The sequence below is a fragment of the Pseudophaeobacter sp. C1-32P7 genome (genome assembly GCF_041008775.1).
GTDB lineage: Bacteria > Pseudomonadota > Alphaproteobacteria > Rhodobacterales > Rhodobacteraceae > Phycobacter > Phycobacter gallaeciensis_A.
The window spans coordinates 1-57,671 of sequence record NZ_JAXGFR010000019.1 but is presented as its reverse complement, the minus strand read 5'-3'; the positions used below and the strand labels follow the sequence as shown (position 1 = coordinate 57,671).

The 57,671-nt window shown below is 58.9% G+C and carries 49 protein-coding genes (1 of these 49 running past the window's edge); 38 read left to right on the top strand and 11 right to left on the bottom strand.

The window, feature by feature from the left end; genetic code table 11:
* A protein-coding gene (locus SM763_RS20200; RefSeq protein WP_007803218.1) for a hypothetical protein crosses the window boundary here: on the top strand, window positions 1-9 show its final stretch. It extends 834 nt beyond the left edge of the window; 9 of the gene's 843 nt are visible here — the last part of the coding sequence; the start codon falls outside the window, past its left edge; it ends in the stop codon at window positions 7-9.
* Between the two features lie 58 nt (window positions 10-67).
* Here SM763_RS20200 and SM763_RS20195 read toward each other — a convergent pair whose 3' ends face one another.
* The 3 genes from SM763_RS20195 to SM763_RS20185 form a co-directional block, all read right to left on the bottom strand.
* Window positions 68-637 carry a PIN domain-containing protein gene (locus SM763_RS20195; protein ID WP_007803220.1) on the bottom strand — a complete coding sequence of 190 codons (570 nt, stop codon included), beginning with the start codon at window positions 635-637 and terminating at the stop codon, window positions 68-70.
* A complete protein-coding gene (locus SM763_RS20190; protein ID WP_007803221.1) occupies window positions 634-1,098 on the bottom strand; it encodes an excisionase family DNA-binding protein in 465 nt (154 codons plus the stop codon). The genes SM763_RS20195 and SM763_RS20190 overlap by 4 nt, the downstream gene beginning before the upstream one ends.
* A gap of 149 nt (window positions 1,099-1,247) precedes the next feature.
* Window positions 1,248-2,315, bottom strand: coding sequence for a helix-turn-helix domain-containing protein (locus SM763_RS20185; protein ID WP_007803223.1), 1,068 nt, complete (start codon window positions 2,313-2,315; stop codon window positions 1,248-1,250).
* A gap of 226 nt (window positions 2,316-2,541) precedes the next feature.
* On the opposite strand from SM763_RS20185, the gene SM763_RS20180 reads away from it, so the two are divergent.
* The 8 genes from SM763_RS20180 to SM763_RS20145 all read left to right on the top strand — a co-directional run bounded on the left by SM763_RS20180 (window position 2,542) and on the right by SM763_RS20145 (window position 11,960).
* The gene (locus SM763_RS20180) at window positions 2,542-3,423 is read left to right on the top strand and encodes a recombinase family protein (RefSeq protein WP_368999574.1); all 882 of its coding nucleotides are present in this window, start codon (window positions 2,542-2,544) and stop codon (window positions 3,421-3,423) included.
* A 366-nt stretch (window positions 3,424-3,789) separates the two neighbouring features.
* Window positions 3,790-4,989 (top strand): plasmid partitioning protein RepA, encoded by a 1,200-nt coding sequence (gene repA, locus SM763_RS20175; RefSeq protein ID WP_028288490.1) that lies wholly within the window; start codon window positions 3,790-3,792, stop codon window positions 4,987-4,989.
* Window positions 4,989-5,957, top strand: coding sequence for a plasmid partitioning protein RepB (gene repB, locus SM763_RS20170; protein ID WP_368999573.1), 969 nt, complete (start codon window positions 4,989-4,991; stop codon window positions 5,955-5,957). The genes repA and repB overlap by 1 nt, the downstream gene beginning before the upstream one ends.
* Window positions 5,958-6,197: 240 nt before the next feature.
* Entirely contained in the window at window positions 6,198-7,253 is a 1,056-nt protein-coding gene (repC, locus tag SM763_RS20165) for a plasmid replication protein RepC (RefSeq protein ID WP_368999572.1), read from the top strand.
* A gap of 106 nt (window positions 7,254-7,359) precedes the next feature.
* Window positions 7,360-9,528, top strand: a complete 2,169-nt coding sequence (locus SM763_RS20160; RefSeq protein ID WP_368999571.1) for a ParB/RepB/Spo0J family partition protein — start codon at window positions 7,360-7,362, stop codon at window positions 9,526-9,528.
* Between the two features lie 99 nt (window positions 9,529-9,627).
* Window positions 9,628-10,101 carry a UCP036055 family protein gene (locus tag SM763_RS20155; RefSeq protein WP_368999570.1) on the top strand — a complete coding sequence of 158 codons (474 nt, stop codon included), beginning with the start codon at window positions 9,628-9,630 and terminating at the stop codon, window positions 10,099-10,101.
* A 387-nt stretch (window positions 10,102-10,488) separates the two neighbouring features.
* On the top strand, window positions 10,489-10,653 hold the full coding sequence (locus tag SM763_RS20150; protein ID WP_010138195.1) for a hypothetical protein: 165 nt from the start codon (window positions 10,489-10,491) through the stop codon (window positions 10,651-10,653).
* Between the two features lie 254 nt (window positions 10,654-10,907).
* A complete protein-coding gene (locus SM763_RS20145) occupies window positions 10,908-11,960 on the top strand; it encodes a hypothetical protein (protein WP_368999569.1) in 1,053 nt (350 codons plus the stop codon).
* Between the two features lie 322 nt (window positions 11,961-12,282).
* Here the strand turns inward: SM763_RS20145 and SM763_RS20140 are convergent, their stop codons facing one another.
* Window positions 12,283-12,462, bottom strand: a complete 180-nt coding sequence (locus SM763_RS20140) for a hypothetical protein (RefSeq protein ID WP_368999568.1) — start codon at window positions 12,460-12,462, stop codon at window positions 12,283-12,285.
* A 252-nt stretch (window positions 12,463-12,714) separates the two neighbouring features.
* Between SM763_RS20140 and SM763_RS20135 the strand changes: the two genes are divergently transcribed.
* From SM763_RS20135 to SM763_RS20080, 12 genes are all read left to right on the top strand, one after another.
* The gene (locus SM763_RS20135) at window positions 12,715-13,119 is read left to right on the top strand and encodes a single-stranded DNA-binding protein (protein ID WP_008335991.1); all 405 of its coding nucleotides are present in this window, start codon (window positions 12,715-12,717) and stop codon (window positions 13,117-13,119) included.
* 157 nt (window positions 13,120-13,276) lie between these two features.
* Window positions 13,277-15,217, top strand: a complete 1,941-nt coding sequence (locus SM763_RS20130) for a hypothetical protein (RefSeq protein WP_368999567.1) — start codon at window positions 13,277-13,279, stop codon at window positions 15,215-15,217.
* A complete protein-coding gene (locus SM763_RS20125) occupies window positions 15,211-15,588 on the top strand; it encodes a hypothetical protein (RefSeq protein WP_368999566.1) in 378 nt (125 codons plus the stop codon). The genes SM763_RS20130 and SM763_RS20125 overlap by 7 nt, the downstream gene beginning before the upstream one ends.
* Window positions 15,589-15,591: 3 nt before the next feature.
* Entirely contained in the window at window positions 15,592-18,108 is a 2,517-nt protein-coding gene (locus SM763_RS20120; RefSeq protein ID WP_368999565.1) for an Hsp70 family protein, read from the top strand.
* 185 nt (window positions 18,109-18,293) lie between these two features.
* Complete coding sequence (locus SM763_RS20115; RefSeq protein WP_368999564.1) at window positions 18,294-19,493, top strand: DUF932 domain-containing protein; 1,200 nt, start codon at window positions 18,294-18,296, stop codon at window positions 19,491-19,493.
* A 93-nt stretch (window positions 19,494-19,586) separates the two neighbouring features.
* The gene (locus tag SM763_RS20110) at window positions 19,587-20,087 is read left to right on the top strand and encodes a hypothetical protein (protein WP_368999563.1); all 501 of its coding nucleotides are present in this window, start codon (window positions 19,587-19,589) and stop codon (window positions 20,085-20,087) included.
* 96 nt (window positions 20,088-20,183) lie between these two features.
* On the top strand, window positions 20,184-20,702 hold the full coding sequence (locus tag SM763_RS20105; protein ID WP_368999562.1) for a DNA repair protein RadC: 519 nt from the start codon (window positions 20,184-20,186) through the stop codon (window positions 20,700-20,702).
* A 97-nt stretch (window positions 20,703-20,799) separates the two neighbouring features.
* A complete protein-coding gene (locus SM763_RS20100) occupies window positions 20,800-21,291 on the top strand; it encodes a DUF6878 family protein (protein ID WP_368999561.1) in 492 nt (163 codons plus the stop codon).
* A gap of 10 nt (window positions 21,292-21,301) precedes the next feature.
* Window positions 21,302-21,679: a DUF6915 family protein gene (locus SM763_RS20095; protein WP_368999560.1), complete on the top strand. Its 378-nt coding sequence runs from the start codon at window positions 21,302-21,304 to the stop codon at window positions 21,677-21,679.
* Window position 21,680: 1 nt separating this feature from the next.
* Window positions 21,681-21,878, top strand: a complete 198-nt coding sequence (locus SM763_RS20090) for a hypothetical protein (RefSeq protein WP_083194141.1) — start codon at window positions 21,681-21,683, stop codon at window positions 21,876-21,878.
* Between the two features lie 75 nt (window positions 21,879-21,953).
* On the top strand, window positions 21,954-22,373 hold the full coding sequence (locus tag SM763_RS20085) for a hypothetical protein (protein WP_368999559.1): 420 nt from the start codon (window positions 21,954-21,956) through the stop codon (window positions 22,371-22,373).
* Entirely contained in the window at window positions 22,366-23,010 is a 645-nt protein-coding gene (locus SM763_RS20080) for a DUF8835 domain-containing pootine (protein ID WP_368999558.1), read from the top strand. Before SM763_RS20085 ends, SM763_RS20080 begins: the two co-directional genes overlap by 8 nt.
* 10 nt (window positions 23,011-23,020) lie before the next feature.
* Here SM763_RS20080 and SM763_RS20075 read toward each other — a convergent pair whose 3' ends face one another.
* Window positions 23,021-23,317, bottom strand: a complete 297-nt coding sequence (locus SM763_RS20075) for a hypothetical protein (RefSeq protein ID WP_368999557.1) — start codon at window positions 23,315-23,317, stop codon at window positions 23,021-23,023.
* A 176-nt stretch (window positions 23,318-23,493) separates the two neighbouring features.
* Between SM763_RS20075 and SM763_RS20070 the strand changes: the two genes are divergently transcribed.
* From SM763_RS20070 to SM763_RS20020, 11 genes are all read left to right on the top strand, one after another.
* Window positions 23,494-27,870, top strand: a complete 4,377-nt coding sequence (locus SM763_RS20070) for a strawberry notch-like NTP hydrolase domain-containing protein (protein WP_368999556.1) — start codon at window positions 23,494-23,496, stop codon at window positions 27,868-27,870.
* Window positions 27,871-27,873: 3 nt separating this feature from the next.
* Window positions 27,874-28,905: a DUF7146 domain-containing protein gene (locus SM763_RS20065; RefSeq protein ID WP_368999555.1), complete on the top strand. Its 1,032-nt coding sequence runs from the start codon at window positions 27,874-27,876 to the stop codon at window positions 28,903-28,905.
* 365 nt (window positions 28,906-29,270) lie between these two features.
* Window positions 29,271-30,203, top strand: coding sequence for a DUF2493 domain-containing protein (locus tag SM763_RS20060; RefSeq protein ID WP_368999554.1), 933 nt, complete (start codon window positions 29,271-29,273; stop codon window positions 30,201-30,203).
* 84 nt (window positions 30,204-30,287) lie between these two features.
* Window positions 30,288-30,554, top strand: coding sequence for a WGR domain-containing protein (locus SM763_RS20055; protein ID WP_368999553.1), 267 nt, complete (start codon window positions 30,288-30,290; stop codon window positions 30,552-30,554).
* 183 nt (window positions 30,555-30,737) lie between these two features.
* The gene (locus tag SM763_RS20050) at window positions 30,738-31,634 is read left to right on the top strand and encodes a BrxR family helix-turn-helix transcriptional regulator (protein ID WP_368999552.1); all 897 of its coding nucleotides are present in this window, start codon (window positions 30,738-30,740) and stop codon (window positions 31,632-31,634) included.
* Entirely contained in the window at window positions 31,631-32,089 is a 459-nt protein-coding gene (gene brxF, locus SM763_RS20045; protein ID WP_038069156.1) for a BREX-3 system P-loop-containing protein BrxF, read from the top strand. The genes SM763_RS20050 and brxF overlap by 4 nt, the downstream gene beginning before the upstream one ends.
* 14 nt (window positions 32,090-32,103) lie before the next feature.
* Complete coding sequence (locus SM763_RS20040; protein WP_368999551.1) at window positions 32,104-35,835, top strand: DUF6079 family protein; 3,732 nt, start codon at window positions 32,104-32,106, stop codon at window positions 35,833-35,835.
* A 35-nt stretch (window positions 35,836-35,870) separates the two neighbouring features.
* The gene (locus SM763_RS20035) at window positions 35,871-38,669 is read left to right on the top strand and encodes a DNA methyltransferase (protein ID WP_368999550.1); all 2,799 of its coding nucleotides are present in this window, start codon (window positions 35,871-35,873) and stop codon (window positions 38,667-38,669) included.
* An 86-nt stretch (window positions 38,670-38,755) separates the two neighbouring features.
* Window positions 38,756-41,479, top strand: coding sequence for a DEAD/DEAH box helicase (locus tag SM763_RS20030; protein ID WP_368999549.1), 2,724 nt, complete (start codon window positions 38,756-38,758; stop codon window positions 41,477-41,479).
* Window positions 41,476-43,500: a BREX-3 system phosphatase PglZ gene (gene pglZ, locus SM763_RS20025; RefSeq protein WP_368999548.1), complete on the top strand. Its 2,025-nt coding sequence runs from the start codon at window positions 41,476-41,478 to the stop codon at window positions 43,498-43,500. The genes SM763_RS20030 and pglZ overlap by 4 nt, the downstream gene beginning before the upstream one ends.
* On the top strand, window positions 43,469-44,185 hold the full coding sequence (locus SM763_RS20020; protein ID WP_038069150.1) for a hypothetical protein: 717 nt from the start codon (window positions 43,469-43,471) through the stop codon (window positions 44,183-44,185). The genes pglZ and SM763_RS20020 overlap by 32 nt, the downstream gene beginning before the upstream one ends.
* Before the next feature lie 35 nt (window positions 44,186-44,220).
* On the opposite strand, the gene SM763_RS20015 is transcribed toward SM763_RS20020, so the two are convergent.
* The 4 genes from SM763_RS20015 to SM763_RS20000 all read right to left on the bottom strand — a co-directional run bounded on the left by SM763_RS20015 (window position 44,221) and on the right by SM763_RS20000 (window position 47,231).
* Window positions 44,221-45,348 carry a Fic family protein gene (locus tag SM763_RS20015; protein WP_368999547.1) on the bottom strand — a complete coding sequence of 376 codons (1,128 nt, stop codon included), beginning with the start codon at window positions 45,346-45,348 and terminating at the stop codon, window positions 44,221-44,223.
* A gap of 120 nt (window positions 45,349-45,468) precedes the next feature.
* Window positions 45,469-45,708, bottom strand: a complete 240-nt coding sequence (locus SM763_RS20010) for a hypothetical protein (RefSeq protein ID WP_368999546.1) — start codon at window positions 45,706-45,708, stop codon at window positions 45,469-45,471.
* A gap of 160 nt (window positions 45,709-45,868) precedes the next feature.
* Complete coding sequence (locus tag SM763_RS20005; protein ID WP_368999545.1) at window positions 45,869-46,501, bottom strand: hypothetical protein; 633 nt, start codon at window positions 46,499-46,501, stop codon at window positions 45,869-45,871.
* 10 nt (window positions 46,502-46,511) lie between these two features.
* The gene (locus SM763_RS20000; protein ID WP_095590961.1) at window positions 46,512-47,231 is read right to left on the bottom strand and encodes a nucleotide-binding protein; all 720 of its coding nucleotides are present in this window, start codon (window positions 47,229-47,231) and stop codon (window positions 46,512-46,514) included.
* Between the two features lie 552 nt (window positions 47,232-47,783).
* Between SM763_RS20000 and mobC the strand changes: the two genes are divergently transcribed.
* The 6 genes from mobC to SM763_RS19970 all read left to right on the top strand — a co-directional run bounded on the left by mobC (window position 47,784) and on the right by SM763_RS19970 (window position 55,832).
* Window positions 47,784-48,371 carry a plasmid mobilization relaxosome protein MobC gene (gene mobC / locus SM763_RS19995; protein WP_368999544.1) on the top strand — a complete coding sequence of 196 codons (588 nt, stop codon included), beginning with the start codon at window positions 47,784-47,786 and terminating at the stop codon, window positions 48,369-48,371.
* Window positions 48,358-50,706, top strand: a complete 2,349-nt coding sequence (locus SM763_RS19990) for a relaxase/mobilization nuclease domain-containing protein (protein WP_368999543.1) — start codon at window positions 48,358-48,360, stop codon at window positions 50,704-50,706. Before mobC ends, SM763_RS19990 begins: the two co-directional genes overlap by 14 nt.
* Window positions 50,699-52,681 (top strand): type IV secretory system conjugative DNA transfer family protein, encoded by a 1,983-nt coding sequence (locus SM763_RS19985; protein ID WP_368999542.1) that lies wholly within the window; start codon window positions 50,699-50,701, stop codon window positions 52,679-52,681. Before SM763_RS19990 ends, SM763_RS19985 begins: the two co-directional genes overlap by 8 nt.
* A gap of 119 nt (window positions 52,682-52,800) precedes the next feature.
* The gene (locus tag SM763_RS19980; RefSeq protein ID WP_040885988.1) at window positions 52,801-54,399 is read left to right on the top strand and encodes an ATP-dependent nuclease; all 1,599 of its coding nucleotides are present in this window, start codon (window positions 52,801-52,803) and stop codon (window positions 54,397-54,399) included.
* Complete coding sequence (locus tag SM763_RS19975) at window positions 54,386-55,471, top strand: UvrD-helicase domain-containing protein (protein ID WP_368999541.1); 1,086 nt, start codon at window positions 54,386-54,388, stop codon at window positions 55,469-55,471. Before SM763_RS19980 ends, SM763_RS19975 begins: the two co-directional genes overlap by 14 nt.
* A 22-nt stretch (window positions 55,472-55,493) precedes the next feature.
* A complete protein-coding gene (locus SM763_RS19970; protein WP_368999540.1) occupies window positions 55,494-55,832 on the top strand; it encodes a hypothetical protein in 339 nt (112 codons plus the stop codon).
* Between the two features lies 1 nt (window position 55,833).
* On the opposite strand, the gene SM763_RS19965 is transcribed toward SM763_RS19970, so the two are convergent.
* Window positions 55,834-56,832: a tyrosine-type recombinase/integrase gene (locus tag SM763_RS19965; protein ID WP_368999539.1), complete on the bottom strand. Its 999-nt coding sequence runs from the start codon at window positions 56,830-56,832 to the stop codon at window positions 55,834-55,836.
* On the bottom strand, window positions 56,829-57,473 hold the full coding sequence (locus SM763_RS19960) for a tyrosine-type recombinase/integrase (protein ID WP_368999538.1): 645 nt from the start codon (window positions 57,471-57,473) through the stop codon (window positions 56,829-56,831). The genes SM763_RS19965 and SM763_RS19960 overlap by 4 nt, the downstream gene beginning before the upstream one ends.
* Between the last annotated feature and the right edge of the window lie 198 nt (window positions 57,474-57,671).

Sequence of the window (57,671 nt, the reverse complement as noted above, 5' to 3'; positions counted from 1 at the left end):
TCGCGGTGATGATGGATCGGGTGCCACAACTCTGGCCAGAACGTATTCAGTCAGGGCAGTTCTGGGATCAAAGCAGGTCGGCGAATTGCTCCAGGTCGGCAACCGTGGCGACCAACCCCTGCTGTGTCAGGATCGCGAGATACTCGTCGACGCTTTTGAGCGGATTCTTGAGGCGCGCGCGAACTTTCCGCAGCGCGGAACAGACCAGACCGGGCGCGAGAGACAGTTGGTTCCGGAAAAAGTCGTCAGGGTGTTGGGTCTCGATGCCAAAGGGCGCAAGTGCCGCTGGTGGGAAGTCCTTCAGGTTCTGCGTGACGATCGCGTCACAGCGCCCAACGATTGCCGCCGCCAGAACGTGCCGATCGTCAGGGTCCGGCAGTGTTAGGGCCGGCACCAATGCCTCGTAGCCGGTGACCAGACAGTCGCGTGTGGCCCTGTCCATCAAGTCGCGAGTTCGTTCCAGCGCGGCGCGCTCCCGATGAGGTTCATTGCGCAGAAGCGCATCAATCCACTCCCGATGGATATCGGCCGTCCACTTGGCCTTGAAAAGGTCTGTGACCGCCAACTGCATCAGTGCATCGCGCATCGGCGCGGGATAAAGGACGTTCGCATCGAACAGGACCGTGTACTGGCTCATTTCGAGCGGTAGCCCATGTCCTGCTCTTGAGCGTCGGCGGCCAGTTGATCGAGCGCAGCTTCACGCTCGGTATCGATCGCGGCCTTGTAGGACATCACGTCTTCCATGCGGACGCGGCGATGCTTGCCGACCTTCCGATGCGGTATGGCACCATCCTCGAGCAGCTTGATCAGGAACGGACGCGAGACGTTCAGAACCTCAGCGGCCTGTACGGTCGAGAGTTCGGCGTTCTCGGGGATGATGGTGACCCCCCGCCCCGCTGCCATCGCCTCGAGGATCTCCATGAGCAGCGATACGGCGCCCGCAGGAAGCTCGATCGGCTCCATCTGCTCGGAGTCCGTCACACGAAGTTTCAACGGCGCGCGCGCCTGGGCGAAGCGTGACAATGCCTGGCCAGAGACGCGCGCAATCGCTGCGTCCTGCGGCGTGGGCGGAAGATGTCGGTGTGCCAGCATGTTCATGGTGGTCTCCTCTCCGGTTTCTGTTCTCTACCACCATATATGAAATAAGTGCAACAAATGCATTAAGTGTTGGTGAGTTTCTGCGCGCCCTGCCGCGTGCTCGCGGTTATCGCTGCTGTCGAGTGAGCGGGTGAGACCCACGCTAACCTTCAGTTTGTCGCCTTCCACATCCTGAACCGCCCCTGTCCTGTCACCTCGCGGATCAGACCCCGCTCTTGCATCCATGCAAGGTTGCGCTGAACAGCGGCGCGACTGGCACTCGTCAGGGCCTGGGCCATTGGCGCAGAGACGAGCGGCCATTCGGTCAGCACTGCGCGCAAGGCCGGCGGCGTCCTGCCCGAGAGCAATGTCATTTCGGCTTCCGCCCGCGCCGACCATGCCTCGATATCGTCAAGGTGCCGCACCGCGGTCAGGCACGCGGCTTCCATCCCGTATAGCCAGCGTTCCAGACGTTCGAACGGTGAACCACCGGCTCGTAGTCCCCCTGCCCCGCCCATGGCCAGAGGCGTGAAGACTGCGCCTCTTCCATCGCTGGCCGCGATCCGCGCAGCTGCGACAGCCGCTTCCATACGGTCGTCGTGCTGCCCGAGCCCCGCGAGGCGCCAGAGGTGAAAGCCCGCGCAAGCGCGAGTGATCGGGTGCAGGTCCGTGGCCTGCCCCATCAGATCCAGCCAACCGCTCGCGCGATCCACGAACGGCTCGGTCTCATCACTGATGTTCTCGGGGTCGCGACGGTCGAGGAAGGCGGAAAGGTCCTGCTCCGGTCCCGGTCCACCCGTCAGTCGCCGAATCGCCCATCCGACTCGCGCCAGCGCCGCCGTGTCGTCCTGGACACCGGACAGGCGCAGCGAGATCCAGAGCGCCAGCCGGTCTTGGCTGATGCGGTCACCGGTGTGCCAGCTCAAATCTGCGGCCTCCATCAGCGCAAGCCGATGCCGCCATCCTTCCGGTCCGCGCTTCAACCGGTCGTCCAGCGCGCCGACGCGACCGGCCACACGGGCAAGACGCGCGGCCTGCCCGCCCTCTGCCTTCCGCCATTCGTCGAGGACCTCGGTTTCACGCGGTTCGGCCCGTGGTCCCGGCGGCAAATAGTCCGGCTCGTCGTCCATCGGACCGGGCAGAAACCACAGGTCGTCCTCAGACGCCTGTTCGACCTCCTCAGCATAAATGCCGAGCGCGTCGGATTCATCATACAATGCGGGGGTTCCAGGCCTCATATGCGCAAAATACAGCTATTTTGAGCTTTACCCAAGGGTTTTATCAGAGTGCGTTTGTACACCTTACATAGCACGCGCGCGCGATGGTCCGCGAGACCTCCCTGATCGCGCTCTGCGTATGGAAACCAAGGGCTTTCTGATGAACAGCGCCACAGAGCGCGCCCTTGCATTCATTTACAAACGGTCGTTTATTGATGATATCCTAAACTGCAAACGGCCTGTTTTGATGCCCCTGATCGGCTATGCGCGCGTCTCGACCGAAGATCAGACCCCCCTGCCCCAGTCGCAGGCCCTGAAATCCGCGGGCTGCGTCGAGATCCACGAAGAGCAGGCCTCGGGCGGCAACCGCGCACGGCCCGTGCTGGCCCGCGTGCTCGAGCGGATCGGGAAGGGCGATACGCTGGTCGTGGTGCGCATCGACCGTCTGGCGCGGTCGCTCTCCCACCTCCTCGAGGTCATCGAACGGCTGGAGGCGAAGAGCGCATTCTTCCGATCGCTGATGGACCCGATCGACACGTCCTCCCCGCAGGGCAAGTTCACACTGCAGGTTCTGGGCGCTGCGGCTGAGTTCGAACGCGCTCTGATCCGCGAGCGTACCAAAGCCGGACTTGTCTCGGCACGCTCAAAGGGCCGCGTCGGCGGCAACCCAGGTCTTCGCGCCAAGGACCCTGAAGCGCTGCGCAAGGTGCGGCTGGCGCGACAGGACGGCTACATGGAGCGCTTGAACGAAACTGCGCAGGATTGGGTGCCCCATGTGCGCCGTTTGCGCCCCGATATGGCTTGGGAAGACGTCCTGCGGATCATCAATGGCCCCCTGCCCCATGATCGGCGCTGGACGCAAAGCCGCCTGCTCCGCGCCGTGAAGGCATACGTGGCGGACGGATTCCTGCCCGCTGAAGTGCTTGGACGCGCTGGACGTCGCGAAACCGACGATCGCCTGCCTGCGATTGTCGCCGCAATCAAAGGTGCTGACCCGGAGATCACCTTGCAGGCAATCTGCGACCGACTGGAATCCATGCGTGAGCGCACCCCTCGCGGTCGAAACAGCTGGCAGCCTTCCTCGGTCAGAATGCTGCTGGAGCGTGCAGAGCGCCTCGGCCTTTTGTAGGCGCTAATGGTCGGCAAACCACTCTGTTCGCTCGGCCCAAATCTTCCAGAATCATCGCCTCAATTGGACGAAAACCACGTAAATATCCAACAATGCCGAGAGGTTAGTTCGCGCGAGCAGAAAATATCTCGAAGGGTGTCGGCTGCGCCCGACACGGTCTTTATCGTTGATAATCAATGCGTTATCTAGCGCACGCCCCGCGCGACCAAATTGGTGCTGTGGATAACTTTTCCACTACATCTAGTTTCTTCTTGCCGGACTCAGATGTTCGTGGCATTTCCATTCTGACGGCAAAACGCGTCAGACGTGGCTTCGACCGTCAGAACGACAAAGAGCCTTAGCAAAGGCCATGAGAGGCGGCAGAACATGGATGATCGAAATACGGGCTACGCGCAAGGCATCGGCTCTTCCGACATCGGAGCATTCGCAGACAGTCTTGCTGAGTCGCTTGACCGGCAGATGAAAGTTGCGTTCGAGCCAGAAGAACGCAAGTCCTTGCGCCGCTTCAGCTCGACCGAGGTCGCCGAGTTGCTGCGCGTTAGTACGTCGAACCTGCGCAACCGCCACAAAGATGGCAGCTTCCCAGAAGTTCACACTGACGGTCGCGGTCATAGGTTCTACACGGCCGAAGAAGTTGACGACCTCCGCAACATTTTGGCGCGGACAGGCAAAAATGCTGACGCGTACAGACCTGGCCGCCGGGACGGCGACCGTCTTCAGGTCATTTCGGTCGTGAATTTCAAAGGCGGCAGTTCGAAGACAACAGCGACGATCCATTTGGCACACAGGTATGCCCTGCGTGGCTACCGCGTGCTTGTGCTGGACCTCGACCCGCAAGCCAGTTTGACGACATTTTTCGGCTTCCGGCCTGAGCTCGAATTTGCAGAAGGCGGCACGATCTACGACGCATTGAGATACGATGATCAGGTTCCGCTCTCGGAGGTCATCCAGAAAACATACTTTCACAAGCTCGACATGGTCCCGGCTGGCTTGATGTTGTCCGAGTATGAAACCGAGACAGCGAACGCCCTTGCGCGCAGGGTTCAGCCGATTTTCGCGGAGCGTCTTGCTCTGGCGTTAGAGGAAGTCGATTCCGACTACGACATCGTGCTGATCGATTGCCCTCCGCAGTTAGGCTTCCTGACATTGACAGCATTGGCAGCATCCACGGGCCTGCTCGTGACGGTGGTCCCCGGCATGCTCGACATCGCTTCTATGAGCCAGTTTCTCAAGCTTGCTTCGGAAACGGTCAAAGCTGTCGAAGAGGCGATTGGACGGCATGTCACTTGGGACTTCGTAAAGTTCCTGATCACACGCTATGAGCCGTCGGACGGACCACAAACGCAAATGGCCGGCTACCTGCGTTCAATCCTCGCGGGCCAAGTCATGACTGAGCCGATGCTGAAGTCGACGGCGATTTCTGACGCCGGCATGACTCAGCAAACCATCTACGAGGTAGACCCGAGCCAGCTCATTCGAAAGACCATTGATCGGGCTTTGACCAGCGTGAACAGCGTTGCCGATGAGCTGGAGCAGACAATCCAAATGGCATGGGGGCGTCGCTGATGGCCCGAAATATCTTCAACCAACCTCCGAAGGACGAGAAAGCCTCGTCAGCCCCCTCCCCTGCCCCGGTCAAGTCCTCGAAGCTACCTGGCTCGGTTGGCGGATTGCGGGATTCTCTCCGGGAAATCACTGCCAACTCAATCCGAGATATCGAGCCCGACCGGATCGATATGGATGGTCTCCGGGATCGCCTGATCCTGGAAGATAGTAGCATTGAAGATCTCGCCGAAAGCATTCGCAAGCATGGTCAGCAAGTGCCGATCATGGTTCGCCCCTCTGACCAACCGGATCGATACCGCATCATCTACGGGCGTCGCAGACTTGCAGCCATTCGAAGAGTTGGTGGAACCGTCAAAGCGATCGTTCGAACGCTCGATGATGATGCTTCTCTGATCGCGCAAGGTCAGGAAAACAACCTGCGGCTGGATCCGTCCTTCATTGAAAAATCTCTTTTTATCAAAGAGATGCAAGAGGCCGGTTACAAGCCTGGCGTCATTCAGGACGCCCTAGGCCTCACCCGGCAAGGTGTGTCGAACCATCGTGTGGTCATCGAGCAGCTGCCTGACGAACTTGTCCGGCTTATCGGCCCGGCTCATGGCGTAGGTCGACGCCAATGGGGTGATCTTGCTGCACTTTCAGAGAAGGTTCCGCTTGTCGACATTGCGCGTGAGACACTTGCCTCTCTGCCTGACACCACTCCAAGCTCGGACAAGTTTCAAGCCGTCTATGTTGCTTGCTCCAGCAAGGCGCGTGGCCCAGCCAACCAAAGCGCCCGGGGCCAAACGACCGTGGTAAAGGACAATAGTGGTAGCCCTGTCGGCACACTTTCAGTCGATGGCAAGTCGATCGCTATCAAGATCACCCGCAAGGACAACCCGGAATTCGGCCAATGGCTCGAAGAGCGCGCGGAAACCACGCTGCGACAGCTTTTTGAACAATGGCAGAATGAGAGAGGCTCGGGGAGCTGATCCCCGGTCATAACCAAAAACACGAGCAGAGGAGAAAGGCGAAGACCAAAAAGAAAGAGCCCCCCAAGGTTTCCCCCGGAGAGCCCTCATCATCTGATTAGCACCTGTGATGTAGCAATCTCCGACATACCGGTCAAGAGTCACCGATTCGGTGGACGTCTTTTTGTTGCCTTTTCTCGCCAAAAAACAGCGGGAAGAGCCGGGGAAGTTGTGGGCCGCAACGGTCGTCGTTCAACAAACATGGCATTCACAAAGCTTTCCGTTCAGACCTTTGGCGTCGGCAAGGGCACCCCCGCCACGTCAACACCTGAGACCGACATCTGGGCAGTCTTCCGCGCGCTCAGAGATACTCGCAGCCTGTTAGGTCTCCGTCCAGGACATGTTCAAACGCTCCAAGCGATGCTGAGCTTTCTCAAGCCCGGGCATGGAGACACAGTCTTCGCTTCCAACGACGAGATCTGCCGTCGAGTTGGCGGGATCGATGAACGAACCCTCCGTAGGCACATCGATCGCTTTGTTGAACTCGGTTTCATGAAGCGCCACGACAGCCCAAATCGCAAGAGATACCGAGTGAAGTCCTCCGAAGGTCAGTCCATTAGCTATGGCTTGTCGCTGGCTCCGTTGCTCGCGCGTGCCGGCGAACTACTTGCGACAGCCCAAGCGATGGAAAACGCTCGTCGGGATCGCGTGTTTTTGCGAAAGCAAATCCTAACCAAACTTGCTCAGATCGACGAAGCTGACCCCGAGAACGAACTCACTCATCAGGTACGCCGAGTTCTTCGGAGGAAGCTCTCGATCGCGGAGTATCGTGCTTTGCTCGGCGAACTGGAGGCTCAATGCAAACAGATGTCCACCGCGGTGGACGCACCAGAAACAATGAAACTGCCCGCCAATGACGGGCAAACTGTCCGCCACCATTCTAAGTCTAAAAAAGAAAAAAAAGATTTAGAAAGCGGGACCGACAACGAAACACTTCCCCTACAAACGCTCACAACCGTTTGTGACCAGGCTACATCCTTCGCGACGAACTCACTTAGGAACTGGCACGATGTCGAAAGCCACGCGAGAACGCTCGCTCCAATGATGGGAATCCACGAAAGCACCTTCGAAAAGGCTGCTAGGAAGATAGGCTCTCAAAAAGCATCGTGCGCCATCTTCATAATTCTCCAGATGAGCAACCGCATTCGAGACTTTGGAGCGTATTTCCACAGCATCACGCTCGGTCGCAGAGAAACTGACTTCAACCCATCGCTGTTGTTGGAGAGGCTTTCTCGTTCTGGGGCAGCTACTGCGTGATGTCCACCGCGGTGGACATGTTGAGAGGTAGAGATGGGCTGTGAAAGGGGTGACGGGAAGTGAGATCGGAAGAGTGGCTTCCGGCGCCCGTTGTGGAGAAGATCTGATGGCGAAATCTGCCCAGAAAGTCACCCTGTCCCCGTCCCGGGACATTCCCTTCGACAAGCTCGTGCTGAGCCAGTCCAACGTCCGGCGCATCAAGGCCGGCATCTCGGTCGAGGAACTGGCCGAAGACATCGCGCGCCGCGGGTTGCTGCAGAGCCTGAGCGTTCAGCCCGTTTTGGCGGATGACGGGTCCGAGACCGGCAAGTTCGAAATCCCCGCTGGCGGCCGGCGCTTCCAAGCACTCTCGCTCCTGGTGAAGCAGAAGCGTCTGGCCAAGACGACGCCCATCCCCTGCATCGTACGGGATGCCACTTCCGCGATCCTCGCCGAAGACGACTCGCTCGCTGAGAACATGCAGCGTGCAGCCCTGCATCCGCTCGACCAGTTCCGCGCCTTCGTTGCTTTGCGGGAGAAAGGTCAAGGCGATGAAGAGATCGCAGCCGCCTTCTTCGTCACGCCGCAGGTGGTGAAACAGCGCCTGAAACTCGCCGCCGTGGCCCCTGCCCTGCTTGAGCTCTATGCCGAGGACGAGATGACGCTGGAGCAGCTGATGGCCTTCACGGTCAATCTGGATCATGAGCGCCAGGTTCAGGTCTGGGAGGCGATCCGGTCATCCTGGAACAAGGAGCCCTATCAGATCCGGCGGATGCTGACGGAAACCTCTGTGCGCGCCTCTGACCGTCGGGCCGTCTTTGTCGGCGTCGAGGCGTACGAGACGGCTGGTGGCACCTTGTTGCATGACCTCTTCCAAGGCGATGACGGCGGCTGGCTGGAAGACCCTGCCCTGCTGGATCGTCTCGTCAGCGAGAAGCTTCAGGCTGAAGCCGAAGCGATCGCGACCGAAGGCTGGAAATGGATCGAGGTCTCGCTCGACCTGCCCTATGGCTACAGCCACGGTTTGCGGCGGCTAAGCGGAGACCCGGCGCCGATGACGGATGACGAAGGCGCGGCCCATGCCAAGCTGCTTGCCGAGTACCGGGCGCTCGAAGAGCAATACGAGGGCCAGGATGAATTCCCCGAAGAGATCGACGCGCGACTTGGCGAGTTGGAAGTCGCGATGGAGAAGCTCGAGGCTCGGCCGCTGATCTTCGACGCGGAGGAGACCGCGAGGGCAGGAGCGTTCGTGACGCTTGATCGCTATGGCGAGCTTGCAGTTTATCGGGGCTTTGTCCGGCCCGAGGATGAACCTCGGCAAGATGCCGACGTCCACAGCGGTGAACAGGCGGCAGACGGGCAGGGCGCTGAGCTTTCAGCTCCTAACAGCGCGGATGGTATTGGCCATGGCACGGTGATCACCTCTGCTGGTCAGGCGCTTGGCGCGAACGTGCCCGACGACCACGATGATGGTGCGTTGAAGCCCTTGCCTGAGCGACTGGTCATGGAGTTGACGGCGCACCGGACATTGGCACTGCGCGAAGCTGTCGGGCGCTCCCCCGACGTCGCGTTGACGCTGCTACTCTTGAAGCTTGTCAACGACACCTTCCGGACGTCCAGTTCGACCGGCAGCTGCCTCGAGGCCTCGGTCCGTCACGTCTACATGTCGGCGCAGGCGAGCGATCTGAAGGATAGCGTGGTGGCCAAGCTGGTCAACGATCGCCACACGGAGTGGGAGGCCGACTTGCCGCTCGGCGACGATGCCGCGCTCTGGGACTACCTGACCTCCCTTGATCAAGGGAGCCGGCTGTCGCTGCTCGCGCATTGCCTCAGTTTCGGGATCAACGCGCTCCATGAGAAGGTGAACCCCTATGGTGCCGGTATCTCCGCCAGCGGTTTGACCAGGCGGATGACCCAGTCCGACTTGGTCGCACAGGCGGTCGATCTTGACATGGTCGAGGCGGGCTGGGAGCCGACGGTCGATACTTATCTGCACCGTGTGCCCAAGGCTCGGATCCTCAAGGCCGTGCGCGAGGCGAAAGGGGAGGGGACGGCGCAACTCCTCGAACATTTGAAAAAGGGCGAGATGGCGACCGAAGCCGCGCGTTTGCTGAAAGGAAGCGGCTGGTTGCCGGAGGTTCTTCGCCGTCACGACCTGGCGGCGCTCGATGCCGAAGACGGGCAGGGGGTGTCTGAGCCCGTTCCCGGCTCCGAGCAGGCCGAAGAGGTCGACCTTCCCGCCTTCCTCACCGCTGACTTGCCGAGCAATGAAGCATCGATAATGGCCGCGGAGTGATCTGGACCATCCGAGGGCGGGGAAACCCGCCCTCGATCACATAAAATACAATAATATCAATAAGATGAATGCAATTTTGTGCATTCAGGATGAGGAATCATGTCTGCAACCACCATTCTCGACACCGCGCCCCTGGGGGCGCTCATTCGCTACACCGACAACAGTCCGAAACCGCCTGCGCGGTTCACGAGGAAGCTCGCGGCCTGGGAACGCTCGAACGGCGTCGGCCGTCTCGTCAAGAAGGAGCCGCCGCGACCCTATCCGACCTGGATCGCACCGGCGTCGTTCACGCTGCACGAGGGGAACTTCTCTTCGGACGGGGGCATCCTCGTCACCATCATGCGAACGCATTCGGCTGACAGTGCGCTGACCTTCGAGGTGGCTGAGGAGCCGAAGCCCGGACAGGTGCGCGTCCTGCTGAATTTCGGCGGTTGCACGGAGCTGCTCCACCTGGCCGAGTCTGTCACGGCTGCCGAACTCTGGATCTCTAGGGAAGGCTATCGCAACGCGCGGCTGGAGATTGTCGGCAGCGAGGACAGCGATAGGGCAGGGGAGGCGGAGCTTGCCGCCTGAGCCAGTGTAGAACCCAAGGGGCCCGCCCAAGCGCGGGCCTCTCACCCATCACGACCCTGTCCTGCGAGATCGCGAGCACCATAGGATTCAATCCATCACGGAAAGAGATCTTCACCCAAGAGCCTGCCCGGGAGGCTGGCAGCGATAGCATCAGCGGAACATCAGGCTCCAGTCAGCGGTCGCACCATCCCCCGCTCGCCATTCCCTTCCTTGCCCCGAATCCCGTCTTCGAGATCAACCCGCGAGGGGTCGGACTACGGGCGAGCCCGTGCCGCCGGGTGGATTCGGACGAGCCGAACGCGCCCGGTGATGTCAGCCAGTCTTCAGGCCTGCGGGGGCCTGTCGCGCGGGGGATGGTCCTCCGCCTCCAAGACAGGAGCCAAACAGATGTCCCGCAAAGATGCTCACGCCTTCGCCGCTTCCCTCGCCGCCACGCTCATGGTCTCGATCGTCGTCTTCCAGGCAGGTGATGGAACCTATGGCGCCGTCCCGGCAGATGAAATCGACGGAGACGAAGTTCAGGTGGTGGGTGAAATCGACCCGTGGGCGTGAAGCCCACGGGATCGAAGACGGCTCGGGTTCGGAGCAAGGCTCCGATCCGGGCCTTTCGGCTGTCCACCGTTCCGGCCGACCGGCAGAATGAGCCGACGATGGTCGGCATGCCTTTGCATTAAGAAAACAAGCTCGAGCGTCAGCCAATCTGGCTTTGCCCAGACATCAGCGTTGAATTGAAGTGCTATGAATGCAGCTTGAACATCGTCAGGGTTCGTCGGACACTGCGTTGTATTTGGTTCAGGTCACGTCGCATGCTCTACAAATCATTGATTTCCTTATACGGTTCATCGCTTGCGGGTAGATCGGCTCCTGCTGACGACCTGGTTTGGCACTTTACGCCGTCCGAGGATCTGAGGCTTTTTCGCGAGTATGCGCTCGATGCCCTACAGCAGGCAAAAGTATACCTGCTCGACCATATGGCTGCAGCCTATGCCGATACACTTCATGACGCAGTCGCCAAACAGGCTTCGGAAACCGGTCTTCCCGCAATGGCCATTCTGGGTGAGGTAAAGCTCCCCGCCGACGTTGTTTGGGTCGAATTTGACGATCGAGAGCTGGGTGTCGCGCGCTTTGAACGGGCTTCACCTGTAACGAGACATGACGACAAACCCATAGGCACTGGTCTACGCGGCTATCTCATCGATGATCGAAACAAGGGTCACTTGCGCATCACGATGTTCCATCGCCGCGAGAATTCGCGGGTTGTCGACCCAATCTGCGCTTTGCTTGTGAAGCGAACTCCGACAGGCGATTTGAACTATGACGACGTCGAAGTCGAGTTGAGCCGTTCCATGGTCGAATTCCGTGTGCGGAGCGGTGATACGATGGAAATGATCAACGATCGGCGCACGGTGCACCAAGTTGAAACAGGTTACGATCTTTTCATCCCCTACGCGCTCTTTGCGATGCTGGTTTCCCCGGACTTGGGTGGCATAATTCCCACGGAAAACGAGACATTCACGGCCAAGGATGCAAAGACCGCTCGAAAGTTCGGGAAGTCCTGGATTCTGGGCGCGCAGAAATCCCATCTTACAATCCGCATTGGTCCGCAGGCCGCAGCTCACATGCAGGAGCGGCAGGCTCGCCTTGAGTTCGAGCGTCAGGTCCAGGACGGGCGAAGCGGCCCTGTTCGCCATTGGGTGAGCGAACATGAGCGGCGCTATCGCAGCGGTAAGGTTGTGTTGGTGAAGGGGCACCATAGAGGGCAATTGCATGCGCCTAATCTGCCAACGCGTGTGATGGGACCAAAACCCGACGCAACGATTTTCGAGCTGGACGCAGTTGATCCGACCAACCCAGACTGAACCCGGAGTTTTCCATGCAGCCACGTCGTCCGCCGTCAATCTATCGCCGCCACATCGACGAACAGCCGTAGTTTCCGGCCGTGACCGAGCTAGGTCGGCGCCAAGAGCTCAGGGCGCCCGAAATCCGACGATACCGGCACACAAGCGGTTTCCGCTCTCCCTGATCAGTTCGGCCAGGAAGTGGTCCATACCGTGGCGATGGCTTCTACCTTGGTGCAACCTTTCGCCATCTGCCAATCCGGGACCGTCGAATTTACCCCTGTGACTTCCTTCCGCATTTTCTGCAGAGCGTTGGGCGACAACGTCCCGAGATCGCAATCAGTTAGTGGGTGCGGTCCGTGTCCTGAATATTCCGGTATCGATAGCCCGTCGCGGCAAGGCCATTCATTTCCCAGTAGGGAAGGGCAGGGGGGCGAGAGCCGGTGATCGACACTTGCGCCGCTGGTGGTGTGCCGGGCTTTGGGTCAAACAGTCCGATTGGCAAGGGGACATGGTCTGGCATGGGCTCCCCGCATCTCTCTTTCTCCTAGGCCATCCCTTCGACTGACAATCCCCTAATCCCGTTCGGTCTCCTGCGCGCAACCCCGCGTCAGTCCGGGCCGTGTTGGCCGCCTTTGGCGTCCTGCCCGCTCCACCCCGGTCCTCTGGGGGTGTCCGGTGTCCATGCTGTCCACCGTGCACGCGTCATCCGACGGGCTTTTTCAGGGTCTTGTCGAAGGGACGGTCCCGAAGACAGGACACACAGGAGCTTATCATGCAGAACATCGTCATCCTCGCCGGCAACATCGGTCAGACCCCCGAAGTCCGCACCACCCAGAGCGGCACCAAGATCACCAACTTCAGCCTCGCCACCTCGCGTCCCCGCCTCTCGGAAGGCCGTGTGATGCGCGACGAAAACGGCTACCGGGTCATGGACACCGAATGGCACCGTATCACCTGCTTTAACGGTCTCGGCAAGACGGTCGCCGAGCATTGCGAAAAGGGCATGAAGGTCCTCGTCCACGGCCGCATTCACTACACCAAGTGGATCGACAGCATGGGGAACGACCGCTACGGCTGCGAGATCATCGCCGAGAAGGTCGACTTCCTGAGCCGCCCGAAGTCGGCCGAGAACGAAAACCCCGAGCTGGTTGACCGCGACGACGAGATCCCGTTCTGAGAACGGGGTCTTCCCCTCGGGCCCGGCGGGGATAAACGCCGGGCCCACGTACTACCGCAAGTCAAAAACTCCGACTGGAAATCGGATGAAGCCTGCCCGATGATGCACTACAACCAAACCGCACCACTTGTTGGGAGCCTGCCAGCCGGGCGTGATCTTGAACTTGAAGGATAATACTTTGGAAAGCGCGAATTTCAGCATTTTCTTGAACGCATTTTCAATTCTAAAGGCCGGTTATGCATCAAACCACGCTGAGATTTCCGATCTAGTCGAGGATGCTGAGTTCGATGAACAACATTCTCAAGAAATCATTCAGCGATCTCAGCAGGCCCTGCTGTCCCCGATTGCCCGCCTGGATCAAGAATTAAGTTGGCTGCCAGAGCTCAGCACTACGCAAATTAATGAGATTGGTTCCTTGTTGGAGGCGGGGAAGATAACCGATCTCCGTGAAGCAATTGCATTTCTCCCCGATTTGCCAAAGGCCAACGTTCTCGCGCATTTGTGTGGCACCGAATCTGCGGACGAAACGCTCCTGCAAGACCTACTTCGTGCTTGGGATGATGTTGATCAGTTGGCTCTATTGGAATTCTTAAATTCTCAGCGCCAAGCGGCCGACTTCCCAAAAATCGAAAGCAGCCAACTTGCGGCGTCGATCAGAGTTCTAGAAAGCACTCATGCGCGAAGCGCTGCGCTGTCCGTGTGGCGATTGGATGAACCCGGAAAGGTGATGGAGAGGCTAGTTGAGGCGGAGCTAAAGAGGGACCGGGCAAGCAGAATATTGGCCGAGTTTGTTCGTGAATACGATATCTTGAGCGAACCCCGCCTGGCGAGGATTAGTGAAGCTATTGATCAGCAGATCGAACTTGCCCGTCAACCGAGACAACAGCTAGAGGCCGTGACGAGTGAAATCGCTGAACTCCTGCGGCAGTGGGATGATGTCAACCAGCCCGTTCAAGTATTTGAGCAGCATCAAGGACATGAAGAAGGTCGGTCCAAGCAAATCTACGAAAGACTTCGATCGCTATGCCTCGAGCTCGCGAACGAAAGAGGCGAGTTTCGTCACGCAAAGCGGTTGTCTGAAGCGCTGTTGCACACGTTTCCAGAGCTGGAATCAGTTGCTGAGGTGCTCAAGGGTGATGTCGAGGCGCTGGAGAACCTCGATGAACAGCAGAAGAAGTTTTCAGTGCTGGAGCCGCTTGTTGCCGCTTGTGAGGCCGCCAAATCACAAGTTCCGAAGCTGAAGTCGGCGTTGCAAAGTTCAGGCTTTGCACCAGCGCGTAAGGGGGCCGTGAAAGAAATCTTTGCAGCGTTCGATACCGCCGCAAAAGCTCCAGGCACCGGGGATGCTGCATTCCTTGTTGTTCGAGACCTTGCGTTGTTCGTGAACAACGATCGGAATGACCCTGAAACGGCTTTCAGGTTGATCGACGGGCTGATCACGTATCGCGGAGCGAAACCGTCCCAAGATGTGAGTAGTAAACTTGATGAAGAGCGGTCCGTGCTGCATCGCAACTGGAAAATGCCAGAATTGGATCGGCAGTCGGGCAATCTCGGCGGAATGGCGAAGGTCGTCGATGAAATGCTCAAATACGCAAAGGGCAATGATCGCGCCGAGCTGGTGCAGCTGAAGTCAAGGATTGAGCGCAAGCAAGCTGGCAAAAAAGTGAAGTGGTTGATCTATGGCGGTATCGCGGCTGTCATTGGTTTCTTTGTTATTTCCGATGAACTTGATAGGCCCACCTCACGAACATCCTACCAGCCTACAACCACTTATCAGCCTTCGACACCACGGCAGACCACAACTAGCCCAAGTTCAAATACAAGCGCCGAAACAAGGCCACCTGTTGGTCAAGGCCTCGCTCTGAACAGAGCACAAGTGCGATATTGTGTTTTTCAGGGCGAGCGGCTCGAGGCTATGAGGTCTTTGACTACAACGAACTATCAGATCAGCCAGTTTAATGCGCTCATTGATGACTACAATTCGAGGTGCTCAAATTTCCGATACACAAGCGGTGTGCTGAGTTCAGTGCGCCGAGAAGCTCAAGGAAAAACCGCTGAATTCACGGCGGATGCACGAAGGATTGTTGCCTCATGGTAGATGGTAGAAAAAATGAAATGAAAATTGAAAGCGTTGCTCAACTCTGTGTCGAATACTGGAAGCTTGCGGCTGCGACTGAGAAAGCGTTGAGTGGCGTACTTGCCAGTGATGGAAAGCGCTTAGAGGCGCAGTTGAAATTTTCCAAACGCCAGTTGGACGTCCTCCTCCAAGATTTGGGATTGAGACTAGTCGACTTTTCAGGTGAGCGTTTCCATCCTGGCTTGGCGGTTTCGGTCGATAATTCAGGCGATTTTGAAGAAGATGAAGCACTTGTCGTTGGCAAGACAATAGAACCCACAGTCATGTCCGACATGACTGTTATCCGGCTAGGGCGCGTGATCGTTGCGCCAGTTGAACAAGAAAAGGAATAGGCTGTGTATCTAGGTATCGATCTCGGAACATCGAACTCTGCTGTTGTTGGGCATGTCGATGGGGCGCTCCGTCTCTTTAAGACTGCCGACGGCACCGATGTGCTGCCAAGCGTTATCTACCTGGATAAGCGCGGACACCGGTTCATCGGAAAGACGGCTTATGACCGTTTGCTCTCTGCGCCAAAGAATGTCGCGCATGGCTTTAAGCGTTCCATGGGAACCAAGAATCCAATTTCCCTAGCTGGAGAGAACTGGACCCCGGTGGAGTGCTCGGCAGAGATCATCAAAACGTTGGTTGGTCAGGCCATGACTGAGGCCGGTTCGCAAGAAATCGAAGGCGTAGTCATTACGACACCGGCCGCGTTTAATCAGATGCAGAGCGAGGACACCATTTCAGCCGCGCGGCTCGCAGGGTTGGAAAAGGTCAGCCTGCTGCAAGAGCCGGTTGCTGCTGCTTTGGCCGCAATCTCCAACAGCAAGCAGAAAGACGGCGTTTTCCTTATCTATGATCTTGGCGGCGGGACATTCGACCTCGCCCTCGTGATGAGTACCGCTGGCGTTGTTAACGTTGTTGCCCACGAGGGCATCAATATGCTCGGCGGCAGAGACTTCGACAGGATTATTTTCGATAGCGTCGTCCGGCCATGGCTTTCGCAGAATTTCAGCCTGCCAGCCAATTTTCAGGCCGACGAGAGATACAAGCATCTTGCCGATGTCAGCAAACACGCAGCTGAAAAGGCAAAAATCCAATTGTCTGCATCTGAAACAGCTTCAATCTTTGCCACTGAAGATGAGGTGCGTGCTACTGATGAAAACGGCGAAGAGATTTACATCTCTATCGACCTTTCCCGCGACGAGATGACTGAACTGGTTCGCGACCGGATCGAAGATTCAATTGCTTTGTGTCGGAAGATCATCGCCGCAAACGGCTACAAGAACGAAGACATCTCGAAGATTGTGCCGATCGGCGGACCTTCGAAGATGCCCATCATCCGGGAGATGCTGGAAGCAGAACTTGCTATTGCTGTAGATAGCGGACTGGACCCCATGACCGCCGTTGCCACCGGTGCGGCGATATTTGCTGAGAGCCGAGAATGGGAAGGTAACAGCTCCACTCAGAAAACATCAAAGCACCGGGAAACAGTCACAGGTGACATCAGTCTTTCGTTGGACTTTAAGTCCCGCGTCTCGTCCGAAAGCACAAAGATCCGGGTTAAACCTGCGGGCGAAATTCCCAGTGGCTTCGAACTCGAAATCCTTGATGAAGAAGGCTCGTCTTCTGGTCGGATACCGTTGAACGGTCCGCTAAACGTTGGTGTTAGCGTTCGAAAGAACGGCAAGAACCGATACATGGTCAACGTTTTCGATCAGACCGGTAGCAAGGTTGAAAGCGCTTCACGAGAAATCAGCATTACGCGAGCCGAAGCCAGCGCGGCTAGCGTTCCGATGACCTACAACCTGGCCGTGAAGGTTCAACATGGCATGGTTGGGTATGAGCGAAACAAGCTGGACGTATTGGTCAAGAAGGGAACTGCGCTGCCAGCGCAAGGTCGGCAGAAATTTCGTTCTGGCAAAACGCTCATTGGCGGGGAAGATGACTTCATTGCGGTAGAGTTCTATGACATGGCGGATGACGTAGACAGCCCGGAGCACAATCTTCACATCGGCAACTTCCGCCTGAACAGCCTAGATGAGTTGGAGCGGGGAGAGCGGATCAACCGCGGCGACGAATTCATTATTGACTGGAAGATGAGTGACAATGGCACGCTGAGCTTTGCTGTCGAACTGCCTGCTCTTGGCAGGATAATTGACGCTTCGAATCTTTATCGCCATGACGACGGTGGGATAAACTACGAAGGTGAACGGGGCGCAGAAGTCGCGGCAACAATGCTTTCTCGGGTAGAAAGTGATCTGCAAGAGCTTGAAAGTGCATTGGAGCACGATCCTGACCCGTCCGGTAGCATTCGGAAACGTATCGAGCGGCAGCATGCGGCGCTATCCACCTCTGTGGATGCTGACACCCATCGTTCCGTGGCCGAGGAAGCCCGGAAACTGCGCCAGGACGTTGCTCTATTGAAGATGTCCCCTGAGAATGAAGAACGTGTGCTGGCGGATGAGGCTGCCAAGGCCGAGCTGTCGTTTGATGAGTTGAGGAATGTGGCACAGCCCGTCGATGCGGAACGACATGACAAGCTGCTTGTCACGGCGCGTCGGTCAATTCGTGAGAAGAATTTCGATTCCGCGCGACGATCGCTGGGCGAAATGCATGGCATCCGAATGAAAGTCCTGGCGGAAACCCCAGATTTCTTGATCGAGATTCTGAAACTTCTTGCAACAGAGAGGCATCTGGTCGTTGACGAGGGGCTGCACGAACAACTTGTCGCTGCTGGCGTAGAAGCTGCTAAGGCCGGTGATGTAGATCGGCTAAGATACGTGATAGGTCAAATGATGAGCAACAGAGTGTCCACGGGCGCTGATGCAGCCGACATTGTCGAGCTAGCACATCTTTTGGGTTCTTAAACCGTTTCTCGCCATTTAGGAGAACGCAAAATACAAGGCTTCGTCATTCAGGCGGTGGTTGGATACGTTTATACCGCATCACTGTCCGCCGCCGTTCGTCTGTAGAGTGAGAGGCGTGCCGATTTCCCGGTGACGGGTTGAGGGCTGGGAGAGTGGCTCCCGGCGCCCGTCGCGGGAGATAGCTGATGGGCGTTGTGGAAGTTCTGGATCCGGTTCAGCCGGCGCGGGCTGGTGGCTGGAAAGTGGATGTAAGCCGGGGTGAGCGGAACGGGCGGGTGTCGTCCGAATGGTTCAACCGGCCGGATGACGAGCGGTATCTGTCGCTCGACGATCTCTGGGCCAATGTGAAGAGTCGCTCCGAGCGCAGCCGCAGCCGCGTGGTGCAGACGGCGGACATCCGCGTAGAGGCCGCGCGCGATAACCCCGAGCGCTTGCATCTGATGCTGCCGAAAGCGCATGAGCCGGTCGCGCCCACGCATTGGGCCTTTGGCCAGCTTTCCAGCATCGTCGGCGCGCCGGCCTCCTACCTGCGGCAGTTGCCCGCGCCGCTGGCGGGGATCAACCTGCAATACGGCCTGACCAACCACCGCGCCGAGCAGGTGAAGACTTTCGAGACGGAAGACGGCCGGACCGAACTGCGCGCCGTGACCGGTCCCGACTACGGTCGCATCCATGACTTCGAGCTTGTCGAGGCGGTGCAGCGCATCGCGGGCAATGGCACGGGCGATACGCGCTGGAAGGTGCCGGGTGTGCTCGACTGGTCGACCGGGGTCTACAACCCCGATGTCGAAATCAGTCGCGACACGACCACGCTCTACGCCTCGGACCGCGACGTCTTCTTGTTCCTGGTCGACGACCGCAATCCGATCGAAGCAGGCAAGTTATCCGACGGCTCCCCCGATCTCTATTTCCGGGGCTTCTATTGCTGGAATTCCGAGGTGGGCGCGAAGACCCTTGGTATGGCGAGCTTCTATCTGCGGGCGGTGTGCCAGAACCGCAATCTCTGGGGTGTCGAGGACTTCCAAGAGATCAAGATCCGTCACTCGAAATACGCCGCTTCGCGCTTCGCACATGAGGCCGCGCCCGCGTTGACGCGGTTTGCCAATTCCTCGCCGCAGGGGTTCGTGAACGGGATCAAGGCGGCGCGGCAGCAGATCGTGGCGCGCAGCGATGAGGACCGCACGGATTTCCTGCGTAAGCGCGGTTTCTCGAAAGCCGAATCCGGCAAGATCATCGAGAAGGTGCTGATGGAGGAAGGCCGCCCGCCCGAGAGCATCTTCGATTTCGTGCAGGGCATCACGCGGCTCGCCCGCGACAAGACTCAGCAGGATGCACGTCTCGACATGGAAGGGCGCGCCAAGAAGCTCCTCGACCGCGTTGGCTAAGGTGGCGACCGGAGGCGATATCGCCTCCGGTCTCGTTCCTGTTTCATCGATCTGCTACCGTGCCCGAAATGTTGAGGTGTTGGAAGTGCGCGCATGGAAGAAATCGATTGGTCAGATCGTGCATTTTATGATGACGGCGAATGGGTTACCTGGTCGGAAATCGACGAGCAGCTTCGCTACAAGGAGTGGGGCGCAAAATACCCGAACGCGATTAGGTCTATGATCCCATATTTTGAGGATCTCCTGTCCCTCGCGGAAAGCTACCACCTCGAGACCGGCCTTCACCTCTCTGTCTACGGCGATATCGGTGAGCTGTTTGGTGCTATCACGTATGGTATCAAGCTGAACAAGACCTATGCCCAGGGTGCTGACGGAAGACTTGGCAATGATCATGTCGAGGTCAAAACCATTACGCCATTCAAGACAAAGGATATGGTTGTGGTCGATACAAATGGGCATTTCAACAAGCTCTTGGTTGTAAAGATCAACGAGGATTTTCAGGTCTCGGGTCGGATGATCGACCGAAAAGATCTCCCAAAGCGCGAAGGGCGCTACTTGCGGGTTCGATGGAGCGATTTACCAACGCCGAAATGACCGACCCGTTCAGCGACAGAGAGTCCGAGGGGGTGGTTTGGTCTTTGACGGTTAGAAGCGGGGAGAGAGGCTCTCCGCACCGTCGGAGATATGCCCATGTTCGACCTTCCTCTCCAAACTCAGCCGGAAACACAGAAGACAGGTTTGCCGCCGAGCCTCCTGACCGTTTTTTCAGATCAAGACTTGCCGTTCGCACTCACGACGGCTTGCCATGCGCCCGCGGCTCTCATGTCCGGGCAGGCACACCCCAAGGTACTGGAGCGGTTTGCCACGCTGGCCGAGGCCATGCAGGGGGCAATCGTTCACGCCGAAGATATCACACCTGAAGACGCTCCGCGCATCCTGGCAATCCTCGATCGGGAGGGCCGCCTCGTTCTGGCCGGGGCGACCAATGATGGCGGGGTCGCATGGTGCCACCCGGTCTCGGATGCCGCCGAAGCCCGCGCCGTCGTGTCCGAGGCCAGCCAGACCCGCGCGCAGGCCATACGAGCGGCCGAGTGGCATGAACATGGCCTCGCGCGAAAGCTGCGGCACCACGCCGACGTTCTCGATGCCCGTCTTGTCGATCCGCTCTGGCGTGGCTTCGCGTCTCGCGCCCTGCAGATCGCAGCGTGACGTCCAAGAGTCAGAGAAGGGCAGGGGAGGATGTGAGCCTAGGAGGACGAGAGAGAGCCTCGGGGTTCAGAACCTTTCCCTCATTTCGGAGTTTTCAATGTCCAAGATCGAACCCACCCTGGCCGCGCCGATGGCGCCGTCCAGGATTGATTTCGCCGCCGTGCTGGCTCGACAGTCCGAGCGTGACGCGCGGATCGCAGCTTTGCGTCCGGCCAACAAGGAACGCCTCTTCGATGGCCTGTTTGCTGCGGGCATCACACATGTGACTGTCTGTTTTGATGGTTATGGCGACAGTGGTCAGGTTGAGAGCATCGTGGCCTACGCTGGCGAGACCGAGGTTGCTTTCCCCCAGACCCAGATCGCCTATGCCGCGGTGACTTGGGACGACCCGGAGGTCGAGATGCGGGCGCTCTCGCTCGAGGATGTCGTGGAGCAACTGGCCTACGACTTGCTCTCCGACACCCATGGCGGTTGGGAAAACAACGACGGGGCTTACGGCGAATTCTGCTTCGACGCGCGCGCTCGCTCCATTCACCTCGAGTTCAACGAGCGCTTCACCTCGTCCGAACTCTATACCCACGATTTCTGAGGGGGCGGCGATGGCACATCCGTATCACCACGCCCTGTCCTCGGTGAAGAAATGGGGCGGCACGGTCGACGACTACCTCGCCGTGCATTCCTGGTTTGACCAGAGCAAGGAGATCACAGCCGATTTTCGGCACCGGGCGCTGCGCCACCATGCGGAGGGCATCTTCATGGCCGAGACGATTTTCGGCCCGACCCTCACGCTCTCGACCGGGCGCGTCATCCCGACCCGCTGGGTCGGCGAGCAGCATGTTAAGGAGGACCTCGGCTTCATCCCGAGCTTCGCCGATTGGGTGAAGGCCATTCGGCCCGAGCCTTGGATGGGTCGGACCGAACGGATCGAGGCACAGGTCGATCCGTATCTCGCTTCGCCCGTAGTCGAGGTCATTTGACATGACCGATCCCACTTATCGACGTCTTGGCTTGCCGCCGGCCGCTTCGCGACTGGCAGTGGTTCGCGCGGCGGTCCGGGCGCTACACCCCGACACGCGCGCTGTTTGCAGTCTCCGGCTGGCGCGCAAGCGCTTCTACCGGCAGATGCTCTGCGCTCATGCCGCACGACAGGCGGCGGGCGACACGCCGACCGGCTGATCGTTCCCAACTACCCCTTCATCCCAATCGATCGCCCGGCCTCCTGGCCGGGTCTTCCCCATTAAGGAGGTCCCCATGGCGGATTACTTCACCCATTTCTCATGCCTGATCGACGTCGGCAGCCCCGACAAGGTCGCCCGCGCGCTCGCACTGTTTCAGGAACTTCGCGCTGCGGATCAGGACGCTGACGACCCAGATGTCGCTGGCTTCGATCTCGTGCACCAGGATGCCCCCGAGGGCAGCAGCCTCTGGATCCATGACGACGAACACGGCGATGTCGAAGCCGTCATCCGCTTCGTCTTGCGGCTCGCCGAAGACCTCGACCTCACCGGCCTTTGGGGGTTCCAGTATGCTCTGACCTGCTCCCGGCCGCGGCTCGACGCCTTTGGCGGCGGTGCGCATGCCATCGATCTCGGCGCTCGTAAATCCATCGGCTGGTCCAGCACGCAAGAATGGTTGGTCGCGGCGCTGAACGGGGAGGACGCCGATGCCTGAGATCATCTGCACCACTGTCTACCAGTTCCCCGAGCTCTCGGATGCGGCCAAAGAGAAGGCCCGATGCTGGTATCGCGACCTCGGGCCCCACGACGACTGGTGGGACGCGGTCTTTGAAGATTTCGAGCGGGTCTGCGAGATACTCGGCATCAGCCTGAAGACCACGCCCGTCCGCCTGATGGGCGGCGGGACGCGCCAAAAGCCCTGCATCTGGTTCTCCGGGTTCTGGAGTCAGGGCGACGGGGCCTGTTTCGAAGGATACTGGTCCCACGCCAAGGGCGCGGCCGCGCGCATTCGGGACTACGCGCCCACGGACGCGACGTTGCACGGCATCGCCGACCGGCTGCAGGCCATCCAGCGGCGGAACTTCTACCAGCTCGCCGCCGAGGCCAGCCACCGTGGTCGCTACTACCATGAATACACCATGTCGGTGGACATCACGCGGGACAGCGCGACCTGGCAGCCGCCGACTGAGGACGCGGAAGAAGTCGTGACCGAGGCGCTGCGTGATCTGGCCCGCTGGCTCTACCGCCAGCTTGAAGCTGAATACGACCACCTCACCTCGGACCAGGCCATCGAGGAGGGTATCATCGTCAACGCGTATACGTTCACGGAAGGAGGGCGGCGGTTCGGGTGATCCTGCCGAGTCACTTGTTCCCGTCGATCCACTTCGACATGAGCCCCTTGTCGCGGAAGCATTCGTCCGGAACGGCGCACCGTTTGATCCGGGCGAGTTTCTCAGCGAAGGCCACCTGCTTGGACGTGGGCAGCCGGTCCATGTCCGATACCGGCTTCAGCCGGGCCTGAGCCTCGATCCACGTGCTCAAAGATCGCCGGTCTTGCTGAACTTCCCAGGGCAGGAGCGTCCGGTTACGCAGGGCGAGCGACCGCGCATAGGCGATCTGCTTGGGCGTCGCGGGCAGGGCGTGCGTGGTGCTTTCCATTGGGAAACTCCCTTTCTGGCTGGTTCTGAAAATAGAACATAACAAGAACATAATCAAGCCAAGCGTCGGGAACAACTTGGTGCGAGAGGGAGAGAGGGGCCGGGAAAGATCAGGTCCGAGGCTGCCCGAGAGAGGGTGTACGGGCCTGATCCTGTCCTTCATTCCGGAGTTTCCCGATGACCCATCTTGCCCCTGTTGCGCAGGCGTCCTTGCCTGCGCCCATTGTCCCGTTGGCAGCAAATCCTGCCCCTGCGATCGTTGCTGTTGCCGAAGCGCTGCAGCCCGATCTGGCGCAAGGGCTTCAGATCGACGCGCTGCGCCTGCGCCGCGAGATGGAACATGCCTTTGGCGGTTCCGATGCGACCGGTACCTGGGACTGGAAGCTCGCCTATGAGGCGGGCGAGGTGGCGCTGATCCTCTTTCTGCGAAAGTTCGGTCGGGCGCTGCTTGCGCGTGCCGGCTCGCCTGCGGCGCTCTTGCCGATCCTCGCCAAGGTGGCAGGCCTCTTGCCCACGCACACCCGGCGGTCGGAAGAGATGGAGCGATTTCAGCAATTCAGCACGCCTTTGCCCATGGGAATCGCGGCTGTGGCGGCAGCACAGATCACGCCCCGGGACATGGTCCTCGAGCCGTCTGCCGGGACCGGGCTCCTGGCGATCCTTGCCGAGATTGCGGGCGGCAATCTTTCGCTGAACGAGTTGGCGGACACCCGCGCCGACCTTCTTCGCTTGCTGTTCCCGGGCCGACCGGTCACGGGGTTTGATGCCGCGCAGATCGATGATCATCTCGACGCCTACTCAAGCCCGAGCGTCATCCTGATGAACCCGCCCTTCTCGGCCCAAGCCAATGTCGATGGTCGGTCGACCGAGGCGACGGCCCGGCATCTGCGCTCGGCCCTCGCGCGTCTGGCCCCCGGCGGACGGCTCGTCGCCATCACCGGAGCCGGTTTCGCGCCGGATGCGCCTGCCTGGGCCGAGACCTTCGGCCGTCTGACCGAGACCGCGCGTCTGGTGTTCTCCGGCGCGGTGTCGGGCGCCGCTTTCGCCAAGCACGGCACCAGCTTCGAGACGCGGATTTCTGTCTTCGATAAATGCCGCGGCGGCGAGCCGGGCGGCATTAGCGCAGACCTGCGCCAACCCACATCCCCGGACGTGGCACATCTGATGTCCCGGGTCACTGCCGAGGTTCCGCCGCGCCTCGAACTGGAACAGGCCGTAAATGCGGGTCTGTTCCATTCTTCCCTCTTCCCGGGAAGTCCTGCCCGCGCCACTCACACAACCACCAGCCGATCGCGCGTGACCTCTGCGGCTCAAATGGCGAAACCCGAAACGCCGATTGAGGCCGAGGAACTGGACTACGCTCTCCGCGACGCCGCCGAGGACGAAGATGCCGCACGGCTGTCCGACGCGATCTACGAGACCTTCCGTCTGCAGGCTATCGACATCCCAGACGCCGCATCGCACCCGACCAAGCTTGTGCAATCGGCGGCCATGGCCTCTGTCGCACCTCCGAAACCCTCCTATCGCCCCAAGCTTCCGGCGACCATCCTGCGCGATGGCATGCTCTCCGACGCGCAGCTCGAGACCGTCATCTACGCGGGGGAGGCGCATGGCGCGCGTCTCGCGGGGTCTTGGACCGTCGATGAGACCGGAGACGTGGTCTCCGCTGCACCGGACGATGCAGCTGACGCCGTCCGCTTCCGCCGGGGTTTCTTCCTGGGCGATGGCACCGGGGCGGGCAAGGGCCGCCAGTCGGCCGGGATCCTGCTCGACAACTGGGCCCGAGGAAGACGCAAGGCGCTGTGGATCTCAAAGAGCGACAAGCTGCTGGAAGATGCGCAGCGCGACTGGTCGGCGCTCGGGCAGGAGCGCCTGCTGGTCACGCCGCTCTCGCGCTTTTCCCAAGGCCGCGACATCCCGCTTACCGAGGGCATTCTCTTCACCACCTATGCGACGCTGCGTTCGGAAGAACGAGGCGGCAAGAAATCCCGTGTCGACCAGATCGTCGACTGGCTCGGGGCAGATTTCGACGGGGTGATCCTCTTCGACGAAAGCCATGCCATGGCGAATGCGGCCGGCGGCAAAGGCGAGCGGGGCGATACCATGGCCTCGCAGCAGGGCAGGGCGGGTCTGCGCCTGCAGCACAAACTTCCGAATGCCCGCGTAGTCTATGTCTCGGCCACGGGCGCGACGACGGTCCACAACCTTGCCTATGCTCAGCGTCTCGGGCTCTGGGGCGGGGAGGATTTCCCCTTTCAGACCCGGTCGGAATTCGTGGAAGCCATTGAGGCTGGCGGGGTCGCGGCGATGGAGGTTCTGGCCCGCGACCTTCGGGCGCTTGGCCTCTACACGGCGCGGTCGCTGTCCTATGATGGTGTCGAATACGAGATGCTGGAACACGCGCTCAGCCTCGAGCAGCGCGGCATTTACGATGCCTATGCCGGGGCCTTCGCCATCATTCACAACAACCTGACCGCGGCACTGGAGGCCGCGAACATTTCCGGTGAGAGCGGCACGCTGAACCGCCAGGCGAAATCCGCTGCGCGGTCAGCCTTCGAGAGCGCCAAGCAGCGCTTCTTCGGCCATTTGCTCACCTCGATGAAGACCCCCACGCTGATCACATCCATCGATGCAGATCTGGCTGCGGGTCATGCGGCGGTCATCCAGATCGTCTCGACGGGCGAGGCACTGATGGAACGCCGCCTGTCGGAGATCCCGACTGACGAATGGAACGATATCCGCTGTGACATCACGCCCAGGGAGTATGTCCTGGACTACCTCGCCCATTCCTTCCCGGTGCAGCTCTACGAGCCTTTCACCGACAGCGAGGGCAACCTCTCGTCGCGCCCCGTCACGCGCGACGGCCAACCGGTGGAGTGCCGCGAAGCCGTCCGGCGTCGTGACGCGCTGATCGAGAAACTGGCTTCGCTTCCGCCCGTGCCGGGTGCACTCGACCAGATCGTCCAGCGCTTCGGCACCGATCTCGTGGCCGAGGTCACGGGGCGTTCAAAACGCATCGTGCGCAAGGGCGAAGGGCATTCGGCACGGCTCGTGGTGGAGAACCGGGCCGGAGCCGCGAACCTCGCGGAAACCCAAGCCTTCATGGATGACGAAAAGCGTATCCTGATCTTCTCGGATGCCGGCGGCACCGGGCGCAGCTATCACGCCGATCTCGGGGCGAAGAACCAGCGCCTGCGGGTCCACTACCTCTTGGAACCCGGCTGGAAGGCAGACGCGGCGATTCAGGGCCTCGGACGCACCAACCGAACCAACCAGGCGCAGCCGCCGCTGTTCCGGCCGGTGGCCACCGATGTCAAAGCGGAGAAGCGGTTCCTGTCGACCATTGCGCGACGTCTCGACACGCTAGGCGCTATAACGCGCGGCCAGCGCCAGACCGGCGGGCAAGGGCTGTTCCGGCCCGAAGACAACCTCGAGTCGCCTTACGCCCGCGACGCCCTGCGCCAGCTTTACCGCCGCATCTATCGCGGCGATCTGGCCGGATGTTCGCTCGGGGCTTTCGAGGATGCGACCGGGCTCAGCCTGACCGATGACAACGGGCTGAAGGATGACCTGCCGCCGATCACGACCTTCCTCAATCGCCTGCTGGCGCTGACGATCGACATGCAGGCCGTGCTGTTCGCGGGTTTCGAGGAGCTGCTCGATCAGCGAATTGAGGGCGCCATCGCCGCTGGGGTCTATGATCTCGGGCTCGAGACACTCCGTGCCGAGAGCTTCCGGGTGACCGACGCACAGGTCATCTACACCCATCCGGGCTCCGGCGCGGAAACCCAGCTGCTGACCATCGCGGAAAAGCGCCGCAACACGCCTACTTCGCTGGCCGATGCGCTCGAATGGCTGGATGACCCGCAGGCGCAGCTTCTGGTCAACAGCCGCTCGGGCCGGGCTGCTGTGCAAGTTCCCGCCACCAGTCACATGCTGGACGATGGGACCATCGAGCCGCGCCTGCGCCTGATCCGCCCGCTTGATGCCAGCACGGTCCCGGCCAAGGTCATGGAGGACACCCACTGGCTCGAGGCCGACCGCTCGGCCTTCACTGCGGCGTGGACTGCGGAACTGGCCGAGGTGCCGGAGTTCTCCGAAGCCACGCTGCACATCGTCGCAGGTCTGCTGCTGCCGATCTGGAAGCAGCTTCCCCAGGATGAAACCCGCGTCTACCGCCTTCAGACCGATGACGGGCAGCGCATCATCGGCCGCCGCGTCTCGCCTGCCTGGGTCGCGACCACGCTGGCCGCCGATGCGCCCAAGCTCTCGGCCGCGCAGGTCCATGCCCTCGTTCTGGAGGGCAAGACCGTGGTGTGCCTGTCCGAAGGGATGGAATTGCACCGCTCGCGCGTCATGGGCGCGAACCGGATCGAACTGTCGGGCTTCTCGGAGGCAGCCAAGGATCGGCTCAAGGCCGATGGCTTCTTCTCGGAGATTATCAGTTGGAAGCTTCGGCTGTTTTGCCCGACCGACGCCGATGGCATCGCGATACTGGATCGTCTGCTTGCACGTTGTCCTGTTGCAAGGCTACATGATCGCGGAGGTTGTTGACCCATGTATTCCGAGACCGAAGACCTCGTGCGCGATCTGGCAGAAAATGCCGAAGGCGTCTGTCGTGCCTACCTTCCCGCCGGACGGCGGGAAGGATCCTACTGGATCGTCGGCGATCTGCAGAACAACCCCGGCCGGTCGCTCTTCGTGCGGTTGACGGGCCCTGCGTCGGGACGAGGGGCAGCGGGCAAGTTTATGGATGGGGCCACAGGCGAGCATGGCGATCTCCTGGACATCATCCGCGCCCGGACGGGGATCACGCGCTTCCCCGACCTTCTCGCCGAGGCCCGAGCGCATCTTGGCCGTCCGCAGCCGGTCGTCCCGGATAGGCAAGAGCCGAGGAAGGCCAAGGCGCCCGGTGGCACTTCTGCGGCGGCGGCGCGCTTGTTTGCTGCCTCGAACCCGATCACAGGCACGCTTGCTGAGACCTACCTCCGTTCCCGAGGCATCACCCAATTCGGGGCGAACGGCGCCTTACGCTTCCACCCGAAGTGCTGGCATCGGGAAGAGGGGCAGACGCGGAGCATCCCCAGACCGGCGATGATCGCGGCGGTTGCCGATGGGGCAGGGGCCGTTCAGGGCGTGCATCGCACCTGGTTGGCCGCTGACGGGCAGGGGAAGGCGGCAGTGAAGCCAGAGCGTCGGGCTATGGGTCACCTCCTCGGCAATGCTGTCAGGCTGACCCCGCAGGATGACATCCTCGTCATCGGCGAAGGCATCGAGACCATGCTGTCCCTGTCCGAGGCGTTCCCAGGTCTGCCCGTCTGGGCGGCACTCTCTTCGGGTCACCTCGGGGCGGTCCTGCTGCCAGCGGGGCTGAAGCGCCTCTACATCGCGATCGATCGCGATCCGGCCGGGCATCGCGCGGCAGAGAAGTTGAGCGCCAGAGCCTCCGAGGTCGGGGTGCGCGTGCGGGTGCTGGAACCGCGGCTCGGGGATTTCAACGATGATCTTCGGGCGAACGGCAAGGACGCGCTGCGCCAGCATCTGGCAGGTCAGATCGGGCCAGAGGATCGGCATCGCCTATTGGGCTGAGCTGCATCGCGCAGGGGGGGGCTGGGAGTGCGGGGCAGGAGGCAGCATCCCAGTCGTGGCACTGGATCGTCGTCCTCACCCCATCCCGGTCCTTGCGCATCCACCCGTCAGCCCTGCGCGGCCTTCAAGAGATGGGCAGGCCGTCAAAGCGTTTGCCCCTGCAAGGTCGGCAGGGAACCTATTTCCGCCGGCGGCAAAGCCGCCTTTGCATCGCGAGACAAATAGCTTCCCTGCCGACCTCCTCCACGCTGTTCCGGCCCCGGTGAAGCCGGGGTGAAGGGGCAACCGCTCCGACGGCTCGGGTCTGCCCATGAAGGCCGCGCGGGATGACGCGCGGACGAGACAGGCCCGGAGGCAAGAAACCGATGACGATCCAGACCCACGACGACGCGTATGAACCCGCCCATAGCGCATCCCAGACCGCCCATGCGCTCGACGAGCTTCAGCTCTACGGCTATCGCCCCTTTGACGAGCCCGATCCGCGCCCGATGCCCGATGGGCAGCGCCTCGCCGTCGCCGTCGCCGACATCTTCGACGCCCTCGTCGCGACCCTGGAAGACACCCGTATGGAACCCGACCTCGAAGAGGTGCTCTGGGGCCAGGTCAACCTCTTCCACCGCGCCACGGCCCGGATCGAGCGGACGCTCGATGAGAACGAGCAGGCGCAGCGCCGCCTCCAGCGCGAGCAGGACGGCTCCGAAGTGAAGTCCGTCGAACTCGAGCGCCTGACGGCCGAAGGCCTGACTCTCGTTGAACGGCGCAACTGCATGGACATGATGCGCGATCACGCCGCCACCGAGTTCGTCCATCACACGGGATCGACCTGGCGCCCCCGCACCGGCTCGATGGTGAACCGCCAGCACATGACCGCCGCCCTGATCGACAGCCGCGACTTCCTGGCCGCCAAGCGCCGCGCCGAGACCGAGGTAATGCTTCCCGCAGGCCCCAAGGTCGCCCTCACCGGCGGGACCGATTTCAACGATCACCGCCTGATCTGGGGCAAGCTTGACCAGGTCCGGACCAAGTATCCCGACATGGTCCTCCTGCACGGTGGCAGCCCGAAGGGCGCAGAGCTCATCGCCGCCAAATGGGCCGAAGCCCGGGGCGTGACGCAGGTGGCCTTCAAGCCCGACTGGACCAAGCACGCCAAGGCCGCGCCCTTCAAGCGCAACGACGCGATGCTGGATGTGCTCCCGGTCGGGGTCCTTGTCTTCCCCGGAACCGGTATCCAGGAAAACCTCGCCGACAAGGCCAAGAAGCTTGGCATCCCGGTCATGAAGTTCGAGAAGGGGGCGTGAGCCCCCGACTTCAATCCGGGACAGAACATTGTGGAAACGTCGAAGAGCGCTTGATATTGTGGTTTGGAGAGAGGCGCCAACAACATGTTCGACATATCGCGGCAAATGGAAGTGTTCCCGACAACGGTCGATCTCAAGCGGATCGACCCGTCTCTCAACATGCGCCGCTTCTATCGAATGAGCGTTCAGCCGGACCTGTTTGGCGGCGCATGCCTTGTGCGGGAATGGGGCCGTATCGGGTTTCGAGGGCAGATGCTAATCGAACAGCACCCGGACGAGGGGCATGCTGTGACCGCCCTATTGAAGCTCGCAGCGACGAAGCATCGCCGAGGATACTTACGTTCTAGCTAGCTGATCCTTTGGGCTTTGATAGTCCAAGACCAGTCCCTGGGGTATCTACGCCTGAATGGTCGACTTCCAAGGCAACGTCTTGAAATTCGATTGATAATCTCGGTGTCACTCCCTAAGGTTGTCGCAGGCCCAGAAAATGGGCGCGCATAGTTACAATGCGCATTGGGATACCGGGAGGCCAGGGTGGATAGCGACAGGTCAGAACTGCGATGGGGAGTCGAGCAACGTCTCGAGTTCATAGAGTTCCGCTTGTTCTGGGAGGGGCATGTAAACCGGAGTGACCTCATGGATCAGTTCGGTGTCTCGGTCAACCAAGCGTCCACTGACCTGAATCGCTACATTGGCTTTGCTCCGGCGAACATGGTCTACGACAAGAGTGCGCGGACTTATGTGCGAGGCAGTGCTTTCCAACCACAATTTCTGGAACCTGATGCCAGTCGCTATCTAGCTCAGCTACGGTCCGTGGCCGAAAACATTCTTGACCGTGAAGACTCTTGGATCGCTAATCTTCCGTCCTTTGCCTCTGCGCCGACGCCGGTCCGTGGTGTTGACCCCGTGACGCTTCGGTCCGTTGTGGGAGCGATCAGGCGATCCGAAGAGATAGAGATACGATACCAGTCCCTTTCCAGTCCAGATCCGCGATGGCGTTGGATTGCGCCTCACGCGATTGCCTTCGATGGATTTCGCTGGCACGCCCGCGCGTTTTGTCGAACCGACGAGTGTTTCAAGGATTTCCTTCTTTCCCGGATGATTGAGATTCGTGGCTCGCGCGAAAGCGGGACATCGGCCGATGATGATCTCGACTGGAATTCAGAAGTCGTCCTTGAAGTGGCTCCTCATCCCGAACTGTCAGAAACGCAGGCTAAGGTCATTGCCCTCGACTACGGGATGCGTGGCGGCAGCGCGAAGATAAAGGTGCGCCGCGCGCTGCTCTATTACGCGCTGAGGCGCTTGGGATTGGATACAGATCCCGCCGCCCGGCGCCCGCAAGACCAACAGATTGTCCTGATGAACGCCCCCGAAATCGGGCACTCGACACCGAGGGTCTCGGCGCCTGTGAGCGGAGGCGTAAACGGATGATCGAGGCACTTGAACGCGTTGTTGACGATCTTGCTGTGGTGAACAGCAAACTATTGCTGCTGATAGGCGCGCCAAATTCCGGGAAAAGCGACTTGCTTCGCCAACTGGCTGGACGTCGAAAGCTGCACATCCTCAACATTGGAGCTGCCCTCGGGCGAGAACTGCTGACAATCCCGAGCCCCAGGAGACACCTTCAAGCAGCCGACCTTCTGAAAGGGTTGGCGGATGAGTTTTCGCGGGAAGGGCTTCTCCTCATGGACAATCTCGAACTCCTGTTCGATCAGGAGTTGAAGCTAAGTCCGCTCGATTTGCTCCGGCGGCATTCTCAGGCGCGACGCGTTGTTGCGGCTTGGCCGGGGACGCTCACAGACAACAGGCTGTCGTATGCAACGACAGGACATCCAGAATATCAGGACTACAGCTGTGATGGCGTGGTTCCGTTCAGAGTAAATTGAAAGGAAATCTCGAGATGGTAATGCGTTACGGCGATCTCATTCAATTTGAGCCCATTGAATCGGTTATTCAGCTTCTCGATGCAGATCGTCCTGATGAAGCCAAGAAGCTTGTGTCCACCTATGTCATCTCGGATGACATGGCCGACCGCATCGCCAAGCTCATGATCCCGCAGCTCTCCTTCGATGAGGCTGTGGACCACAAAGGCGTCTTGGTGGTCGGGAACTACGGCACTGGTAAGTCGCACTTGATGTCGGTGCTGTCACTTGTCGCTGAAGATGAGGCATATCTGCCGATGATCCAGCACCCCAAAGTGGCCGAGGCTGCAAAGACAATTGCGGGCCGCTTCAAAGTGCATCGGATTGAGATCTCGAGTCAGATGTCATTGCGCGACATCATCACCCAACAGCTTGAGGTGTTCCTGGAAAAGCACGGCGTGACATATGCGTTCCCGCCTGCCGACAAAGTTATCAATAACAAGGCTGCGTTCGAGGAGATGATGTCGGCTTTTGCGGAGGTTCACCCTGATCAAGGTGTTCTCCTCGTTGTCGACGAGTTTCTCGAATACCTGCGGTCGCGAAAAGACCACGAACTGGTACTCGACTTGTCCTTCCTCCGCGAGATCGGAGAGGTTACCAAACATCTCCGGTTCCGTTTCGTTGCAGGCGTTCAGGAAGCGATCTTCGATAGCAGCCGCTTTCAACATGTGGCGGATAGCCTGCGGAGGGTGAAGGACCGTTTCACTCAGGTTTTGCTGGCAAGACAAGATGTCAGTTTCGTTGTCGCGGAACGTCTCTTGAAGAAATCCGCAGACCAGCAGGACAAGATCCGCGCTTACCTTGCGCCATTCTCGAAATTCTATGGCTCAATGAATGAGCGGATGGACGAGTATGTGCGTTTGTTCCCAGTACACCCAGACTACATCGGGACGTTTGAGCGCCTGGTTTTCACCGAGAAGCGGGGCGCGTTGGTGACCTTGCGTGATCAGATCCAGGCAATCCTTGACGATGAAGTTCCTTCAGATCGGCCTGGTCTAATCGGCTTCGACAAGTTTTGGGACACTGTCGCAACAAACTCCGTCTTGCGCTCAGATCCGAATATCGGGCCAGTGCTCAAGGTCTCAGAAGTGCTTGCGGAGAGGGTCTCCAAGGCGTTCACTCGTCCCGCCTATAAGCCGATGGCGCTTCGCATCATTGACGGCCTTTCAGTCCATCGACTGACGACGGGCGGGGACATCTATGTTCCTGTCGGACCCACGGCCGAGGAACTGCGCGACACGCTGTGCCTGTTTCAGCCGGGCATTGAAGACATGGGTGGCGACCCGTCTGACGACCTACTCACCGCGGTCCAGACCACGCTTCGAGAGACTCTCAAGACGGTAAACGGTCAGTTCATCTCCAAGGCGCCAGACACCGAGCAATACTATCTCGACCTGAAAAAGGACGTCGACTACGACGCGCAAATCGAGAAGCGGGCCGAGGCTCTTTCGGAGGATGCGCTTGATCGTGCTTACTACGGCGCCATTCGCCAACTCATGGAGCGCACGGACGAGTCCAGCTACGTGACGGGACACCAGATTTGGCAATACCAGATCGAGTGGCAGGAACGTCGCGTCGAACGGATTGGCTATCTGTTCTTTGGCGCGCCGAACGACCGGCCGACCGCTCAGCCTGAGCGGGATTTCTATTTGTACTTCATCCAGCCCTTTGATCCCCCGCGTTTCCGTGATGAGCAGAAGCCCGACGAGGTCTTCTTCCGTCTGAAAGCACCAGACGAAACCATCAAGCGATTGCTGAGCTTCTACGCCGCCGCCCAGGAACTGGCCTCCACGGCAAGTGGTGGCGCGAAAGGCGTGTATCTCGACCGCGCTCGCGATGCGCTGCGCGAAATGAGCAAATGGCTGCAGGAAAAACAGCTGGAGGCATTCGAGGTCACGTTCCAAGGCAAGTCCAAGACACTTCGTGACTGGACCAAAGGCATTTCACTCAGGGACAAAGCGCGCTTGGGGCCGGACGAGCGCATCAACTTCCGCGACGTCGTCAACGTGATCGCGGGGATCGCGCTAAGCAGCCGGTTCGCCGATGTTTCGCCCGAATACCCAACATTCTCGGCGCTCGTGACGGAGTCCAACCGAAAGCAGCTCATTGGAAATGCGCTTCGTGCTCTCACGGGGAGCAACCGTACGAAAGACGCTGTGATCGTCCTGGATGGCCTCGAAATGCTCGATGGTGATCGCATCGATCCGGTTCAATCTCGATACGCTCAGGAGGTTCTCGCGCGGCTGAAGGCCAAAGGTCATGGGCAAGTGCTTAACCGCAGTGAGTTGCTCGTTGGAAATGCGGATATCGAATATTTCAGCCCTGAGAAGTACCGGCTCGAGACCGACCTATTGGTCACGGTGCTTGGGTCACTGGTCTATTCCGGTGACATTGTGCTCGCGATTACCGGGGACAAAATTGACTCCGGCAAGATCGGGCTTCTCGCGGATCGTCCGCTCGATGAGTTGAAGCAGTTCAAGCATGTTGAGGCGCCGAAGGAGATCAACGTTGCCGTGCTCCGGTCACTCTTCGAGATGCTGGAGTTGCCGCCGGGTCTCGCGCAGCAAGCAACTCAAGGCTCGGATGAACCGGTCAAGGCGCTTCAGGAGGAAGTCAGCAAGCTCACAAAACGTGTGCTTGCAGCTTCCACCGACATGGCGAACCGGCTTAGCTTTTGGGGCCAGCCTCTTCTGCGCGAGGAAGAAATCCGCGACTGGAGATCGAAGCTCGACGAGCTCAAGGCCTTCTCGGAAAGCCTGTCTCCCTACAACACGGTCGGCAAGCTCAAAAACCTGCGCATTGGGTCTGACGATATCGCAGCCCAGAAAAAGAACCTTGAGGTTCTGAACGCCGTCGAAGGGCTCATCAGCCTGATCGGCGAACTCGGGAACACGGCAAGCTATCTTGGCCAGGCCGAGATGGTGCTGCCGTCTGACCACGCATGGGTGAAGCAGGCTCAGGATACGCGCAAGCAGGTCCTCGACGCATTGTCGGCGAGCCGAACTGGACAGAATGGATCCGAACACCGGCAGACGCTGGCCAAGCTCAAAAAGGACTATGTGACGGCGTATGTCAGCCTGCACAGCAAGGCGCGTCTCGGAGTGTCCGAGGAAAAGACAAAGACCGCGCTGCGCAAAGACTCTCGGCTCATCGCCATGCGGGCTCTGGCGAATATTTCGCTGATGCCGACAAGCCAGCTCACCACGTTCGAGGAGAAGCTCGACAAGTTGAAGAGCTGCGCTTCGCTGATCGACTCGGAACTGGCGGCCAGCCCGGTTTGCCCGCACTGCAACTTCCGCCCGGCGAATGAGCAGGGCGACATGCTGCCCGCGGCCAATGTGCTCAAACAGCTCGATGACGAGCTCGATCAACTGCTGGACGGGTGGGTGCAGACGCTTCTCGACAACCTCGAGGATCCAATCATCCAGTCCAACTTTGAACTTCTGAAGGAAGGATCGCGCAAGATCGTCACCGGCTTTGTCGACAGCAAGTCGTTGCCCGATCCCGTCACGCCCGAGTTCATCAGCGCCGTGCAAGAGGCGCTGTCCGGCCTCGACAAGGTCGTCGTCTCGGGTAGCGACATCCGGCAGGCCTTGCTTCAGGGCGGATCGCCCGCGACGCCCGAAGACCTGCGCAAGCGGTTCGAGGCATTCCTGACCGACCGCTGCAAGGGCAAGGACACCACCAAGCTGCGCTTCGTGGTCGAGTGAACTTCCGCCAACCGAAATTGAAATGAGACCAACCGATGACTGAACAACTGAAGATGGGTGGCGGCAAGAACGGCGGGCCGGTCGAATGCCTGGGTATGACCTTCCCGAGCGATGACGCGCGCCGGGAGCACTTCCTGAAGCTCTTGGCAGAGAAGTTGAAAGAGCCCGAGTTCCGAGCTCAAGAAGGTTTTCCTGTTGGATCTGATGAAGCAATTCTGGCGGTATCAGATCCGCCTTACTACACGGCTTGTCCGAACCCATTCCTCGAAGACGTAATTAACACATTCGGGACGGCATACCTTGCCAGCGACGTTCGAGAGAAAGAGCCCTTCGTTGCGGATGTGAGCGAAGGCAAAAATGACACAATCTATAATGCTCACGGGTATCACACAAAGGTGCCTCACAAAGCAATTGTCCGCTACATTCTGCACTATACCAAGCCGGGAGACGTAATCTTCGATGGCTTCTGCGGTTCTGGAATGACAGGAGTCGCGGCACAGCTATGCAGTGATGCATCTATTGTCTCATCTTTGGGGTATCGCGTCGGCGGCGATGGTTCAGTTCTCGATGCCAGACAAGAAGACGGTAAAACCACTTGGAAAACCATTTCTAAAGTTGGACGACGGCACGCGATCCTGTCGGACCTAGCTCCGGCTGCAACCTTTATCGCACACAACTACAACAACCCTGCGTCTCTTGAGAAATTCGATGCAGCGGTTCGTGATATCGTGATCTCCGCTGAGGATGAGCTTGGCTGGATGTACGAAACTGAGCACGCTGACGGTATTCGAGGCAGAATCAACTATACTGTTTGGTCGGATGTGTTTGCTTGTCCAGATTGCGCGGGAGAAATCATCTACTGGAACGTAGCGCTTGATCACGTACAGAAGAAGGTTTTGGATGAATTTCGGTGCCCTCACTGTTCATACGAGATGAAGAAGAGATCGCTAGAAAGATCTTGGACAAGCACATTTGATAGAAGGCTTGGAGAGGACATCAAGCAAGCCAAGCAGGTTCCTGTGCTGATCAACTATAGTGTTGGATCAAGTCGATTTGAAAAGGAGCCGGATGATCAAGATTTTGACGTCATCCGCCAGATTAATGAAACGGATGCTTCGGCTCACGTTCCAATCAACCGGATGATGGATGGACGAGAGGCTCGCCGGAACGACTCCATCGGCATGACGCACACCCATCACTATTTCACGCAGAGAACGCTGGCACTCATTTCTAAAATCCTCAGCGACTCGGAAGTGTATGAACCGGAAGTGCAGTCTATGTTGCGAATGGCCGTCATGGACTGTTTTTCAGTTTTGACGAAGATGTCACGTTTTCGCGCGCCGGCATGGTTCGATAAGTCTACAGGTCCAATGAAAGGATGGACTGCAGGGACGCTCTATGTTCCTTCGCTGCAAGGTGAACAGAATGTACTTAATTCGTTCGCTGAAAAGGCGCGGATGATTTCGCGGGCATATAGTCCCAAAATTTCACATCAGTATGTGTCAACTGGTCATTCTGGAAAACTGACTATCCCAGATCAGTCGGTTGATTATATATTTCTCGACCCGCCATTTGGTTCGAACATCAGCTACTCTGAGCTGAACTTTCTTTGGGAAAGCTGGCTTGGCGTAGTGACCCGAGTTGAAGATGAGGCGGTGGAAAACACTTCACACGGCAAGGGTCTCAACGACTACCGGAAACTGATGACTGAGTGTTTCAAGGAGGCACACAGAATACTCAAGCCCGGGCGGTGGATGACGGTCGAATTTTCGAATACCAAGGCGTCTGTTTGGAATGCCATTCAGACGGCGCTCCAAGAAGCAGGCTTCGTTGTCGCCAACATTTCTGCTTTGGACAAAAAGCAAGGCAGCTTCAAGGCAGTTACGACCACAACTGCGGTGAAACAGGATCTGGTCATTTCAGCTTACAAGCCGAACGGCGGTCTTGAAGAACGTTTTAAAAATTCGCAAGGCAGCGAGGCTTCTGTTTGGGACTTCGTGCGAACCCACTTGGGGTACCTTCCAACGGTCAAACTAAGGGCCGGAGTGCTCGAGTATATTAATGAAAGGGATCCACGTATCATCTTTGATAGGATGGTTTCTTGGTTCGTTCGGCACAGCTTTCCAGTACCTCTGTCATCGCAAGAGTTCCAAGAGGGATTGCTGCAAAAATTCTCAGAGAGAGATGGCATGGTATTCTTGCCTGAACAGGCAATGGAGTATGATCGAAAGCGTGCCATGTCTGCGGCTGCGCCTCAAATGGAACTCTTCATTAGTGACGAGCGCAGCGCAATCGATTGGCTTACCGACTTCCTTCGAAAGCGACCGTCAACCTATCAAGAATTGCACCCGGATTTTCTCAGTCTTTTAGGGGCAGGTTGGAAGAAGCACGAAGAGAAGCCCGAGCTTTCGGCGTTGCTTGAAGATAACTTCCTGCGCTTCGACGGGAACGGTGACGTGCCGAGCCAGATCCACAGCTATCTCTCGACCAACTTCAAGGATCTCCGTGGTCTGGAGAAGGAAGACCCGCGCCTGAAGGCAAAGGCAAAGGACCGCTGGTATGTGCCCGATCCCAACAAGGCGAAGGATCTGGAACAGAAACGCGAACGGTCTCTGCTGAAGGAGTTCGAAGCCTACAAGACCGCGAACAAGCGCCAGCTCAAGGAGTCGCGGCTCGAGGTCTTGCGCGCCGGCTTCAAAACCGCCTGGGCTGCGAAGGACTACAAGACGATCATTGGCATAGCCGAGAAGCTGCCGGATGAGACGCTGCAAGAGGATGAAAAGCTCCTGCTCTGGTACGACCAGGCGCTGACCCGTACGGAGGCTGATGCGTGACGCATGGCTCCCAAGACTTTGGCATTGGCGCGTGGTGCTGGCATGAACGACATGCCGCACCCTGCCGTGTCGTGGACCGGGAGGAGATGTGGGGCGAAACCGCATACCGCGTCTGGCTCCCGGGCAAGGATGCCGTTGTCCGCGCCAGGTCTCGGGAGCTAGGGCCACTCGACGCTGTCCGAACGACAGTCGACCAGATCCTGCACACGGCCGCCGCGGCAAAGCTCCTGGATGCGCTGGAAGACAATCTGCTTCTGGCGCCGATCCAGTCGAGCGTCGTTCCTTTGCCGCATCAGCTCTATGCCCTGAACCGCGCCATGAGCCGGGATCGGATCCGTTATCTGCTTGCGGATGAGGTGGGGCTCGGCAAGACCATCGAAGCCGGTCTGATCCTTCGGGAGTTGAAGCTTCGCGGCATGGCCAAGCGGATCCTTGTTGTCGCGCCCAAGGGTCTTGTGCGGCAATGGCAGGCCGAGATGCGCCTTCACTTCGGTGAAAACTTTCAGTTCATCGAGCCGTCAGAGCTTTCTGCATATCGTCAGTTCCGAGATGATGAGGAGAATCTCTGGCGGCTGCACGATCAGGCGATCTGTTCGCTGGATTCGGTGAAACCGCTCGAAGGGCGGCGCGGATGGAGCGCGGAGCAACTCAGCACCTACAACCGTGAACGGTTCGAAGACCTGATTTCGGCCAACTGGGACCTTGTGATCATTGACGAGGCTCACCGAATGGGAGGCAGCACGGATCAGGTTGCGCGGTACAAGTTGGGCGCGGCACTTGCCGAAGCTGCCCCGTACCTTCTCCTTCTGTCGGCAACGCCCCACCAAGGGAAAACGGATCAATTCCACCGTCTGATGCAACTGCTGGATCGAGACTCTTTCCCCGATGAGAACAGCGTCTCGAGCGACCGTGTGCGCCCGTTCGTCGTGCGGACAGAAAAGAGGCTTGCGATCGATGCTGAAGGCAAGCCTCTGTTCAAGCCACGAATGACCCGCATTCAGGCTGTCGCCTGGCTTGACCGGCACAAAGCACAGCAAGTGTTGTACGAAGCGATCACTGAGTATGTTCGCCACGGCTATAACCAAGCCATGGCATCGAAGCAGCGGCACATCGGCTTCTTGATGATCCTTATGCAGCGTTTGGTGACGTCCAGCACCGCAGCTATCCGCGCAACCTTGGAAAAGCGCCTCCTCGCTCTGGACGACGACCAGCGACAGCTTCAGCTCTTTTCCACCGAAGGTGTCGGAGACTGGCATGAGCTAACGGGTGATGACCAGATCGATATCGCCGTGGCCTTCGATGCCTTGGATGACGAGCGAAAAGACGTTGAGGCACTCTTGTTCCTCGCTCGTGAGACAGAGGCGCAAGGAACCGACGCGAAAGCCGAGGCACTCCTTGAGCAGATCTACAAGATTCAGCAGGAGGAAAACGATCCTGAACTCAAGGTTCTGGTTTTCACCGAGTTTGTTCCGACCCAGGCCATGCTCGCGGTATTTCTCGAAAGCAGGGGGTTCTCGGTTGCAACGCTCAATGGGAGTATGGACCTCGAGGCGCGTGGCCGCGCACAGCGGGCATTCTCCAAGGATGTTCGTATCCTGATCTCGACGGATGCTGGCGGCGAGGGCCTCAATCTTCAATTCTGCCATGTCATCATCAACTTCGACATGCCGTGGAACCCGATGAGGGTCGAGCAGCGTATTGGGCGCGTGGATCGCATCGGGCAACCGCATATTGTGCGAGCCATCAATTTCGTACTCGAAGACACCGTCGAACATCGGGTTCGCGAAGTTCTCGAAACAAAGCTCGCTGTGATCGCCGAGGAATTCGGCGTGGATAAAGTTGCCGATGTGATGGATTCGGTCGAGGCGGAGCCACTGTTCGACGAGCTCTTTGTTCAGGGGATCCAAGACCCGGCATCGATCGAAACAGAATGCGATGCCGTTCTGACGCAGCTTCGATCCTCGTTGGCAGAGAACCGGAAGAATAGTGATCTGCTCGCCGACGGCCATGAACTAGAAGCCGATGATGCGCGCAAGTGGCGAGACCATCCGGCACAGTTTTGGCTGGAGCGGGCAATCACAACTGGCCTCCCTGCGCGGGGGGGAGAAGCCAAGAAGGAAGGCGATACCTGGGGGATACGGTGGGCCGATGGCACAGAGTCATCTTCGGTGTGTTTTGATGCGCGCACCGCGGGAGATCGGCCCGAAGTAGAGTGGGTGACGCTGGAAGATCCAAGAGCGCAGGCTTTGATTGCCGATCTTCCGCGTTGTATCGCCGGTCAACCCGTCCCCGCTGTCCGCATTACAGGCCTGCCTGATAGTGTGAAAGGCGTTTGGTCGCTTTGGGAAGTCAGTCTGGCAGCTGACGACTTCAGCCGCCGCCGCTTCCTATCCGTTTTCGTCAATGATGAAGGGCGCGCCTTCCAACCGACGGCAAAACGCATTTGGGACGTGCTTCTGACGGAGCAGATCGAGCCGATTGCGGCGCCTCAGATCGAGGCGCCGCGCGACTGGTTCGAGAGATCGAAAGGGGCTGCGGTCACGCAAGGAGAGCGGGTGTTCTCCGATCTTGTGACAGAGCACAAGGCTCGGATCGAGGAAGAACGCGAACGCGCACTCTATGCTTTCGAAGCTCGACACCAGGCGATTGGCAGAGTGGGGCTTCAGACTGTTCGTGATTATCGACGGAAGCGGCTGCAGAAAGAACATGAAGCTCGTATGGCGCAGCTCGATGCTGCGGCATCTTACTCGCCCGATCTCAATGCCCTCCTCGTGTTGCGAATTGGCGAAACGGCGGCTGGTGCACGATGAGTATTTGGGCTGATCGTATCCTGCGGGAGTTTCCCGCAGATCTGTCTCGCTTCTGGATCGCCTTGGATCCGGATGGCCTGCTCTTGGATGAGACTATTCTGCTTGGGCTTCGCGAACGCGATTTTGAGGTTCTCCCGTTCGAAGATTCTGTTTCGTTTAGAACCGAGTATGAAGAGCGTTATCGATCCGCATGGGATGTGGGTCAGAAAGGTACCGCGAAGGCGCTCATCCTGCAGTGGCGGGGCGCGGACATCAATTCCATCCCTTGGGACTACATCAGGGCAGCACGACAAGTCAGCCTGAGCTTGGCTGATCTTTTTCCCAATCTGAATTATGGTGTCGTCCGCAAGCTCGACTCTGAACACCATGAAGGGCTGTTCCAAGCCTACCAGAAGCATGTGACGCAGCTGCTCGGTGAGGCTGAGACCAAGAATTTTGTCCTCACGCACATCTTCAGGCTTAGCCCTTATCTGCTGAATCGACCGGAGGATTTCTGGCGAGAAGCTCTGCGGCTTCACTATCGCGGGGCTGGCCTTCCCAGCCTATTTGCAGACCATGTCGCAACCGTTCTTCGGGACTCATCTCTTGGAAGTCTTCCGATTAGTGAACTGCTCGCCTCAAAACCCTTTATGCTCCGCGCAATACAGGAATCTTGGGCGCGTTTCGTCGCAAAATATGGCGTTGAACCTGATGCCCGCGGCACGGATCAGGAGCCGGTCGAAGGTCATGCGTATGACGTGCCCTTTGATCACCCCGACGTAAGGGTGATCATAGATACCATGTTCCTCGAGGGAGCCCTTCAGCCTATTGAGGCAAGTGTCCGTCCTGAGCACCTTCCCGATTGGATACAGGTTGGTCTGATAGATGACCCTCAGGCACTTGCGCATTTGGTGTCGGAGGGAGCGAAAAGGAACGCAGCGAGTCTACCCTCGGAGGGGGCGTCGCATCGAGATTGGGTAGAGGCGGCGCGCCGCCTTGGAGAACTCATCTACCGCTTCAACGAACTGAAAGCGGCGGACGCAGATAACCTGCAGGGGCAGCTCCAGAGTTTGCAAAGAGAGGCCGATGCTCGCCTCAAGGATTGGGTGCTTCAGCATTTCGCAGACTTGCCCTCCCTACCCGTCGCAAAAGCGCCGGTGATGGTACATCACGTGCCGCGCTATCTCGCGATGCGCAGGGGCTTTGGCGAAGATCGAATTGCTCTTCTTGTCTTTGATGGTTTGGCATTGGACCAGTGGGCCCAGATCAGGGACCACCTGTCGACCAAGCTTCCCGACTTTTCCGCCGACGAGGGCGGCTGCTTTGCGTGGCTGCCGACTCTGACGTCAATCTCTCGCCAGGCGCTCTTTTCGGGCCTCAAGCCACGGGAGTTTCAAGGCTCAATGGATTCGACGGCACAAGAGTCGTCTCTCTGGACGAAGTTCTGGCAGGAAAACGGCCTCCGGAAGCCAGAGGTCGTTTTCCAGAAGGGGCTCAAACGTTCCGACCAATTGGCTCTACTCGAGGACGTCCTTTCAAAGCCGACGACCAAGGTTGCGGGCCTTGTCGTTGATATGGTCGATGAAATTGTCCACGGAGCAATGCTTGGGAAACGCGGGATTGCTGGCCAGATTCGCGAGTGGTGCGATACTGGCTTCATTGAAAAGCTGTTTCTCATGCTTGCTCAGCACGGCTATCATATCTACCTGACTGCGGACCACGGCAATGTTGACGCCGACGGCATTGGACGGCTCAGCCAGGGTGTTGTCTCCGAGATGAAGGGTGAGCGCGTCAGGGCCTATCGCAGCGAGGACCTTGCTGCATCCGTCCCGCCCGATATCGATGCATTTCAGTTTAGCGGTCCAGGGCTTCCGTCCGACTTCTTGCCAGTTTACGCGAATCAACGCGGCGCGTTTGTGCCAAGAGGGAACAAGATCGTTGCTCATGGAGGAATGGCGTTAGAGGAACTGGTTGTGCCGTTTGTGAAGATAAGAATGAAGAAAGAAGAACATGCGACCGACAGCACCTCAGATAGGATTTGACCGCTTCATCCGCCTCGAGTGGGCGAAAAAAGCGCTGGAAGTAAGGGCCGGTCTCGCTGACATCAGCGAGCTCGATGATTTGTTGGATGAAGCCCATTCAGGGCCTGCGGCTAGGAAGAAGACCAGAACTGTACTGAACCGCCTTTGGTTAGAGCCGCGAAAGGATCTGGAGCCTTTCGCTCAACGCGGAGTGGAACTGTTCCAATCGGCGCCATCTACCTCGCCGGCGGCCCTGACATGGGGCATGGCTATCGTGACATATCCCTTCTTCGCCAAAGTGGCCGAGATTGTTGGCAGATTGACTTCGCTTCAAGGCGACTGCACGACCGCTGAAGTGCATCGTCGGATGGCAGAAATCTATGGCGAACGTGAGGGGACCAGACGGATGACCAATATGGTCCTTCAGTCTCAGATAGACTGGGCGCTGCTTGATCGAAGCGACAACGGCAAAACGTTAACCCGGAAGAAAGCCTGTGCGTTGGAGGGATCGGACCTCGTACGTTGGATGACAACCGCCGTTTTGGAAGCCGTAGGTCGTCCTGTCGGACTCGGAACGCTAGAGGCCCAACCGGTGATTTTTCCCTTTGGCCTTGGCGACAATCTTGGCTTTGTTCTCTCATCCGCGTCTGATCTTGACCTGCGCGCGGATAGTGCCGGAAACCAATCTGTCTCGCTCAGAGAATAGGCAACGCCTTTGGCGCTGTCTCACTTCTACGCCAATCATTGTAGCTGGTTCGACGCCCGTGGATTCAGGTTCAGCCAGTACCTCGTATGGCGTCGCTCACCAGTTCGGCTGAGCGCACCTTTCTCGACTAGATCCTGCAGATCGCGGGTTGCGGTTGCGCGTGAAGTTCTGGTGATTTTGAGATAGTTGTCGGCGCTGAGGCCGCCTTTGAAACCGCCAAGGCCTTCCTGAAACATTCGAGCGATGGCCTTGGCCTGGCGTTCGTTCAAGTTGTCTCTGTGACGATCGTAGAAGTGTGCCTTGCTGATGAAGAAGCCGACGCGGTCGAGTGTTGCCTGTTGGGCCTTCAAGACAACTTCTGCGAACCAGACGAGCCAATCGGTCACGTCGAGCGTTTTTTGATGCTGCTCGAGCTGATCGTAGTATCCCTTGCGCTCCTTCTCGATGGTGAAGGCGAGCGAGATGAGGGTCGGCTGGCCAATGTTCTGCGCCAGCGACTTTTCAGCGAGGGCGCGACCCAAGCGGCCGTTGCCGTCTTCGAATGGGTGGATACTCTCGAAATAGAGGTGGCTTAGCCCTGCGCGCGTCAGCGCTGGAAGCGGCGCTTCTCCCCCCGGCCCGGTCTTGTTGAACCAATCCGCGTATCGCTCCATCTCAGGCATGACCCGCTCCGAGGGCGGCGCTTCGAAATGGATCGTGGGCCGGTCAAGGCGGCCAGAAACGATTTGCATCGCCTCGGCGTGTTGTCGGTAGGCCCCGATGGTTTCCAACCGACGGTCATGGGACAGGAGCATCCGATGCCAGCGGTACAGTGTCTCATGGGTCAGCGGCTCTGCAAAACTGGAATAGACGTCGACCATCATTTCCGCGACGCCCTGTTCGCGCGGTTTGGCAGGGTAGCTGTCCGGATCGAGGCCCAGATGGCGGCGCAGCGAAGACTGGACACTGAGCCGATCGAGGATTTCACCCTCGATGGCGCTCGTCTGCATCGCTTCCTCGCTGAGCAGTTCGATGCGGAGTTGCTCGCGTTCCGGCTGGCTGACATGATGGACCGCGCCGAGGATTTCTCCGGACGACAGCAGGAACGTCTGCTCAAACGGCTCCAGAGCGGAGGCGTCATACCGGAAATCCGGCCAATCAGGCAGCGTCCAGTTCCAAGCCATGAGTTATAGACATCCTTTCTATAACTCATATCTAGACCACTTCTGAGGTATAGAAGTCAACTCTATCGCTCAAAGGACCTGCGGGATGGGGTGACCCACAAACCGACGCGAGACCTTTAGTTAGGCCTTTTCAAGGTGCGTCAGATCTTGCTGACGCGTTCTGAGGGTCTTCGGATCGACAGGGTTTTGTTCCGGCGCTTGAATGAATGGTTCATAGCGAACGTTCGCCATGGCGCCGTCGAACCAGGCAGGCTGCACGTCACCATTGTTCCATTGGTAAAGGTAGCCAACCAGATTTTCAGATGTCTTGCAGAGGATGCGCATGATCGGTTCGCCAGTCAGGCGGGGCTTCGTATTCATAATGCGTTCCTCCTAAATGGACCTCGCAACTCGTCACTACTGAGGTCTGAAATTCCTGTTAGCTGGTGTTAGGACTAGGTTTCTGCAACTGCAAGATGAACCGTTCCGGGTGGGCGAAAATCCACCGGCGAAATGCAAGTTATCTTTTCAGATAGGTATCTTACGGTTCATGCGGCGATGCAGCGCGAACCGCAATTTCTTCCAAGATTTTGTCGATCTCGCCCCATATGCGTGGTTCCACTTGGCCGCGGATCAGAGCCCATTTACTCAAGACGTCGAGGGGGTCGTGGTCCCGGAGGAGGACACCCAGGCTGGCCGCATCTACTGCCAGTGATGTCCGGGCCTGCCACTGCGTGTTTCGAGTGCGCCGCTCCTCCGCGACTGGCGCGAAGACCGACGACAGTTGCCAGCCTTTGACTGCACGGCGCAGGGCGGCACGCACTACATGTGCTGGGTCAACACCACAAGTTTCTAGCGCAGCTTCCTGTCGTTCGAGTGCGTTGACCCTGATGTCGATCTTCCGGGTCGGGCTCAATGCGCGCGCCGATACGGGAGCTCTCAGGCTGGTATGCGGGTCAGAGCTTTCCGCGGTGACTTGGTGCGGCGCCACGGTACCTCCCGGCACAAGCTCTGACTCGTGCCGATCCGCGTCAACGTCAGTGGCTGGGGTGCCTGTCTTTGTTGCTGTGACCTGTGCCTCATCTTCCTTCCCGGGAATCTCGCGGTCACCCTGTTGCAGGGTGGCGGCGTAGGCTGGGTCGGGCCTGGTGATGGTCGGGATCTTCTTGCGCAATCGACTGTCCTCACGCAGCAAGAATATTGTTGAGGATGTCCGTCGCCTCCTCGAGCGCCTCGACGACATGACGTACATGTGGACGCATCAGAGGGTTTGGATCAGATTGCTTTTCCAGCGCCAAGGCGTGGAGAAGCCCCTTCTGATCCATCTCCTTGTAAGTGTTTCGTCGCATCATGACGGTCTCAATCACCGGAAAACGGGTGAGCGCTTCTTCAATCAGGGCGGCGTCAGCACGGGTCGTTTTCGGGTCGACCATGTTCAGGACGACGTGGTGGCGCGGAAGGCTGGAGGGGTCGTCAACACGGGATTTCAGTTTCTCAAACCAATCAGAAGTCTGCGCTCCGACATCGAAATCAGACGTCGACAGCATGACGGGCGTCACGATGTGGTCCGCAAGTACCGCAATTCCGTCTGACCATTCGGCACCGACCCCTGCGGTATCGATGAAGATGAAGTCTGCCGTGCCTGCCATGTAGACCTGATCGATCTGATCCTCGACACCCGCCACGCTTTCGACGGTGGCCGAGCAGAGAAGCGGCGAACTCAGCCCACCGGCTTGCGCCCGAGTATGCCAGGCCCCGAGTACCCTCGTGCTGTCCGTGTCGATCAACATCACTCTGCGTCCGGCGGCGATCGCGGCGCTGATCAAGGCGCGCGAAAGCGTCGTTTTTCCACTGCCCCCTTTCCGGGCCATCGCTGCGATCACCACAAGATTTTCGTTCGGCATTCTGATCCTCCGCAAAAATAGTGAATCGCAACGATAATGCAAAAATGTCGCTAAACGCATGAGGCGGAGGGGTCAAGCAGAAGTCGGAATGCGACCCGCGTTTGGCATGCAGCGGGCGGCGTTGTGCGATGACCGTGCGACGTCTGCCGTGGCGCCTTCAGCATTCGTCGCGGGGCACAACACACCCTCCAAATGTCGGGATGCGCTTGGCGATGTGCTGCGGACGGAATGCAGGTGACGGATAGCGCGCTCCAGACGACGGGAGGCAGTCTCGCGTATGTCGTTCTGCGGGTGACGCGAGACGGTCAGCACGCGGCAAAACCCGTCTTGCGGGGTGCAAGAGACGGGGCGCGAAAGACGCGATGCGCGATGCGGAGACCGCATCGCGTGGTGCAATGAGCGCGAAGCGCGATCCATTTGACTAAGGACGGGAAATCGCCCCTGCAGGGCGATTTTCTACATTGAGTACAAGCCCTTATGGCCGACTCCACTTGCGTTGGGAGTCGGCGGGCTTGTACGAAGTTGGCAAGAAATAGGAACGTTAACTTCAAAATGCCCAGCCGTCGTAGACTGTCAGAGATCGAGCGATCGACCATCGCCCAGGACCGCCGGAACGGCGTCTCCGCGGCGTCGTTGGCCGCCCACTACGATGTCAGCCTCAAGACGATCTACAACGTGGTGAACCACTGGGGTGAGCGTCAGACAGCGAACGGCAGCCGATCGCGGGTTGTGGGGATCCGGGTCTCGGACGACGACCTGCGCCGGTTCGACGCGGCGCTGTCGCGGCGCGGGATTGCGCACCGCTCGGATGCCATGCGCCGCCTGATGCTGGCGGCCGAAGGTGTCTTCCTGCCCGACGACGAGATGTGTGACGAGTTGCGCAGCCTCGGCGCCGCGCTCAACCGGGTCGGCAACAACGTGAACCAGATCGCGCGACGTCTGAACGAGGCCAAGGTGCGGGGCGAGAGACTGTCCTACCCGGCCTCAAGTCACCGTGACGTCCGCGCCCTTGCGGGTCTGGTCTTCGATCTGGCCGACCAGGTCCAGGAGATGTCGCGTGCGCGGCGCAGCGTGCTGGACCTTGAGATCAGCTCTGCCCTGGCGGGCCTCGCCGAGAGGGGTGAGAATGGCGCGGAGTGACCGGGTCCGTGGCATCGACCCGGCGCTATTTGACCGCGGCTGGAGCCGAGTTTCGGGATCCTGGCAGGGACTTTCCAGGGGCGCGCAGATGGTTCGGGCCGCGCGCGGCTATTCGCCAGCGATCTTCAAGGCCATCTCGAAAGGGGGCTGTCACACCGGGGCGCAGCTACGGGCGCAGCTCACATATCTCACGACGAAGTCGACCCATATCCTCGACAGCCGCGGCACCCATGACGGGAAGAAGCAACTCTCGGACGCCGAGATCAACCGAGTGGCGCGGCGGTTCGAGAACCAGTGGAACGAGCGCTACAGCCCCAAGCTTGGCCATACGTCGCATCTGCTGATGGCATTCCCGGTTGGGACCAGTGGTGAAGAGGTGCGCGATATCACCCAGGCCGTCTGCGAGAAGTTCTTTCAAGGCGAGGGCTCGCAATTCGACTATATTGCTGCAATACACCAAGATCGCGCGCATCCACATGCGCATATCGTTCTGAACCGCCGCAGCAAGGATGGCGAAATGTTCTTTCTCGGGAAGGATCATCACTTCAACTACGACGCCTTTCGCGAGGCGATGGTCGAAGCGGCTAGAGGACATGGGATCCGCCTTGAGGCGACGCGTCGTCTGGATCGCGGCGTCACGACCTACCGCGCCGAGATCGATGAAATCTACAAGGCTCGCGACGAAGGTCGTCCCCCAGTCGAGCGCCAGAGAACCGGTGCTGACCTAGCGGCCGCTCTGGAAACCGTCCGGCACAACGCTTTGATCTATCGCGGGCTCGCGGCGGATGCGTCCCGTTCGAATTTCGAAGACGTGTCCGAGGCGCTCGAGAGGGCCAGCACCATCCTTGCCAGTGGCGGTCAGATTCAATCTGACGGAGCCATCTACATGTCCCAAGACGAAGCAGCGTTCGACACGCTGATCACCGAGTTTTCACAGAACATTCGCCAGATCGAGGCGGCGATCGACAGGGCGCCGGCGGCCGAGAGGCCGGTGATCGAGCGCAAGCTGACCGACGTTCTGGCCTCGGTCGCGCATTTGAACCCGCTCGGGGATCGCTCCGCCGCCCTGGTCGATGCCCCATCCCGGGACGGCATCTATGCAAGGCCGAACTTAAGTGAAGAACACCTCGCGCGTCTTGACGATGGAGAGGTGGCGCCAAAGCTGGCCGAGGCGTTGCAAGGCACGGGCATCGATGCCGAGGCTGTGGCCGCGCGCCTGCGGGAGGGGGCAGGCAATGCCGCATTGGAGCGCCAGTGGCTGGCACAGGATCTGCAGGGGATTGCCAAAGCAAGCGACCTCGATCTGGAGAAATCTGCGGACCGGGAAGAAGCGCTCAACCGGCTGGAAGCCTTGCATGTTCGGTTGGGCGATGTTTTGACCGATGTACGCGTCCTGCGCGCGCCAACCGAGGTCGACGAGGCGGATGACGCTGAGGCAGCGCTTGGTGAGCGGTTGACGACACCTGGGAGTGATCTCGCGCAAGATGGGTCCGACATCTTTGCCCCATCGGAACGGCAGGCGTTCAGGGCGCTGGTGGCGCAGTTCCATCGGACGGATTTCGATCATCCGTTCTCCGACGACCCGTCCGTCCGGCGGGCAGGTGCCGTGGAGGTTGAAGAGGCCCGCGCCGCGTTCGACGCCTACGCGCAGAAATCGCCGCAGCATGCTGAACTGGCCTCGATGGCTTGGGACCAGGCGACTGACAGTCGAATGCCGCAGCAATATGCGGTATCTGAGCAGGACCGCACGCTGCATGCTGGCGACATGGACCTCGCCTTGCGGGATCCCTCGGATCATCTCGGTCCGATCACCGAAGAAGTCCGCACCCTCGCCCGCTATCGCACGGAGATGCCGGATGATGAATTCGGGCAGGCCGTCCAGGACGAAATCAATCACCTTCGTTCGCTCGGCGCGTCGCGTGCCTATATCAGCGAGCGGAGTTTCGAGATCGAGGACCAGGCGCGACAAGACTACGCCGAGCGCCGGTATCTGGAAGAGACAGCGCCGACCGTCATGGCCTTTGTGCGAAACGCCGACGCCGGGGATCCGATATCCGAGGCAGAGCGACATGACATCGTCCGGCAGGTCAACGAACGGCTAAGCCCCGACGCAATCGACGCACTGCGGGCCGGTAACGCGGACGTCCTCGACAAATTCACCGAGGATCCGCTGCGACAGCTGGAACTTGCCAAGACCTATCTCCAGAGCAGCGAGGTCACTGCGCATGGCCCCGCCATGGAGCGCGTTCTCGATGCATTGGCGGAAGAACAGATAGAGGCGCAGCGCGCACGCCACGCTGCGGCAGATGGCGAGAAGGGGATCACACATGGATAAAGGCAAGATCGCCATCGGTGTGTTGAGCCTCGTGCTGGTCGGCCTCGCCATGGGCTATGTTGTGGCGACCGGCTTTGTCATGTTCCACTATGGGCTTTCACCCACGCATTTCGACGTCACCCTGCTTGCCCGCGAATATCGGGGTCTATCTCAGTTTGCACCGAAAGACTTCCTCTGGGTGAACCTCATCCTGGGCGGCTTCGGCCTGGCATCGCTGATGCTGAGCGTCACGCTTCTGGGGGATGCATTGACCCGCTTCGGGACGACGCATTGGCAGACTCGCAGCGAGATGAAGAGGAACGGTTTCTTTGCCAAGCCCGGCGGCGGCTTCCTTCTGGGCAAGCTCGGCTCCCCGAAATCCAAGCGCCAGTTCCTAGTCTCAAAAACCTTCCCCCACGCGCTGATCGTGGCGCCCACGGGCCGGGGCAAGGGCGTTGGGTTCGTGATCCCGAACCTGCTGACCTACAAGGGCTCCGCCGTGGTGCTCGACGTGAAAGGCGAGAACTTCCGCGAGACCTCGCGCTTCCGCGCCAGCATGGGGGACAAGGTTTTCCGCTTCGCGCCGACCGACTGGGACCGACCGACACATCGCTATAATCCGCTGGCTCGCATTGCTGCCATGACCAACCCCGACCGGCAGCAGATGGAGCTGAAACTCACCGCCAAGCTCTTCCTGCAGACCGACAATGAAAAGCTGAGCGGGCTTTTAGCCGGGGGTATCGACCTCTTCGTAGCGGCCGGTCTTCTGGCCTTCGAGCGCGGCGTTCCGACCATCGGCGAGATTTACCGCATCACAGCCTCGGGGGGCGACAAGCAGAAGGAATACCTGAAGCGTTCGCAGGAGGTGAAGAACAAGTCGGCCAAACTGATCTTCGAGCGTATGGCATCGACCAACAACGACACCCTCACTTCCTACCTCTCCCTCCTGATGACATCGGGTCTCGACACTTGGGACAACCGCGCGATCGACGCGGCCACCGCGACCTCTGACTTCTCATTCCGGGATATCCGCCGCCGCCCACATGCGATTTATCTTGTGGTCGAATCCGAGATGATCCGCCCGCTTGCCCCGCTGATCCGCCTCTTCTTTTCGGACCTGATTGCCTCGCTGCAGGCACAGGAACCCGGCGATGACGAGCCGTGGCCCGTGATGATCATGCTCGACGAGTTTGACCGGCTCGGGAAAATGCCGATCGTCGCCGAAAGCATAAAGACGCTGCGCTCCTTCGGCGGCAACCTCGCCATCGTGACCCAGACGATCCCCGCGTTGGACGAGATCTATGGTGAAAACACCCGCCGGTCGCTGCAAGGCGGTGCTGGCGTGAAGCTCTATCTCACCCCCTCCGAGCAGAAGACCATCGAGGAATTGAGCCAGGCTGTCGGCAAGACCACAAAGCGCGTGGTAACCAGGTCCCGCGCTGTTGGACGCAATCCGTTCGAAGGACGCAGCGTCTCGGAGAGGACCGAGGACACTCCGCTCCTGACCGAAGATCAGGCCCGGCGCATGGATCTCGACGAGGTCATTCTAGTGATAGACGCGCAAATGCCGATCCGCGCTCGGCGGATCAAGTACTTTGAGGATCCGACGCTCAATGTGCTGCACGCCGGGCAGTCGGGGAGTTTCCCGTATCCGGACGAGGACGGTCTGCGGCGGGATCGGCAGATGTCTGAGACTCGCGAGACGGTCGAGAAGTTGAAGCAGGAGCTGCAGGAAGTGCGGGCGGCCGCAGGCGCAAATGGTTCTGGGGTAGCGACCTCACCGGCAACGGCGGAGATGCCCGCATCGAATACGCAGAGTTCCACGGCTTCGCGGCCAGATCGTGCGCGGGGTCGAGCAGCTCGCGCGGGAGCTAGTGGAGGTGGGCCAGTGCAGTTGTCATTTGATCCGGTGGGGCTGGGGCTTAAGGAGCCAGACAGGGCCGCGCTGACGGGGGCTGTTCAAACGACGAGGGCGATACTCGCGGAGTACAAATGATCGAACGTCCCTCTGGGCTCATTTGTGACCGGCTAGACTTTGTTGAACGGCACCTTCCCTTGTAGACCTCGCAAAAGTTGTGCCTGATGGCAATGTACTCGATAATGGGAGGTGCGAGCTTGTTCATCCAACGTGCGGTTATCAGAAACTACCGCTGCCTTAAGCAGGCAAATGTCACCTTCAATAACGAACTGAACGTCATTGTTGGAAACAACGAGAGTGGAAAATCCACCCTCCTTGAAGCGATTCACCTAGCGCTTACTGGTCAACTCAATGGCCGACCCCTACAGATCGAGCTTCATCCCTATCTGTTCAATCTCGATCACGTTCTTGAGTACATCGAAGCGCTAAATAACGGTCAAGCTCCAGAACCGCCATCGATCCTCATCGAGGTGTACCTCGCCGACGATCCAGCTCTTACAAAGCTCAAAGGCAATAACAACACTCTTGGAATCGATCTTCCTGGCGTATCACTCCTAATTGAACTCAATCCTGCGCATGCAGAGGACTTTGCTCTGTACGTCTCCGATCCTTCCGAAATTCGAACGATCCCAATGGAGTATTACTGGATAAAGTGGAGGGATTTCGCCGAGAACGACATTCTAAACTCGCGCGCCATTCCTCTTCACGCGAGCTTGATCGATGCCAGCACGATTAAGAACAATGCGGGAGCCAGCCGCTACGTCATCAACATCGTGAAGGAGAGCCTTACCTCGAAGGAGAAGGTGGACCTTGCTCTGACTTATCGGCTCATGAAGGACCGTTTTCTTGAAGAGCCTAAGGTCAAAACGATTAACGACACGCTCGCGTCGAAGAAGGGAAGTATCAGCGACAAGGTTATCTCTGTTTCGCTTGACACGTCCGCTCGGGCGAACTGGGAGGCAGGAATCATGCCTCACCTGGACGACATACCCTTGCCACTCGTCGGGAAAGGCGAGCAGAATTCGGTCAAGATCAAGCTTGCGATGGAGACTTCGGCAAAATCCCACATCATCTTGATTGAAGAAGCTGAAAATCACCTCTCCTACGCCAGTCTCAATGAGCTAATTGGCCACATCGCGACAAATGCCGGCTCGCGGCAGATATTCATCACGACGCATAGCAGCTTCGTTCTTAACAAGCTTGGTGTGGAGTCCGTCCTTCTGTTCCTCCGTGGCGAGGGTGCGCGCCTGACCGACCTGCAGGATAAGACTACGCAGGACTATTTTATGAAGCTGCCGGGGCACGACACGCTACGGCTCATCCTCGCAAAGCGGTCAATTCTCGTGGAGGGGCCGTCAGACGAGTTGATTGTCCAACGAGCCTACCAGATCAAGCACGGCAAGATGCCATTAGAGGATGGGGTTGATGTGATTGCCGTAAATTCGCTTGCCTTCAAGCGCTTCCTCGAAATTGCGGTCCTCCTGAAAAAGACTGTCGATGTCGTGACCGATAACGATGCTGATGTCGCGGCACTCGAAAAAAAATATGCCGACTACCTAGACTCCGATATCGTCAAGATCCAATACGATAAAGACGAGCAGGCCCATACGCTTGAGCCACAGCTCTTGAAGAAGAACGGCCTGGCAAAGATCAATGACGTCCTCGGCAAGGCCTTCGTAGATGAAGCATCTGCTATCGAGCACATGGTCAAAAACAAGGCTGAGACCGGCCTGAAATTCTTCGAAACGAAAGTAGAGTGGTCGCCTCCGGACTATATCGCCCGTGCCCTCCGCTAATCGCATCGTAATATCCGCCGCCGGAGGCGGAAAGACCACGCGAGTCGTCGATCAGGCGTTGGCGTGGGAGCAAGGGCGGGGAGCAACGGCCCTGATCACCTATACTCGCAACAATGTCCGAGAAATGCACCTCAAGGCATACTCACGCGTACGCACCATTCCGTCCCATGTAGAGGTCATCTCTTGGTACACATTTCTGCTTCGGGAGCTTGCCCGCCCCTATCGTTCAGCCATGCATTCGAGTAGGATTGACGGCATTCATTGGGTTGAAGGGAGGTCTGTTCCTTACATTCCCGAAGCGCGGACCCGCAGTCATTACTTCCTCGATGGCTCCCAGATTTATTCGGACAAAATCGCAAAGTTCGTTTGTCAATGTGACCGGCAAACGGGTGGCGCGATCATGCGACGACTTAAGCAACGCTTCAGCCATATCATCATCGATGAAATACAAGACATGGCGGGGTACGACCTCGACCTTTTGGAGTTGCTGCTAAACGCGGGCGTCTCGGTCACCTTTGTTGGTGACCATAGGCAGGCAACCTTTTCCACGAACAACGCTTCGAAAAATAAAGCGTTTGCGGGTCCGGCCATCATCAATAAGTTCGAGCTATGGAAGAAACAGGGGCTCGTTGAGCTCGAGTACGAAACCCACACATACCGCTGCAACCAAGCCATAGCGGACCTGGGCGACGGCTTTTTCCCGAACGAGCCGAAGACGGTTTCGCGCAATGATACGGTGACGGGACACGATGGAGTGTTTCTCGTAGGTAGCGCAGATGTTGGTGAATACGTGAACTGTTTCGCGCCACAGGTGCTCCGGTACTCCGCGGCGACCAAGTGTGATCCCCACGAAGCTATGAATTTTGGCGAGTCAAAGGGCCTGACCTTTGAGCGGGTCCTGATCTACCCGCACGGGCCGGCTCGTAAATGGCTCGCGTCGGGCGACATCAGTCATGTCGCGAAATCCGCGGCGAAAATGTATGTGGCCGCCACACGAGCTCGATACAGCGTGGCCTTCGTCTACGACGGCAAAGTCTGCAATGTGGCTGCTACTAAATGGATGTCCGAATGACCCAAGCTTTTGGCAGGAAAGAATGACCGAAAAGTCTGCGACCAGTTTCGTTCTCAATCACGATCGCCTTGCATCGGCGAGCGACGACTACGCAGCAGAACCGACCTTTAAAGCATGTCTGAATGCGCATGGCATGTATGAAACCATGCGGTTCGTGCTGCGCCTAAGTCCGCGAAATCATGAACTTATGGAGAGAATCGAGTCGAACGAATTTGAAACAAGCGCCGCCCCAGTTGATGTAGTGCAGGCTTACTCGACCTACATCCACGAGACTATTCATAATGCCGAGGTTTGGATTATGCCGCGCCGATCTCCAAAACCTGTTGTTCAGCGAGAAGACTGGCGCGGCATGTCGGCATAATTCAGAGTGCTTCCAGGAAGGCGAGCAGTTCATCTCTCGGTCGATACCGTCCGCCAGTGTTGTCGACGGGCTTCGTCAGCGCCATGGCTCTTTCCTTCAGTTCGATATCGGCATGGATATAAACCTGCGTCGTCTCAATCGATTCATGGCCGAGCCAAAGAGCAATGATTGTTCGATCCACACCGCTCTGCAGAAGCTGCATTGCGGCGGTATGGCGCAGAACATGGGGCGTGACGCGTTTCAATCTGAAGGTGGAACTGGTCGAGGCGGCGGTGGCCGCGTGTTTTCGAACAATTCGCTCAATCGCATCTCTGCTGAGCGGCCTGCCACGGATCGTTGCAAACAAAGGATCGCTGGGTTCGGCTTCAATCTGGGCAAGCCAGGATCTCAACGCATCCCGACTGTCTGCCCGAAGTGGCGTCGCGCGTTCCTTACGGCCTTTGCCCATGCATCTCAGATGCGGCCCCGTACCGAGTTCAACATCCCTGACGCGCAAGCCGATCAGCTCCGATACACGCAGACCGGTTTGGAGCATTGTGAGGAGCAGGACCCGATCTCGCCGACCAAACCAGGTCGATTGATCTGGTGCCTTCAGCAAGGTCTCCATTTCATCACGGGTCAGGAAGTCCACGACACGTTTTTCATGCCGCTTGGAGGGCATCGCCAGAACCTTTTGGCAGTGATGCAACAACTGGGGCTCACAGCCCGCGACGTATTTGAAGAAGGATCGAATGGCCGCGAGGCGCGTGTTGCGGCTTCGCGCGCTGTTGCCGCGTTCCTCCTCGCAGAAGGTCAGGAACTGCCCGATCATGTCGGCGTCTACGTGGGCGACGTGCAGGTCAGTCGGCGGCAGCTTGGTTTGCGCCTCCGCGTATTTTAGCAAGAGACGGAACGTATCGCGATAGCTGGCAATCGTGTTTGGGCTTGCCCGCATCTGGGTCAACAGTCGCTCGGTGAAGAACCGCTGCACATAGACGGGTAAAGGATAGGTTGCGATCATGATGTACTCTCCAAAACCCGTCGTTCTGCACGCTCCGCGGCCAACTGCATCAGCTCGGGCACGGCCTCGATGTACCAGAATGTGTGCTTGGGCTCGGAATGGCCGAGATAGGTGCTGAGCTTGTACATCTCAGTCTCAATGTCCCGTCCATCCTGGAACCAGTCCAGGATGGTGTGAACAGCAAATGTGTGCCGCAAATCATGGATGCGTGGCCCATGTCCGTGGCGGTTGAAGGCTTGTGGCGACCGCAAGCCAAGGTTTTTGCTGACCTGCGCGAAGTTGTAGCGCGCGCCGCAATCCCCTGCTGGTTGACCGTCTTCTTTGATGAAGAACCGCGAGGCTTGCTGGGCAACCAGCCGATCTCGCAATCCGGCATAGTGGGCAAGTTGGGCAACGGTGTCCCCTTTGACAGGCAGCTGACGGTCCTTGCCGTTTTTGGTGTTTCTGAGCGTGAGCACGGCCCGATCCAGATCGACATCCTGCCGATCAAGCGACAAGGCTTCGCTGACGCGCATACCCGTTACCGCGATCAGGCCAAACAGGGTCTGCCACAATGCGGCACGGAGACCATAGGGTGACGGCAATCGACCGGCCTCAGCAACAATATCTGCAATCTGCTTGGGCGCGTAAATGTATGGCACGCGTCTTCGATAGCGCCCGATGACAAGCTGACTGGATGGAACCTCAGTCCGATCATCGTGCTCCGCAAGCCAAGAGGGGGGTCACTGCATAAAAGTGACGTTATTGTCCGGCTCGCGCGAACTTTACGGGAACACTTCAGGTTTCAGTCGGATTTCTGGTCTCTGAGGGCGTTATAGAGGCTTGTTTTACTGATTTTG

Excerpts from the sequence above, each read along its gene's own strand:
- SM763_RS20195 (WP_007803220.1), bottom strand. The coding sequence starts at position 637 with ATGAGCCAGTACACGGTCCTGTTCGATGCGAACGTCCTTTATCCCGCG.
- SM763_RS20190 (WP_007803221.1), bottom strand. The coding sequence starts at position 1,098 with ATGAACATGCTGGCACACCGACATCTTCCGCCCACGCCGCAGGACGCA.
- SM763_RS20185 (WP_007803223.1), bottom strand. The coding sequence starts at position 2,315 with ATGAGGCCTGGAACCCCCGCATTGTATGATGAATCCGACGCGCTCGGC.
- SM763_RS20180 (WP_368999574.1), top strand. The coding sequence starts at position 2,542 with ATGCCCCTGATCGGCTATGCGCGCGTCTCGACCGAAGATCAGACCCCC.
- repA (WP_028288490.1), top strand. The coding sequence starts at position 3,790 with ATGGATGATCGAAATACGGGCTACGCGCAAGGCATCGGCTCTTCCGAC.
- repB (WP_368999573.1), top strand. The coding sequence starts at position 4,989 with ATGGCCCGAAATATCTTCAACCAACCTCCGAAGGACGAGAAAGCCTCG.
- repC (WP_368999572.1), top strand. The coding sequence starts at position 6,198 with ATGGCATTCACAAAGCTTTCCGTTCAGACCTTTGGCGTCGGCAAGGGC.
- SM763_RS20160 (WP_368999571.1), top strand. The coding sequence starts at position 7,360 with ATGGCGAAATCTGCCCAGAAAGTCACCCTGTCCCCGTCCCGGGACATT.
- SM763_RS20155 (WP_368999570.1), top strand. The coding sequence starts at position 9,628 with ATGTCTGCAACCACCATTCTCGACACCGCGCCCCTGGGGGCGCTCATT.
- SM763_RS20150 (WP_010138195.1), top strand. The coding sequence starts at position 10,489 with ATGTCCCGCAAAGATGCTCACGCCTTCGCCGCTTCCCTCGCCGCCACG.
- SM763_RS20145 (WP_368999569.1), top strand. The coding sequence starts at position 10,908 with ATGCTCTACAAATCATTGATTTCCTTATACGGTTCATCGCTTGCGGGT.
- SM763_RS20140 (WP_368999568.1), bottom strand. The coding sequence starts at position 12,462 with ATGCCAGACCATGTCCCCTTGCCAATCGGACTGTTTGACCCAAAGCCC.
- SM763_RS20135 (WP_008335991.1), top strand. The coding sequence starts at position 12,715 with ATGCAGAACATCGTCATCCTCGCCGGCAACATCGGTCAGACCCCCGAA.
- SM763_RS20125 (WP_368999566.1), top strand. The coding sequence starts at position 15,211 with ATGGTAGATGGTAGAAAAAATGAAATGAAAATTGAAAGCGTTGCTCAA.
- SM763_RS20115 (WP_368999564.1), top strand. The coding sequence starts at position 18,294 with ATGGGCGTTGTGGAAGTTCTGGATCCGGTTCAGCCGGCGCGGGCTGGT.
- SM763_RS20110 (WP_368999563.1), top strand. The coding sequence starts at position 19,587 with ATGGAAGAAATCGATTGGTCAGATCGTGCATTTTATGATGACGGCGAA.
- SM763_RS20105 (WP_368999562.1), top strand. The coding sequence starts at position 20,184 with ATGTTCGACCTTCCTCTCCAAACTCAGCCGGAAACACAGAAGACAGGT.
- SM763_RS20100 (WP_368999561.1), top strand. The coding sequence starts at position 20,800 with ATGTCCAAGATCGAACCCACCCTGGCCGCGCCGATGGCGCCGTCCAGG.
- SM763_RS20095 (WP_368999560.1), top strand. The coding sequence starts at position 21,302 with ATGGCACATCCGTATCACCACGCCCTGTCCTCGGTGAAGAAATGGGGC.
- SM763_RS20090 (WP_083194141.1), top strand. The coding sequence starts at position 21,681 with ATGACCGATCCCACTTATCGACGTCTTGGCTTGCCGCCGGCCGCTTCG.
- SM763_RS20085 (WP_368999559.1), top strand. The coding sequence starts at position 21,954 with ATGGCGGATTACTTCACCCATTTCTCATGCCTGATCGACGTCGGCAGC.
- SM763_RS20080 (WP_368999558.1), top strand. The coding sequence starts at position 22,366 with ATGCCTGAGATCATCTGCACCACTGTCTACCAGTTCCCCGAGCTCTCG.
- SM763_RS20075 (WP_368999557.1), bottom strand. The coding sequence starts at position 23,317 with ATGGAAAGCACCACGCACGCCCTGCCCGCGACGCCCAAGCAGATCGCC.
- SM763_RS20070 (WP_368999556.1), top strand. The coding sequence starts at position 23,494 with ATGACCCATCTTGCCCCTGTTGCGCAGGCGTCCTTGCCTGCGCCCATT.
- SM763_RS20065 (WP_368999555.1), top strand. The coding sequence starts at position 27,874 with ATGTATTCCGAGACCGAAGACCTCGTGCGCGATCTGGCAGAAAATGCC.
- SM763_RS20060 (WP_368999554.1), top strand. The coding sequence starts at position 29,271 with ATGACGATCCAGACCCACGACGACGCGTATGAACCCGCCCATAGCGCA.
- SM763_RS20055 (WP_368999553.1), top strand. The coding sequence starts at position 30,288 with ATGTTCGACATATCGCGGCAAATGGAAGTGTTCCCGACAACGGTCGAT.
- brxF (WP_038069156.1), top strand. The coding sequence starts at position 31,631 with ATGATCGAGGCACTTGAACGCGTTGTTGACGATCTTGCTGTGGTGAAC.
- SM763_RS20040 (WP_368999551.1), top strand. The coding sequence starts at position 32,104 with ATGGTAATGCGTTACGGCGATCTCATTCAATTTGAGCCCATTGAATCG.
- SM763_RS20035 (WP_368999550.1), top strand. The coding sequence starts at position 35,871 with ATGACTGAACAACTGAAGATGGGTGGCGGCAAGAACGGCGGGCCGGTC.
- SM763_RS20030 (WP_368999549.1), top strand. The coding sequence starts at position 38,756 with ATGTGGGGCGAAACCGCATACCGCGTCTGGCTCCCGGGCAAGGATGCC.
- pglZ (WP_368999548.1), top strand. The coding sequence starts at position 41,476 with ATGAGTATTTGGGCTGATCGTATCCTGCGGGAGTTTCCCGCAGATCTG.
- SM763_RS20020 (WP_038069150.1), top strand. The coding sequence starts at position 43,469 with ATGCGACCGACAGCACCTCAGATAGGATTTGACCGCTTCATCCGCCTC.
- SM763_RS20015 (WP_368999547.1), bottom strand. The coding sequence starts at position 45,348 with ATGGCTTGGAACTGGACGCTGCCTGATTGGCCGGATTTCCGGTATGAC.
- SM763_RS20010 (WP_368999546.1), bottom strand. The coding sequence starts at position 45,708 with ATGAATACGAAGCCCCGCCTGACTGGCGAACCGATCATGCGCATCCTC.
- SM763_RS20000 (WP_095590961.1), bottom strand. The coding sequence starts at position 47,231 with ATGCCGAACGAAAATCTTGTGGTGATCGCAGCGATGGCCCGGAAAGGG.
- mobC (WP_368999544.1), top strand. The coding sequence starts at position 47,784 with ATGCCCAGCCGTCGTAGACTGTCAGAGATCGAGCGATCGACCATCGCC.
- SM763_RS19990 (WP_368999543.1), top strand. The coding sequence starts at position 48,358 with ATGGCGCGGAGTGACCGGGTCCGTGGCATCGACCCGGCGCTATTTGAC.
- SM763_RS19985 (WP_368999542.1), top strand. The coding sequence starts at position 50,699 with ATGGATAAAGGCAAGATCGCCATCGGTGTGTTGAGCCTCGTGCTGGTC.
- SM763_RS19970 (WP_368999540.1), top strand. The coding sequence starts at position 55,494 with ATGACCGAAAAGTCTGCGACCAGTTTCGTTCTCAATCACGATCGCCTT.
- SM763_RS19965 (WP_368999539.1), bottom strand. The coding sequence starts at position 56,832 with ATGATCGCAACCTATCCTTTACCCGTCTATGTGCAGCGGTTCTTCACC.